A 57,671-nucleotide genomic window follows, 5' to 3' on the forward strand; every position below is an offset into this window, starting at 1 on the left:
TGCGTGGGCCGAGCGGCTAAATGGGGTTAGCCTGATGCCCGGCCATCTGCGTTTGCCGCGCGGTACTGCGGTCGAAGAACTGGACGGCTATGATGAAGGCGCTTGGTGGGTTCAGGATATCGCCGCCAGCCTGCCCGCACGGCTTTTGGGCGATGGCACGGGTAAGCGCGCACTTGATTTGTGCGCTGCCCCGGGGGGTAAGACAATGCAACTTTCGGCGGCTGGTTTTGCGGTCACGGCGCTTGATAACAGCGCCCGGCGCATGGACCGGCTGATGTCCAATTTGGAACGGACGCAGTTGAATGCGGAGCGGGTAAACGCCGATGTCATGGATTGGAAACCATCGCAGCCGTTCGATGCGATTCTACTGGATGCGCCGTGCAGCGCCACGGGCACGATGCGGCGCCACCCCGATGTGTTGCAGCGTATCGACATGAAAGCGATCAATAATCTGGCCGCGATTCAAAGCGCGATGTTGGACCGCGCGGCGGGATGGGTGAAGCCAGGCGGCGCTTTGGTATTTGCCACCTGCTCGCTCGAACCGCATGAGGGCGAGGCGCAGGCCGAGGCATTTCTGGCGCGGCATCCCGAATATGCAACGATGCCCGTGACCGCCGACGAGTTGCCCGCTGGAGTTGTCGCCAATGCTCAGGGGCATGTCCGCACTATGCCGCCAATGCTGGCTGAGCAGGGCGGTTTGGACGGGTTCTTTGTGGCGCGGTTTGCGCGCCGGGCATGACAAAGTGGAAAATCAATACCGTAGCCCTGAGCCGCAAGCGCTTGCGCGCTTGCTGCTCAGGGCTACGGTAAAGTGAGGCGGCGGGGGGATATATGAAAACCACGGCACCCACACTTTTGACTGATCGCTTGTCGATTGAACCCATCTCACTCGCGCATTGGGAGGATTATGCCGCGGCATGGGCCGACCCGCGCATGACCGCGTTTATTGGCGGCGAACCGCGCAGCCGCAATGTCAGTTGGGGCAAAATGCTTCAGGGCATCGGCATGTGGCCGTTGCTTGGTTATGGCTATTGGTCATTTGTGGAACGGGCCAGCGGGCGCTTTGTCGGCAATGGCGGGCTGGCGCAGTTTGAACGCGGCATAGAGGAGCTGGAAGGCTTTCCAGAGGCCGGGTGGGCATTTATTCCCGACGCATGGGGCAAGGGCTATGCTACAGAGGCCATGACCGCGATATTATTATGGGCGGACGGGCAAGGACTGGGCGAAATACGGTGCATCATTGAACCCGGCAACACGGCATCACGCAATGTCGCGGGCAAGCTTGGTTTCACCAAATGTGCAGAATCGCATGATGTCATTGGCGACCTGTTTATCTATCGGCGCGAGCCGCGCATGGAGCGATAAGCTGTGTATAACGCCCGCCACCGCCTTGCCCGCGCGGAGCCCAGCGTCTAAGCGCGTCATATGTCCAACGACGTCCGCATTGCGCCATCAATCTTGTCCGCCGATTTTGCGCGGCTGGGTGAAGAAGTGCGCGCCATTGACGCGGCGGGATGCGACTGGATCCATGTCGATGTCATGGACGGGCATTTTGTCCCCAATATCACCATCGGCCCTGCGGTCGTAAAGGCGCTCCGCCCGCATAGCGATAAGCCATTCGACGTGCATTTGATGATCGCGCCGGTGGACCAATATATTCAGGATTTTGCCGACGCTGGCGCAGATATCATCTCGTTCCATCCCGAGGCTGGGCCGCACCCGCATCGCACGGTGCAGTTGATCAAGTCATTTGGCAAAATGGCGGGCATCGTGCTCAATCCGCATACGCCGGCCAAGATGCTCGATTATCTCATCGACGACATTGACCTTGTCTTGGTGATGAGCGTGAACCCCGGCTTTGGTGGGCAGAGTTTTATCTCAAGCCAGTTGCGCAAAATCGAAGCCGTTCGCAAGATGATCGAGAAAACGGGGCGCGATATCCGGCTTGAAGTCGATGGCGGCATTACGACCGACACGGCACCGCTCGCAATATCGGCTGGTGCCGACACGTTGGTGGCCGGCACTGCCACATTCAAGGGCGGCGAGAGCCATTATGCCGCAAATATCCGGGCGCTGAGGGGTGAATGACCGGTAATTTTGAGGACGGTACGGATCAACGGCAGACGGCCTTCAGCGTCAGACCCAAGGGCGCGGGCCAAAATATTCTCGAGCGCCTCTCTCTCGAATTCTACAAGCTGACATGGCGCACGCCGCTGCACAATGGGCGGTTGAAGGGCAAGGTGCCTTTGCGCCTTCTGGCGGTAGCCGAAGGACCCTTTGGAGGGCGATTCTGCACGTGGCCAAGCACTGCGCATGGGCAAATTCCATTATCAGGGCTTACAACAAGCGTTTGATGCGCTGGATTATGACCAGCCTGATCTGTCGCCATCGCTGACCGATTATATCCACCGTTTTGACTGGCTGCGCGATCTTGCGGCCGCAACCAATCGCGGTGAAGGCGCGCCTGTCGCGGCGCGTATCGCCGATGCCTGGTTGCTGGCCAATGGCATGAAGACCCGCGAGCCGGCTTGGCGTGTCGACAATTGTGCTTGGCGGCTGTTGAACATGGCCGCCGGATCACCGTTTTTGCTGAGTAGTTCGGACCCGATTTACCGTTCGCGTGTCATCAACCATTTTGCGCTAGTGGCACGCCATCTGGACCAGTCCGCACCCAGGGCGCAAAGCCATTTTGCCAAGACCATGGGTTGGGCGGGCGTCGTTGCCGCGTCGTTATTATTGCCCGAAGGCAAAATCCGCCGCGCAGTGGGTGAAGACGGATTGGCCGAATCCTTGCGCGCCACAATTTTCCCCGATGGCGGCGTTGTGTCGCGCTCGCCCATCCAGTTGATGGAGCTCATCGGCCTATTGAGCCTGTTGAAGCAATGCTATGTTGCGCAAGGCGAGATGGTGCCGGATTTCCTCATAGAGGCGTTGGGCCGTGCGGTGCCTGCCTTGTTGGGGCTGACACATTCCGATGGCGGCCTTGGTGCGTGGCAGGGGTCGGCGCATATGACCGCCGACCGGATCGACGCGCTTGTCGCCGCCAGCGAAGTTCGCGCCCGCCCGCATCGCCAAGCGCTCGATTGGGGCTATCAGCGTGTGTCGGCTGGCAAATCCGTGCTTTTGCTGGATGCGGGGCCGCCGCCGCTCGCGCGCCAGTCGGCGTCGGGCTGCGCTTCGACGCTGGCGTTCGAATTGTCGCATAATGGGCAGCGGATCATCGTCAATTGTGGCGGTGCGGCACTTGTCGGCGCGGCCATATCGGCGGCGCTTGCACGCGGCCTGAGGACCACGGCGGCGCATTCAACGCTTTGCCTAAATGACACCAATTCGACCGCCATTCTGCCGGGCGGTCAGTTGGGCAAGGGCGTGACTGAAGTCGACCTTGAACGCCGCGACATTGATCAGGCGACGCGGATTGAGGCAAGCCATGATGGCTATGCGACAAGCTTTGGCTATAATCACGCCCGCCTGCTCATCTTGCGGTCCGACGGCATGGAATTGCGGGGCGAAGATACGCTGTTGCCGCAGGCAAAGCCGCAGGCCGATGTGACAGCGCATGTCCGCTTTCATCTGGGGCCAGATATTGAGATCGCACCCACAGACCAACCGCACACCGCTTTGCTGCGCATGGCCGACGGCAGCAACTGGGCGTTTATCACCTCCGGTGGCCTATTGTCGGTCGACGATAGCTTATGGGTTGACCAAAATGGTCGGCCGCACCCGACCCAACAACTTGTGATCGCCGCCGATACGGGTAAAGGCGCGCTCCACATTAGCTGGCAACTGCGCCATTTAGGATGAAATTATGCACGACGTCGTCATTAAACGGGCCCTATTGTCAGTGTCTAACAAGGCTGGATTGGTGGAGCTTGGCCATGCGCTGGCGGCGCGGCATGTTGAATTGGTGTCGACGGGCGGGACGGCCAAAACGCTCCGCGCCGCTGGCCTTATGGTGAAGGACATTAGTGAGCTGACGGGCTTTCCCGAGATGATGGACGGCCGCGTTAAGACGTTGCACCCGATGGTGCATGGCGGCCTGCTCGCGGTGCGCGATAATCCCGAACATGCCGCCGCGATGGCCGAGCACCATATTGGCGCAATCGACCTTGTCGGTGGTCAACCTCTATCCCTTTGCGCAAACGGTGGCCAAAGGCGCGTCGCGCGACGAGATCATTGAGAATATCGACATAGGCGGACCATCAATGGTGCGTAGCGCGGCCAAAAACCATGCCTTTGTGACGATCCTGACCGATCCAGCCGATTATGATGACTTGATTGCTGAGCTTGAGGAAACCGACGGTAAAACCAGCTATGACTTCCGCCGCAAATGCGCGGCGAAAGCCTATTCTGCGACCGCTGCTTATGACAGCATGATCAGCCAGTGGTTTGCCTTTGCTGACCAGCAGCAACTGTTTCCGGACATGCTTGCCGTCAATGGCAACCGCACGGCAGAATTGCGCTATGGCGAAAACCCACATCAGCGCGCGGCGCTGTATGTGCCTGTTGGGCCGCATATTGCGGGCATCGCCCAGGCCGAGCAAGTGCAGGGCAAGGAATTGTCCTATAATAATTACAATGACGCGGATGCCGCGCTTGAGTTGGTCGCTGAGTTTCGCGATGGCCCGCCGACGGTCGTTATCGTCAAGCACGCCAACCCGTGCGGCGTGGCAACGGGTGCGACATTGATCGACGCCTATCGCGCGGCGCTGGAATGCGACAGCGTCTCGGCCTTTGGCGGTATCGTTGCCGTCAACCGCCCGCTGGATGCAGCGACCGCAGAAGCGATTACCGAGATTTTTACCGAAGTCGTGGCTGCCCCGTCCGCCGATGATGCGGCCAAGGCGGTATTTGCCAAGAAGAAGAATTTGCGATTGTTGCTAACCGGCGATTTGCCCGACCCAAAACGCGGTGGCCTGTCGATCAAACCGATTACAGGCGGCTTGCTCGTGCAGTCACGTGACAATGGCCATGTTGCCGATGATGCATTCACTGTCGTTACAAAACGTCGCCCAAGTGCGCAGGAACTGGCGGATTGCCGCTTTGCATGGACGATCGCCAAGCATGTGAAGTCCAATGCGATTGTCTATGCCAAGGATGGCGCAACCGCTGGCATTGGTGCCGGTCAAATGAACCGGCGTGACAGCGCACGTATCGCCGCGATCAAGGCGAAGGAGGCCGCTGAAACTTATGGCTGGGCCGCCCCGCGTACCTTGGGTTCCGCCGTAGCCTCCGACGCGTTTTTCCCCTTCGCTGACGGCTTACTCGCCGCCGCCGAAGCTGGCGCAACTGCGGTCATTCAACCCGGCGGGTCGATGCGCGACGACGAAGTGATTGCCGCCGCCGATGACGCTGGCCTTGCCATGGTCTTCACCGGCATGCGGCATTTTAGGCATTGATCGGCGATCTAAGCTAAAGCTTGTCATCCCCGCGGAAGCGGGGATCCATGGTCTATCTCATCCGGGTAGCGTCGATAATGTTGTTGTAGGCTGAGATATCAGGCCATGGATTCCCGCTTCCGCGGGAATGACAAGGGCTATGGTGTTAATTGAGGCTTACCCCGCCCGCTTCACCGTGCCCTTATAGTTCCCATTCCCGCCCTTTTTGGGACCGTAATTGCGGGCAGGTGCGCCAGGGTCGCGGCGGTTTTCGCTGCGGGCGGCAAATGCGCGGTCGGCGGTGGGGCGACGATCACCGGCAGGGGCATTGTCATTGCGTGGACGCGCGTCACGGCTGCCTTCACGGCTGCCGTCGCGTGGACCAATGGCGGGTTGCCAGCCACCTTGCGGCGCGTGCGTGCGGTTACGGCTCTCGCCGTTCAAGCCAGTGCCGCCATTATTGCCGCCAAGCTTCTTGCCAGCATAATTGGTGCGTCCGCCGCCGGGTTGACCACCACCGCGACCGCCACGTGCCTGTTGCGGCTTCTTATCGGCAACAGGGGGCGGCAGTGCTGCGACGGCGGCACGGAAACCTTCGGGAAGGCCAAGCGTCATGGCGCGGATGCCAGTTAAACGCTCGATGTCTTTCATATAGCCACGCTCATCGCCCGCAACAAAGCTCATGGCGATACCTTCACGGCCTGCGCGCGCGGTGCGGCCAATGCGGTGGACATATTGTTCAGGCACATTGGGCAGTTCGAAGTTGAACACATGGCTGACGCCGGGGACGTCAATGCCGCGTGCCGCAATGTCGGTCGCCACGAGTATCTTGATCTTGCCATCGCGGAATGCTTGCAGCGCAGCCGTACGCTGGCCCTGCGATTTGTTGCCATGGATCGCGGCGGATTGGATACCGGCACCCGCAAGCCCACGCACAACGCGGTCGGCACCATGCTTTGTGCGGGTGAAGACCAACGCCCGGTCAATCTCTTCGCTTTGCAATTTGAGCGTCAGCAATGTCTGCTTTTCGCGCTGCTCGACAAAGGTCACGAATTGTTCAACGCGCTCTGCTGTGGTCGCGGCGGGCGCAACCGAAACACGCACAGGGTTGTTCAGAAAACGGTTGCCAAGCTCAGCAATCGCCTTTGGCATGGTCGCCGAAAAGAACAATGTCTGACGCTGTTTTGGCAATAATTGGTCGATACGCTTCAACGCGTGAATAAAGCCCAGGTCCATCATCTGGTCGGCTTCATCAAGGACGAAGATTTCAACGTCCTTCAACGTGACCGCGCGTTGCTCAATCAGGTCGATCAAGCGGCCCGGCGTAGCGACAAGAATATCGACGCCGCCGGCAAGACGCTTTTTCTGGCTGAAAATCGGCATGCCGCCAAAAACGCAATCGACCTTCAGGCCCAAAAACTTGCCATAAGTGCGGAAGCTGTCGGCGATTTGCGCCGCGAGTTCGCGCGTTGGCGACAGGACAAGCATCCGACAGCTATATTGCTGACGCGCCTTTGGCTTGGTGGCAAAATGGTGCAGGGACGGCAACGCAAATGCAGCAGTCTTGCCCGTTCCGGTCTGCGCAATACCGCATAGATCACGGCCTTCAAGCAAGGGTGGAATGGCCTGTTGTTGAATGGGGGTTGGCGTATCATAGCCAGCCGCCTCAAGCGCCTTCAGGATAGGTTGGGCAAGGCCCAGGTCTTGGAAAAAAGACATTTTTATACTTTCAAAATAGTCGTCGCGGCCCACGAAGCGTGTCCTTTCATCAGGACCGCACAGGCGCAACAGCAGGTGTTCGGGAGCAGCTTATGCTGACCCGTTGGAAACAACCCTGCGTGATATGGGAAGCCTCTAAGCTTACGCATCTTGTTCGTTTGGCGGAGCCGTTATTTGGGCCCTCACGCTGCCAAAACTGCGGCGGTATTGTCCGCTCGCCTCATGCGCTTGGGATGCCTATGGCGAAACTATCGTTAAAACGCAAGTTATTTGTGCGTTGGCGCAATAATCGGTCGCAGGCGCGCGCTAAAGATGCATGAAGTCGCGGTCGAAACTTTTGAGATGCGCGCCGCCGTCGACGAAAATGACTTGCCCGGTAACATCCTGCGCTTGGGCGAGATAGACGACAGCGTCCGCCACAGCCGATGGCGATGGCAATGCGCCCAAGGGCATCATGTCGGCCAGCCGCGTTTCTTGTTCGGCGGTATAATCATCGGTTGCAATGACCAAGCCAGGCGCGACGCCATTGTACCGCGCGCGCCCAGCAAAGGATGCCGCCATGGAACGCACCGACGCTGCAAGCGCCTGTTTAGACAAGGTGTAGCTCATCTGGTCCTGGTGCGGATTGACCACGCGTTGATCGAGGATATTGACGATGGCGGGGCGCGCCTGTGGGCCAGAGGTTTGGACCAAGGCCTGGCCTAACAATAATGGCGCAAACAGGTTCAAACGGAAATGCGCCCCCAGCGTTTCCAGCGTCATCGTCTGCCAGTCGTCTTGCCCGAACATGGCCGCATTGTTCACCAAAAGGTCAGGTGTGCGACCAAAATGGGTGGCGATCATGTCCAGTAGTCTGGCGGGATCGCCGGTGCTGAGGTCGAAGGTGAATGCGTGCCATTCGCGCGCGTTCGCCTGGAGCGCCGCTGCCAGAGCAGCCTCCGGTGGCGTATCCATATGGCTAACCAACGCCAGCGCATAGCCTGCGCCTGCAAGTTTCGCCGCAATCGCTGCGCCCAGCCTGCGTTTGCCACCTGTCACAATTGCAAGCGGCTTAGCGGTCACGTGCGGCCCCGCGACATGGTGATGCCAATCGCCTCATTATCCTCGGCAATCGCCAACTTGACGATCTTGACGACGATGTTGCTGATACGCGGGTCATCGGCGAACAGAGTGTCCATGATATGATCGGCCACCGCCTCAATCAGCGTGAAGTGCACGTCCTCAGGCAATTTTGTCGCCGCCTCTTTCAACGTCATATAATTTTTGGAAGCCGACAATGGTGTATCCGGCGCGTAATGCGGGGCCATATCGAGCGTGGTGCTGATCGATATGCGCAGCGGTTGCGGCAGATGCGTTTCCTGGCTGTAAATACCCGTCAGGACATTGACGACAAGATCGTGCACTTCAAGAATTAAACTGTCGCTCATATCACTCCTTAACGCGACCAGCGGGCGAAAATGGCAGTGGGCAAAAGCATGCCCCTGCCTTGTTCGCGTACCGCCAGCTCGCCAAATTCAACCTTGCCACCAAGGTCCGCAAAATGCGATTCCAATAGCCCACCCAGCGCCAATGCGGACATGCGCACGGCGTAGACGGTCAAAAACAAAAACTTCGATTCCGCATCCAACAGCTTGCGGCAATTGGCGATCAGTTCAGGCAAGTCCTCCTCCAGCCGCCACACTTCGCCTTCGGGGCCGCGGCCATATTTGGGCGGGTCTAACAATATGCCATCATAGCGTTTTTCGCGGCGCACTTCGCGGGCAACGAATTTGGCGGCGTCATCGACGATCCAGCGGATGGGGCGGTCTGCCATGCCCGACATGTCTGCATTGGCCCGCGCTTGCCCAACCGATTTCTTTGACGCGTCGACATGCACCATCTGCGCGCCTGCCGCAGACAAAGCGAGCGTGCCAACGCCGGTATAGCCGAAAAGGTTCATGGCAACCGGGTCGGCAACGCCCGCCAATTGCCCCCGCATCCAGCGCCACACCGGGTCCATATCTGGGAAGAAGCCCAAATGGCGAAACGGTGTGCAGGACGCGGTAAAATGCACTTCGTCATTCCACGACAGTCGCCATCCATCGATGGGGACGGGTTTGTTATTATACCAACGACCGCCGCCATCATCGTCTGATCCGGGAACAAATTCGGCGTCCGCGGGCCATTCGTCTAATGCCGGGGCCCACATCGCTTGCGGCTCAGGCCGGATGAAGCGGCGGTCGCCATAGGATTCATATTTGCGCCCATGACCGGAATCGATCAGCGTATAATCGCTGCGCGGTTCGCTGATCAGGGTGACGAAATCCGGTTCCATATTCAACGCGTGGCGCGCGCCAACACATAATCACGCACCGCGTCATATTCGCCGGGCAGAACATCAAAGCGTTCTTCGCGGTCAAATAATTGCGATACCCGCGCAGGCAAAGCGGGGCGCACGCCGGTGGCATTTTCAACGGCGTCGGGGAATTTGGCGGGATGCGCGGTCGCCAGGGTTACGACCGGCACATCGGGGCGAATACCCGAATTGCGCGCGGCATGCAAAGCGATCGCGGTGTGTGGGTCGATGATTTGATCGGTCGCGCCATAGGCCCAGCGCATGGCGGCCGACATCTGTTCGGCATCGGTGCGTGCGCTGGTTAGCAACGTCGCCTTTTTACGCATTTCGGGCGACAGCACCATCTTACCCATTTTTTCGAACCACTTCATCCGTGCGCCCGTGGCGATACCATCACGGCCCTCCAGATCGAACAATAAGCGTTCAAAATTGCTCGACACCTGAATATCCATCGATGGCGATGCCGTCGGGGTCACGCCAAGCACCGAATAGTCCCCTTTTGAAAGCGCGCGGTGCAAAATATCGTTGATGTTGGTGGCGACAATCAGGCGCTCAATCGGAAGACCCATTTGCGCGGCGACATAGCCAGCAAACACATCGCCAAAATTTCCGGTCGGTACCGAAAAAGCGACCTTGCGCTCCGGGCCGCCCAACCGAAGCGCGGCGTAGAAATAATAGACCACTTGCGCCATCAGGCGGGCCCAATTGATCGAATTGACCGCAGATAAGGTTAGCGGACCGTTGACATCGCTGTCGTTGAACATCCGCTTCACCATCGCTTGGGCGTCATCAAAGCTGCCGCCAATGGCGATGTTATGGACATTTGGCGCAAGGATGGTTGTCATCTGCCGCCGCTGCACATCAGACACACGGTTGTGCGGATGCAACATGAATATCTCAATCTGCGCGCGTCCGGAAACGGCATCAATCGCGGCTGATCCGGTGTCACCAGAGGTTGCGCCGACAATCGTCAGTTTTGTGTCAGTACCCGACAGAAAGCGCACAAAAAACTGCCCCAGCAATTGCAGCGCCACGTCCTTGAACGCCAAGGTCGGGCCGTGGAAAAGCTCAAGTAACCAATGCTGGCCATCCAACTGCACCAAAGGCGTAACCGCTGTATGGGCAAAGGAGCCATAAGCCGAGGCGCACAGGCCCTTCAGCTCCGCCTCGTCCAATACGCCCTCGGTAAAAGGTGCCATGACACGCGCGGCGAGATCCACATAAGACAGCCCGCGCATCGCGGCGATTTCGTCGGTTGAAAATTGCGGCCAGTGCCGGGGCACATATAGCCCGCCGTCCTTTGCCAACCCCGTCAGAGTGACGCCAGCAAAATCAAGATTGTCTGCGTTGCCGCGCGTGCTGATATATTCTGTTCTATTAATCGCCATAACGCGCACGCGGTTAACCGCAGCGCCACATTTACGCAAGATTATTGCAAGTCAGCGCGGACGAATTCGGCACATCTTTCCCCAATCATGATGCTTGGCGCATTGGTGTTTCCAGTAACAAGACGGGGCATGATGCTGGCATCGGCCACATATAGCCCTTCTATGCCCCGATATTTCAGGCGCGGGTCAACAACATCATCGGCATTCGGCCCCATGCGGCAGGTGCCAACCGGGTGGTATACAGGTGTCGGCGCGGCTGCGGATCAGGTCGTCCAAGGCCGCGTCGTCGTTGATATCAACCGGATGCCGGTTTTTGCCATTATAAGCGGCCAACGCAGGCGCTTCGAATATACGATGCATCGCGCGCACACCGGCACGCAGTGTCGCCATGTCGCGGTCATCGCTTAAAAAGGCCGGATCAATGACCGGAGCGACTTTGGCGTCCGCTGACGCCAAACGCACGGTCCCACGGCTTTCAGGGCGCAGAACGCAGGCATGGCAGCTAAAGCCATGGCCTTTCACTTTGGAACGGCCATGGTCTTCCAGCATGGCGGGCACGAAATGATATTGGATGTCGGGCGCGGGCAAGCTTGGGTCCGAACGCCAGAATCCGCCTGCCTCGGCAAAGCAGGTGGTCATCACGCCCGTGCGCTTGCGCCGATGTTCGATGATAGCCATGACCATCTTGGCCGTGCCAGCCAGCGAATCGCCGAAGAAATCATCCTTGGATTGGGTTTCAAAGCTGGAGACATAGTCGATATGGTCTTGCAGGTCGGAACCAATCGCGGCCTTGTCATGAACAATGTCGATGCCAAGCGCGCGCAAATGTTCGGCGGGTCCCATTCCGGATAGCATCAGGATCTGCGGCGAACCAAATGCGCCTGCCGATAATATGACGGCCCCGCGCGCCTTGATCGTCCGGCATTTGCGGCCCTGACGGATGACAACGCCCGTCGCGCGGCCATTTTCGAGGATGATCTTTTCGGTCAGTGCGCCAGTCAGCACCTCCATACGGTCACGCGCCGGCTCGACATAAGCGCGCGCAGCGGTCCAGCGTTCGCCGCCCTTTTGCGTGACCTGATACAAGCCAAAGCCATCCTGCGTCGCGCCGTTGAAATCCGCATTTACGGGCAATTGCAATTCGGCAGCGGCTTCAACAAAGGCAAGGCTACCCGCTTGCGGCCAGCGTTGATCGGAAACCGAAAGTGGCCCGCCCGATCCGTGAAACGCGTCTGCGCCGCGCTCATTATCTTCACAGCGTTTAAAAAATGGCAACACATCGTCATAGGACCAACCATCGCAGCCCAAGGCGGCCCAATTGTCATAGTCATATTTATGGCCACGAATGTAGACCATCGCGTTGATCGCGCTCGACCCGCCAAGGCCCTTGCCGCGCGGTTGATAACCTGTGCGGCCATTCAGGCCCTTTTGCGGGACGGTTTCATATTTATAATTGGACGCATTGCGGATGAACGGCATGAAGCCGGGCGTCTTGATCAGCATGTTATTGTTGGTGCCGCCTGCCTCAATCAAGCAGACCTTATATTTGCCACCTTCGGACAGCCGCCCGGCGGCTGCGCTGCCTGCGGAACCACCGCCGATAACAATGATGTCGAATTCGTCCATATCGCCTGCTCCCTCTTCGTGAAGAGTTTTAAGCGGACGATTAATTACTGGCAAGGGTGTAAATAGGCTATGCGTTCACAGCCGGGTCAGCCTTGGCTTGCTGGCTCTCCAGCCATTGCGCACGAATGCTGTCCGACGTGTCCCGGCTGCCGTCATGGCTCCAGCCCGGAGGACGCCATATATAAGAAAATTTATGCCGCCATGGTGCGGACCATAGGTCCTGGGCGATGCCGATCCATTCATGAAACACGCTCCACAACAGGTTGAACGTGCCCAATTGCTTGACGATGCCATAGCGGATCTTTTCGCCTTCGACTTCCTCTGTAAAGGTTCCGAAGATGCGGTCCCAGATGATGAAGGTCCCTGCGTAATTGCGGTCCAGATAGCGCGGGTTGGTCGCATGGTGGACGCGGTGATGGCTTGGCGTGTTCATGACATATTCGACCCAGCGCGGGAATTTGTAAATTACCTCGGTGTGGATCCAGAATTGATAAATGAGATTGAACGCGCCGACGAACAACAGCATCGCGGGATGAAAACCCAAAAATGCCAAAGGTATGCGGAAGATAAAGCCAAGCGCGATAAAGCCAGTCCATGTTTGGCGTAGCGCCGTCGATAGATTATAATGCTGGCTACTGTGATGGTTCACATGGCTTGCCCAGAACCAGCGCACGCGGTGCCCCGAACGATGCGCCCAATAATATGCAAGATCATCAAGTACAAAGCATAAGGGCCACGCCCACCAGACCCAGCCGATATCGAACAGGCGTTGTTCGTATATCCACATGGCAAGACTGAACACCAACGCGCCCGACAATGCGCCGGCAACGGTGCTGCCCGTGCCCAAGGCGAGCGATGTTAGCGTATCGCGCGGTTCATATTTCTCCGGCGCGCGTCGCCGCGCCCACAACATCTCTGCGACGATCAGAATGATGAACGCCGGAACCGCATAATCAATGGGGTTGAACAGTTCAGGCATATGGGCGTCCTACATTCAAATGGCGCAGGCCAGCCGCCCAATGCGGCGCTTGCGCGCCCAGATTGAGTGTCACCGGGCCAAAGGTTTTTTCGCCTGTGCCGATGGTGAGGAAATTGTGGTTAAGCCGCGCGTCATTATGGTGGTCGAGAAGCCGCCCTGCCCATTGCACGCCATGCCGCTGCACCAAAAGGTGCCGACCATCGGCATCGCGCATCAACGCGGCAATACCGGCCTTGTCGATGGCAATTTCGACGGGTTCGAAACCGCATAAAGTCTCACGGGCAATCTCGCGCGCTTGTTCTTCGCTGTCGATGCGGACGTCACCGCCGAGTTTCCAGAGCCGCGCAAGCCAGGCGATGAACAAGATCGCAGCGATTGACCCCGCCAGCTTCAGCAATTCTGCTGTCACGAAGCCCGCCCGCGCAGCATATCCATCATCGCGGTCACTGGCGTTACATCATAACCGGCATCCGCTGCCTTTTCGGCCAACACGGCAGGATGTTCGCCTTTGGACGCCTGCGCCAAGGCCCAAAGCAACGTCGAGCGCGTGCCGGATCGGCAATAGGCCAGCACTTTGCCGTCGGCATATTCCAATGCATCGGCCATTGCGGTCACTTGCCATTCGGCAAAGCCCGCATGCGTGACTGGAATGGCGACATAGTCCAACCCGGCGGCCCGCGCGGCGGATTCAATTTCTGCACCTGGCGTTTGATCGGCGGATTCATCTTCGGGGCGGTTGTTGATGATAAGCGTTACGCCCGCTTGCGCAGCGGCCATGACATCAGCGACGTCAATTTGCGGCGCTACCAGAATATGGTCAGTGAGTTTGCGAAACATCCGAAAAATCCTATCGTATAATCGCCTTAGCCGACGACAATCAAACCGCCATATTTTAATCCGCAATCGATAACAAGGAAGGACAATGCCGCGATGTACTTCGGTCCTAAAATTGCGCGATTACCGACAGAAATTCTGCGCCATAAGCCTCCAGCTTACGCGCGCCGACGCCGCTGATCCGGCCCAAGGCGCGGATATCGGCTGGCCGGGTCAGCGCCATTTCGCGCAAGGTCGCGTCATGGAAAATGACATAAGGCGGCACGCCGACATTTTCGGCCAATGCCCGGCGTTTGGCGCGCAAGGCCTCAAATAACGGGTTGCCAATGGGGTTGTCGGGTCGGCCCGCGCGCCGTGTGTTGCCGGGTTTCACCACAGCGATCTCAATCTTTTGATCGCCGCGCATGATGATGCGGGCATCGCCGCCAAGTTTCAGGCCGCCATGTTCGTTAGCGACCAACGCGCCGCGCGCCTGCAAGGCACGAGACAAGGGCTTCAGCATAGCTGCCTCTGTGCGGTTCACTATGCCAAACACCGAAAGCTGGTCATGCCCGAACTGCGTAATCCGCTCGTCTATATTCCCCAGCAGGACCTTTTCCAAATGGCCCATGCCGAATCTCTGACCCGTGCGATAAGCGGCGGACAGCAATTTGCGGGACAGCTCGGTCGCGTCGTGCACGGCGGGCGCATGCAAGCAATTGTCGCAATTGCCGCATGTTTCGGCTGGGCTTTCGCCAAAGTGGCGCAGCAACACCGCGCGGCGGCAGCCAGGGGTTTCCACCAAATGCGACAAGGCGGCCACGCGCGCCAATTCCGCCTCACGCCGCTCAGGTGGTAATTCAGTCAAGCGTCCACGCGCGCGGGTGAAGTCGCCTGCTGACCACAGCATATGCGCCACCGCCGGGTCCCCATCGCGCCCCGCCCGCCCGCTTTCCTGATAGTAAGATTCAATAGATTTCGGCAGGCCAGCATGCACGACAAAGCGGACATCAGGCTTGTCGATACCCATGCCGAAGGCGACCGTTGCGACCATGACCATGTCTTCGGAGGACACAAATTCGGCCTGTGCCCGGGCGCGCGTTTGTGGTTCCATGCCCGCATGATAAAATAAAGCCCTGCGGCCCGTCTTGGCAATTTGGCTTGCGACTTTTTTCGGTGCGGTCGCGGGTTTGGGCGTAGACAATGCCTGCGCCCTGCAAGCCCTTGACCAATGACGCAATGCCGCTGTTCGGTGCGGCTTCGGCGATGTAGCGGATGTTGGGGCGGTCGAAACCTGCCACCATGACGCCGTCTTTGGCTATGCCCAATTGTTCGGCAATATCATCGCGTGTGTGCGTGTCGGCGGTGGCGGTCAGCGCGAGGCGGGGCACATGCGCAAAGTCATCCAGCAATGGCCGTAACAAACGATAATCGGGCCGGAAATCATGGCCCCATTCGGACACGCAATGCGCCTCATCAATCGCAAAGAGGGATATTTTCGTTTCACGCAGCAGGCTGCGAAACTCCTGACCCGATGCCCGTTCCGGCGCGACATATAACAGGTCAAGCTCGCCCGCACGGAATCGTTTTATGGTTTCGGCGCGATTGTCGTCGGCGGACGTCAGTGTCGCGGCGCGAATGCCCACGGCATCGGCCGCGCGCATTTGGTCATGCATGAGCGCGATCAGCGGCGATATGACGATGCAGGTGCCATCCATGATCACGGCGGGCAGTTGATAGCAAAGCGACTTGCCCGCGCCCGTTGGCATGATCGCGAGCGTGCGCTGACCCGCCAGAACGCGCGTAACCACTTGTTCCTGTTGCCCGCGAAAGCCGGCAAAGCCGAACAAGCGGTGCAAAACATCGGCTGGCGTGGGGGGAGGAGCGACGGAGGCCATCGGAACGCCCTAGCGTGACTGAAGTGCCAATGACAGAGCCGACATGTATTTGTTTTAGGGTCAGGACCCTAAGTCGCTTGTGGATAGCGCGTGATTTTACGCGGTGGGAACGGCCTCTTCTTCGGCTTCGCTTTGCTGGCGCGCCCACATGTCGGCATACAGGCCATTTTTGCGCAGTAATTGCATGTGCGTTCCCTTCTCCGCCACGCGACCCGCCTCCAACACAATGATCTGATCCGCGTTCACCACGGTCGACAGCCGGTGCGCGATGATGATTGTGGTGCGGCGTTCCGAAATACGTTCGAGCGTTGCTTGAATTTCCGACTCAGTCCGGCTGTCCAAGGCGCTGGTCGCTTCATCGAGGATCAACACCGGCGGATTTTTGAGCAAAGTGCGGGCAATCGCTACGCGCTGCTTTTCACCGCCGGATAGTTTTAACCCGCGCTCGCCAACCTTGGCGGCATATTGGTCGGGCAGTGAGTCGATGAAACCGTGGATCGATGCGCCGCGCGCGGCCTCTTCGATTTCGGCTTGATTGGCACCTTCGCGGCCATAGGCGATATTATAACCGATGGTGTCGTTGAACAAAACGGTATCCTGCGGAACGATACCGATGGAACTGCGCAGGCTGGATTGCGTAACATCGCGCACATCCTGGCCATCGATGGTGATACGACCGCCGGTAATATCGTAAAAACGATAGAGCAAGCGCGCGATGGTCGACTTGCCCGCACCCGATGGGCCAACCACGGCGAGCGTATGGCCGGGCTTTATGTCGAAGCTGACGCCGTTTAATATTTGCCGCTCCGCGTCATAAGCGAAATATACATCGTCAAACACCAGCGCGCCGCCACTTACTACCAATGCGGGCGCATTTGGTTTGTCGGTGATTTCGGCTTGGGTATCGATAAGCGCAAACATTGCGGCCATATCGGTCAGGCCTTGGCGTATTGTGCGATACACCATGCCCAACATGTCCAATGGCCGGAAAAGCTGCGCCAGCAAGGTATTCACCGTCACCACGTCGCCTGTGGTAAATTGCCCGCGTGACCAGCCCCAAACGACATAGCCCATGGCCCCAGCCATCATGAGGTTGGTGATCAGCGATTGCCCAATGTTCAGCGCGGCGAGCGAGTTTTCAGATTTGACGGCGGCATTGGCATAATGTTGCACCACCTCGGCATAACGGCGGGTTTCGCGCTTTTCTGCGTTAAAATATTTGACCGTTTCGTAGTTCAAAAGGCTGTCGACGGACTTGGCAACGGTCTGCGTGTCGAGCTCGTTCATTTCCTCGCGCAATTTGTTGCGCCAGTTGGTGATCAGGGTCGTGTAAACAATGTAGCTGACGACCATGATCAGCGTGGCAATGACCATGCCCCAGCCAAATGAAATCTTGAAATAAACGGAGACTAAAAACAGCTCAAGCAAGGTAGGCGCGATGTTAAACAAAAGGAAATAGAGCATGATGTCGATGCTCTTGGTCCCGCGTTCAATCACCTTGGTAACCGCGCCTGTCCGCCGGTTCATGTGGAACCGCATCGACAGATTATGCAAATGGCTGAAGACATTTTCGGCCAGACGCCGCGTTGCTTCTTGGCCGACGCGTTCAAAGACGATGTTGCGCAAATTGTCGAATAATACCCCGCCGAAACGTGCACCGGCATAAGCGGCGACCAATGCGATGGCGATGGCGACGCTGTCTTCCATGCCCGGCACCATGCGGTCGATAGCCCGGCCGTAGAGCCATGCCATGCTGAGCTGGATGAGTTTTGAGACAACCACCAGCAGCAGGGCAAAGACAATGCGGACGCGCAAACCCGCTTCGTTCTTCGGCCATAAATACGGCAAGAATCGCCGCATGACGGCGAAATCTGGCTTGGCATCATTGGTGGGAGTTAATGGTGGCACAGGGGCCGTATAGTTATTTTAGTGCAAAGCACAAAGGCCCATCACGCCTTGTTCGACAGCAGCAGCCAGCTCGCAACGCCGTTTATGGCGGTGTAGGCGGCGTAAAGGAGCACTACCACCAAGGATTGCGCATTGGCCAACCACATGGCGCCGATGAGCAAAGACAGTTCAATAGCGTAGCTTCCATAAGGACCGAAATGCCGACCGAAATAGCGCTTAGTCTCTTCGACAAAAGGGTGCCCAGATTCCGCCACCGCTTTGTGCATAGAAAAATTGGCGATGCCCAATATAAAGCAGACGGTCAGCAACATAGGGTTTAGATCACGGCCCTTCGCGGATGCCACGCGCTTCATTGCGCTCTGATTGCCGCTCAAGCGCGACCTTGATCATCGCGATGATTGGATCGGCCAGCGCAAGCCCCAAAATGCCGAAAAGCGCACCGAAAAGAATCTGCGCGCCGAGCACTAAAGCAGGTGCCAAATCGACCGCACGCTTTGCGACCATCGGGACGATCAAATAACCGTCCACCGTCTGCACGACAAAATACACGAAAATGGCGTAGAGTCCGACATCGACCCCGGCAGAAAACCCAACGAGGATGATAAGGGCCCCAGATACAATTGCGCCGATATTAGGCAAGAATGCCAGCAGGCCCGTGAGCACACCCAGCAACGCCGCCATCGGCACGCCGCCAAGGCTGAGTAAAACCCATGTGCCCACGCCTTCAACCGCCATGCCAAGCAGGCGACCCGCCATCAGGCGGCGCAAGACGCTGCCCATTTTTTCGGCGGTGCCATAAAAATGCGCGCGCTCTGCCAAAGGCAACATCCACGCGACACCGCGTTCATACAAGCGGGGCTCGGCTGCGATAAATATGCCGAGAACCAGCATCATCGCAAGGTTTGTGACGGTGCCCAAAACGGACGATACCGCTTCCGTGACGCGGCCCACAGAGTTCAACATCTGCGAACCAAGGCCTTTCATATCTTCAGCAGAAATGTTGAACCCTGCTGCTTCAATCCGATTGCCGATTGTTTCAATTTGCCTTTCGACAATGGCCTGAAGGCTTGCGGCTTGCGCGGCGAGCTCAGAGCCTGTGAAAACAAACGTCCAATAGATAAAACCAAACACCGCGAGCACGACAATGGTGAGGCGGAAGCCGCGCGGGATGGGCAGCACCCGGCCAAGAAGCCGCGCGCCGCCGTCTAACATCGCGGCAAGAACGATGCCGCCAATGATAAGAAGAATGGGCTGCGCAAGCCAGATGAATGCAACAACGAGGCTGGCCATGCTAATCCATACCGCAGCGCGCTTTATCTCTGAACGAATGAGGGGGTCGTAAAGCTCGGTTGGGCCGACCTCTTCGCGAAAGCTATCCTTTACCTGTGCGTCAGGTTTTTTCCGCGTCCGGCGCGGCTTGCTCTGCGCAAGGGGCGCGGCGTCACTCACCTTGGCTGACCTTTTTAGGACGCAAGCTGTCGCCAGCGCGATCACCGCGCAGCGAACTGAACCATGATGCAGGATTAAGGCTGGTGCTGCCATCAACCGAGAATGTGATAATTTCCGCGCGACCGCCGATGCGATCCCATGATACAGGACCACCAAGGCCGCCAAACTCTGCCGCCACGCGGCTGTCGGAGCTGTTATCGCGGTTATCACCCATCAGGAAAACATGACCGGCAGGGATCTTCACAGGTGCCATGTCATCGGTATCGCGCTGACGCGCGTCAATCGTATCATATTGCACGCCGTTGGGCAGGGTTTCGCGAATGATTGGCAAATGGCAGGTCAGCTCACGCAGTCAGCACCGCGTATCAATGCGCCTGAAAAGTCATAATCATTGCATGGGTTGTTGGCATCGACTGGTAAGATGAGGTTTGGCTGGGTTTCCTGCTTCACGGGTTTGCCGTTGAGGAAAATCTGCCCTGCGCGCAGTTCGATGGTGTCGCCGGGCAAGCCAATGACGCGCTTAATCCAATCCTGATATTTGCCCTTTGGCGTCAATATGACGATATCGCCACGTTCGGGCAATTTGCCCCAGACGCGCGTGTTGCTCTCCGGCAAAGGCACGGCCAAGGCGTCTACCTCTTCGCGCAACACCAGCCAGCGAAATATCGCTACAGGATTCGGTATCGTCGGCGACACATGGCTCCATCCATAAGGATATTTGCTGACGAACAGCCGGTCACCCACCAATAAGGTCGGCATCATCGAAATAGACGGAATGTAAAAGGGTTTCGCAATGAAGCTGTGGAACGCAAGCACGGCGAGTAAAAGCCAGAACATGCCTTTTAATTCGGCCCAAGCCGCTGCGGCCCAGCCCTTCTTTTCGGGTACCGGCGCGGGCGGTGTTGCCTCGCTATTGTTGTCGGTGGTCAAACTGGTCATGCCTTTTGCGATCTCAACGCCTCTATAATGACAAATGCCTGTGCCCAGGGGTGGTCATCCGTCAAGGTCAAATGAATATGGGCTTCATAGCCTGAAGGAATCATTGCGTCGAGCCGCGCTTTTGCGCCGCCCGTAAGCGACAGGGTCGGCGCACCCGAAGGTGCATTGACGACGCCAATATCCTTCATAAATACGCCATGTTTGAAACCGGTTCCCACGGGCCTTTGAAAAGGCTTCCTTGGCGGCAAAGCGCTTCGCATAGGTGCCCGCTTTGGTAAATGGTCGCTTCATTGCCTTGGCACGTTCCACGTCGGTGAAAACACGATTTTCAAATCGCGCGCCAAATCGCGCAATCGATTTTGCGATGCGTTCGATGTTACATAGGTCAGAGCCAAGCCCGATGATCACCGGGCAAGGTCCATCAGTTCGCGCATTTTACGCACGCTTTCTTCCAAACCAATGAAGATGGCCTCACCGATCAGATAGTGCCCGATGTTGAGTTCGGCAAATTGCGCAATGGCGGCAATGGGCTGAACATTATCAAAAGTAAGCCCATGGCCGGCATGCGGCTCGATCCCGTTCTTCGCCGCGAGAGCGGCGGCATCGGCAATCCGGCGTAGCTCGGTTTCGCGTTCCTCGCCTTGCGCATGGGCATATTTACCCGTGTGAAATTCCACGATTGGCACGCGCAAGCGGATGGCGGCTTCGATCTGACGGGCGTCGGGTTCAATAAACAGGCTGACGCGGATATTGGCGTCGGTGAGCCGCGTGACGATGGGCGCAAGATGATTGTGCTGGCCCGCCGCGTCCAATCCGCCCTCGGTCGTCCGCTCCTCGCGCCGTTCAGGGACGATGCACGCGGCATGCGGCTTGTGCCGCAAGGCGATCTCCAGCATCTCCTCGGTCGCTGCCATTTCAAGGTTCAGCGGCAAATTTGTCGCGGCCATGATACGTGCGATGTCGGCATCGCGAATATGCCTGCGGTCTTCGCGCAGATGCGCCGTGATGCCGTCGCCACCGACCGCCGCCACAATCTGCGCCGCACGCACCGGGTCTGGATGATCACCGCCGCGCGCATTGCGAATGGTCGCGACATGGTCGATGTTAACGCCAAGGCGCAAGCGGGGCGGCGCGGGCGCTTGCGTCATAACTTCCGGCTACCGGGCTTGATCGCTTGCGTCGCGGCGAGCTCCGGCGGCAATTCGTCGGGCGCGTAAGTCGGAAAGTTCAGCTGAATCAGCGGGAAAAAGGGAACGCCAAGCTCAGCGGCCCCCGCCGAACGGTCCACCACAGCCGCGGCGGCGATAACAACACCGCCAGCCGCTTCGATCGCGGCAATCGCTTCACGTGAAGACAGGCCGGTGGTCACGACATCTTCCACCATGAGGACTTTAGTGCCCGGCGTGAGTGTAAATCCCCGGCGCAACCCAAAAACACCTTCGGGGCGTTCCACAAACATGGCATCAACGCCAAGCGCGCGACCCATTTCATGGCCGATGATTAGGCCACCCATGGCGGGCGAAATGACCGCCTGAACCTCAGCCCGCAGTTCGCGCGGCATTTTTTGACTGATTGCAAGCGCAATGCGTCCAGCGCGCTCTGGGTTCATTAACAGCCGGGCGCATTGCAAATAATAAGCGCTGTGCTTGCCGGACGACAGCAGGAAGTGCCCCTCAAGCAGCGCGTCGACGCTACGGAATTCGGACAGTATTTCATCTTCGGTCATGATGGGGAGAATGATCCTTGTTAGCCATTGTCGTCTTTTGCATGTCCGGTTTAACGGATTGCAACGCAAATGGGTAGAAGAGTGGTGCAATTAAATGCTAAAAATAATAAATCGACCGCTTGAGGGTTCAGGTTAGCGCGACTATAGGTCGCGCAAGTCCGGCCACCTTGGGGTGAGCAAGACATGCGCAAAGTTCCTGCGCCGCACCAAGAACACGGGGCCAAGTAGATGAATATGTTGAAGAAATTACTGGTTGTCTTCGCTGCAATGACGATGCCGTCATTGGTGATGGCGCAGTCAGCGAATCCCGCGCCAGCGCCAATGACGAAGGAAGTGGCCGCGCCTGTTGTGGCGACGCCTGCTACGGCAACGACCGCTGCACCCGCCGCCGCGCCAGCCGCGGCTGCGCCTAAGGCGATGGATGGTTCGTTACCCGGCTACACGCCAATGCGCCCCAATTATGAAGATAGCGTTGGCATGCCAAAGCCGAAGGAAGTGGATTTTCAGGAACAATTCACCGAAAACGGCCAATATGCAAAATGGATCAACAACGCGATCCTGTTGCCGATCATCACCATCATCTCTCTGTTTGTCCTTGGCCTTCTGCTTTGGGTGATCGTGCGTTTCAACCGCCGCGCCAATCCAGTGCCATCAAAGACGACGCACAATACTTTTATTGAAGTCTTATGGACTCTGATCCCTGTGCTCATCCTTTTGGGTATCGCTTATCCATCGCTTGATTTGTTGGCCAAGCAATTTAAGCCAGCACCAGCAGACGCCGTTACCATTAAGGCCACTGGTTATCAGTGGTATTGGGGCTACACTTATCCCGACCATGGCGGGTTCGAAGTGATATCGAACATGCTGAAAGAAGAAAGCGAAGTCGGCAAGGGTGAGCGTTTCCGTACCGAAAACGACGGACCAAAACTGTTGGCGGCCGACAATCGCATGGTTGTGCCTGCGGGCGTACCTTTGCGCATCCAAACGACGGCTGCGGACGTGATTCACGCATTTGCGGTGCCGTCGCTTTGGTTCAAGCTTGATGCGGTTCCCGGTCGCCTGAACGAAAAATCTGTCACGATCACCAAGCCCGGCGTGTATTTCGGGCAATGCTCCGAACTATGCGGGGCACGCCACGCGTTCATGCCAATCGTTGTGGAGGCACTTCCGCCAGCGCAATTTGCGGCTTGGGTGAAGGCGCAGGGCGGCACGATGCCCGGCGAAGAAAAGCCGGCACCTGCGGCCGCTGCGCCAGCCGCTGTAGCCGCGACCCCCATAGACACACCTGCTGCACCTGCTGCAGCGCCAACTAAGTAAAAGGGCCAGACGGATGACAAGCATTGCTGCCACAGGCACCGACCTCCACGCGCATGACCATCATGACGCGGACCACAAGCCGGGCTTTTTCGCCCGCTGGTTCATGTCGACCAACCATAAAGACATCGGAACATTGTATCTGATCTTTGCAATTTTCGCAGGGATTGTGGGCGGTGCGATTTCGGGCTTGATGCGTTTGGAGCTTGCTGCTCCGGGCATTCAATATCTGCAAGGCTGGGCATCGATGATGGCCGGCAAAGAAGCGTCGCTGGATGAAGCCTATCATATGTGGAATGTGCTGATTACGGCCCACGGCTTGATCATGGTGTTCTTCATGGTCATGCCCGCCATTATTGGCGGCTTTGGCAACTGGTTTGTGCCTTTGATGATCGGCGCGCCGGACATGGCGTTCCCGCGCATGAACAACATCAGCTTCTGGTTGACCGTTGTGGCGTTCATCATGTTGCTTGGGTCCAGCTTTGTCCCGGGCGGTACGGGTCTTGGTGCAGGCACTGGCTGGACGGTCTATGCGCCGCTGTCGACTTCAGGCTCGGTTGGGCCTGCTGTCGACATGGCCATTTTCTCGCTTCACTTGGCGGGTGCAGCGTCGATCTTGGGTGCCATCAACTTCATTACCACCATTTTCAACATGCGTGCGCCGGGCATGACCCTGCACAAAATGCCATTGTTCGTGTGGTCGGTGTTGGTAACGGCATTTTTGCTGCTGCTCGCATTGCCGGTACTGGCGGCGGCGATTACCATGCTTTTGGTTGACCGTAACTTTGGCGGCGCATTCTTCGATGCGTCGGCCGGTGGTGACCCTGTATTGTATCAACATCTCTTCTGGTTCTTCGGCCATCCCGAAGTGTATATCATGATCTTGCCCGGTTTCGGTATCATCAGCCAAATCGTCGCAACCTTCAGCCGCAAGCCAGTGTTCGGCTATCTCGGCATGGCTTATGCCATGGTCGCGATTGGTGTCGTCGGCTTTGTTGTCTGGGCGCACCACATGTTTACCACGGGCATGAGCGTCGACATGAAAATGTACTTTACGGCAGCAACGATGGTGATCGCGGTGCCAACCGGCATTAAGATATTTAGCTGGATCGCAACCATGTGGGGCGGTTCGGTTAGCTTCAAGACGCCTATGGTATGGGCCATGGGCTTCATCTTCATGTTCACCGTTGGTGGCGTAACGGGTGTTGTGCTGGCCAATGGCGGTCTCGACGATAACCTGCACGACACATATTATGTTGTGGCCCATTTCCATTATGTGTTGTCGCTGGGTGCTGTATTCTCGCTCTTTGCCGGCTTCTATTACTGGTTTGGCAAAATGTCGGGTCGTCAATTGAATGAATTCCTTGGTCATCTGCACTTTTGGATATTCTTCGTTGGCGTGAACGTCCTGTTCTTCCCGATGCACTTCCTTGGAAATTCAGGCATGCCGCGTCGTTACCCTGATTATCCGGAGGCCTTTGCCTATTGGAATGGCGTGGCGTCCGTTGGCTATGCAATAATGGGCGTTGGCGTGCTCATTTTCTTCGTCAATGTCATCTGGTCGTTGGTCGCTGGCCGCCGTGCAGAAGACAATTATTGGGGTGAAGGTGCGACCACGCTTGAGTGGACGCTGACAAGCCCGCCACCATATCACCAGTTCGAAACGCTGCCGGTTATCAAGTAACCGGCGGCGGCTCACCGCTTTGAACGTCTCGAACGTTTGGGAACAGGCATGACAACCGCAACGCGTGACATCATTTTGACAGCCGAGTGGCGCGATTTCTGGGCTTTGACGAAGCCTCGGGTCATGTCGCTTGTCGTGTTCACAGCGCTTTGCGGATTATTGGCGGCACCGGGTAGCATTCATCCGGTAATTGGTTTTACCGCGATACTCTGCCTTGCTTTGGGCGCGGGTGCCTGTGGTGCGCTCAACCAATATTTTGAAGCTGACATTGACGCCAAAATGGCACGGACGGCGCGCCGCCCGCTGCCTGCGGGCCGAATGGACCGGGCGTCCGCGTTGAACTTTGGCATCGGCCTTGCCGCTTTTTCGGTGGGCATCATGGGCGTTGCCGTCAATTGGTTATGCGCTGGCTTGCTTGCTTTCTCGATCTTCTTCTACGCGATCGTCTACACCATCTGGTTGAAGCCCAATACGCCGCAAAACATCGTGATCGGTGGCGCGGCGGGCGCATTTCCGCCCGTCATCGGCTGGGCGGCGGTAACGGGCGACGTTACGCTTATGCCAATCCTCCTTTTTGCGATCATATTCCTGTGGACACCGCCGCATTTCTGGGCGCTCGCGTTGTTTATGAAAACGGATTACGGCGCTGCCGGAATTCCCATGCTCCCCAATGTGAAGGGTCAGCGGGTCACCCGTAACCAGATATTCGGCTACAGCTTCCCCATGGCGGCGACGGCGATACTGCCTTTTGCTTTGGCCGAAACAGGGTGGGTCTATGGCGCGGCAGCGATTGTTCTTAACCTCCTGTTTTTGGCATTGGCCTTCCGGGTCTGGAAAAACGAGGCCACGGACGCAGCCGCGATGAAGCCGGAGAAGCAACTTTTTGCCTTCTCAATCCTTTACCTGTTTCTCCTTTTTGCAATTTTCGCCTTTGACCGGATGCTGATATCATGACCCAGAATGAGCCGTCTGCCTATACCGTCGAAGAAACGGCGATTATCCGCAAACGCCAGGCGGGCCGCTCGCGTGTCATGGGTGTTGCTTTGGTCGGGTTGTGCGTCTTGTTCTTCTTAATCACTGTGGTGAAAGTGGGAGTCTGGGGCTGATGGCTGTTTCTAACGCAAAAACCGGGTTTTTGGCGGCGGCGCTTGCCGTATCAATGGTCGGCGTTGGCTTTGCTGCGGTGCCTTTGTATCGTTTATTCTGTCAGGTCACTGGCTTTGGCGGCACCACAATGCGCGTGGACGCTGCGCAGGCGGCTACTGTTGCAGTTTCCAACAAAACTATCGTTGTGCGCTTTGATGCCAATCAACGTGAAGGCTTGCCTTGGGAATTCAAACCCGAGCGTCCGACGGACACTGTCAGCATCGGCGCGAAGGACATGTCGATCTATCTTGCGAAGAATCTCTCGAACGAGCCCGTTACGGGCACCGCCACGTTCAACGTGACGCCAGCGCTTGCCGGTCAGTATTTTAACAAGATTCAGTGCTTCTGCTTTACCGAACAGACGCTGAAACCCGGCGAACAGGTCCGCATGCCGGTCCTATTCTATGTCGATCCCAAGATTATGACCGACCCTGAAACCAAAGACATTGAAGAAATCACACTTAGTTACACTTTCTATCCAGTGGAAAAGCCAAACATAGTGGACCAGACGGCGAACGGTAGCTAAGGCAATTGTTAATCGATACGACTACAGGGAATTGACCATGGCGGGTGCCAAAAATCACGATTATCATATTTTGCCACCAAGCATCACACCGTTGCTCGGTTCATTTTCGGCGCTGATTATGTTCTTTGGTTTGGTGATGTGGATGCATCCCGAACAGTTCAGCTATGGCAGCCTGATCTTTGGCATTGGCTTGATTGCCGTTATCTACACTTTCTATGCCTGGTGGGCAGATGTCGTAAATGAGGCGCAGGCCGGCGATCATACCCCTGTGGTGCAATTGCACCTGCGCTACGGCATGATCATGTTCATTGCCTCTGAAGTCATGTTCTTCGTTGGCTGGTTCTGGGCATGGTTTGACTATGCGTTGTTCCCGGTACCGTTGGAAATCGTCATAGACCCCGAAACGCACGCATTTACGGTCACTAACCTGATCGGCCAAGAAGGTGCAGCCGCGTTGATGCAATGGCCGCCAAAGGGTTTGGAAGTTCTCGATTCGATGCAGCTTCCGTTGTTGAACACGCTGATCCTGTTGTGTTCGGGCACCACTGTGACTTGGGCGCACCATGCGCTCATCCATGGCGACCGTGAAGGTCTGAAGAAAGGTCTGTGGCTCACCATATTGCTCGGCCTACTGTTCAGTGCGATTCAGGTTTATGAATATGCCGTCGCGCCGTTTCCCTTTGGCGGATTGAATTACGGCACGGCCTTTTACATGGCGACGGGTTTCCATGGCTTCCACGTCATTGTGGGCACCATCTTCCTCGCCGTCTGCCTTGCGCGCACCTATAAGGGCCATTTCACGCCTAAGCAGCATTTCGGTTTTGAGGCCGCCGCGTGGTACTGGCATTTTGTCGATGTCGTCTGGCTCTTCCTCTTCATCACCATTTACATCTGGGGTGGCTGGGGCGCACCAGTGCACGCGTAAATGAAACCAGAACAATCCATAGAAGGGCAGCCCAGCATTGCTAAGGCTGCCCTTTTTGGTCTCTGCCCCCAATGTGGGCATAAAAGCTTGTTCGCTGGCCTGGGGCAGTTCGCCGACAGTTGCGCAAACTGCGGACTAGACTTTAGCAGCTATAATGTCGGCGATGGTCCCGCTGCGTTGCTCACTATGGGCATTGGCACGTTGATTATCGTACTGGCGTTGGGCGTTGATTCTGTGTTTCACCCGCCTTTTTGGGTACATGTCATCATTTGGGTGCCGTTTACCGCAGCGCTTACGGTGATAAGCTTGCGCATGGCGAAAGCCGGGCTGTTGGCGGCGGAGCATCGCAACCGTGCGCGCGAAGCTGGAAAGAGTGATCTTCTATGAACCGCCTGCCCGTCATTCCAACCCTATTGGTTGCCCTTGCCGTTGCCACGATGATTGGCCTTGGCATCTGGCAGTTGCAACGCAAGGCACAGAAAGACGAATTGCTGTCGCGTTATGAATCGGCGGTGGGATTGCCAGCCGTGGCATGGCCAACGGTTCCCGACCCTGCGGCATTGCCATTGTTTCGCCGCTCCAGCCTCATATGCGTGCGTGTTGTTAAGATTGAGACCGTATCGGGTTCAAATGCCGCGGGCAAAGCAGGCTTTGCCCATGTCGCGTCTTGCCAGACCGGCAAAGCAGAGGGCCCCGATGCCAAAGTGGCCTTTGGCTGGTCCGAACGGCCGCAATCACCCAAATGGGACGGCGGCCGCGTTAAAGGCATTATCGCGCCCTACGGAGCGCAGCGCATAAAGCTTGTTTCAACAGATGCGGTCGACGGCTTGGATATATTGGCCGAGCCGTCGCCAAGCCAGATCCCGAACAACCATCTGCTATATGCCATTCAGTGGTTCATTTTTGCCACCGCTGCGACCATTATCTATATATTGGCGCTTCGAAAGCGCACCAAAGCCCTTTGACCCTGCCATCATCAATCTTTTGATTGTCATCATTGGGACCGAACTGATTCGGCAAGCCATCTGGTAACTGCGCCCTATTTGGGCGACAGCACCATCAGCATCTGGCGACCTTCCATCCGGGGATGTGCCTCGATTTTTGCGGTTTCGGTCGTATCGGCCTGAACCCGTTGAAGCAGTATCATACCCAATTGTTGGTGTGCCAATTCCCGGCCACGGAAACGCAGCGTAATCTTGACCTTGTCACCTTCTTCGATGAATTCGGCGACCTTCTTCATCTTAACCATATAGTCATGGTCATCAATGTTCGGACGCATCTTGATTTCTTTGATTTCCTGCGTTTTCTGGCTCTTGCGTGCCAAATTGGCCTTTTTCTGGGCCTCATATTTGAACTTGCCGATGTCCAGAAATTTGCACACGGGGGGATCAGCGTTTGGGGAGACTTCCACCAAATCGAGCCCAACTTCGCCAGCCTGCGCTATCGCCTCGCGGGTATACATGACACCCAGATTTTCGCCGTCATCATCAATGACCCGCACTTTTTCAACGGTGATTAGATTATTGTAGCGCGGTCCACTTTTAACAGGTGGGGTCATAGCGCGCCGGGTAGGCGGGGTGGCGATAGTCAATACTCCTTGTGATGTTCGGCAACGCTAATACAGCCAATTTGTCCGCAGATAAAGGCTTTAGCAGCGATACCCCTGCTTTTGTTGCCCTGTGTGGCGCTAAAGCACATACGAGGGGTTCAACGTGCTCAATTTAAAGGGGCGGCGTTTGGCCGCGTTTTATTCCGAAAGCGCCGTCAGGTCGTTCACCGTTAAGATCTGCGGCAACACACGCGCGTCGGCGTTCGGTGGATAGTATAGATATAATGGCACGCCCGACCGCCCGTGCTTGGCCAGAAAGCGCGTGATATCCGGATCTCTGCGTGTGTAATCGCCCACCATCGTGCGTATGCCTGCTTTGGCAAAGGCTGCGCTGGTTTCTGTGCGGTCAATCGCAGCGTTCTCATTCACTTTGCATGTCACACACCAGTCGGCGGTGAAGTAGAGAAACACAGCTTTGCCCTCTGCGCGCAGTGCGGCCAGCCGTTCTTCGTCAAAGGCCATGCTGCCGTTTTTCATCGGCTGCGGGGCAGGCGCGACGATGGCGGCCTTGTCCATGATGAGCAAAGCCGCGACGGTGACGCCCAATATGGCCGCAACGACCATCTTGTGTGGCGCGCCGCTTTTCTGTTTCCGCCCAAGTTCAAACAGCCGCAACAATATGATCAACGCGGCCGCGCCGCCAATGAGCAAGCCGCTAAAGCCGGCAAGTTGATAAAGCAGCCATAGCAAGGCCAATGACGTGAGCGCCATCGGCACGGCCATCCACTGACGAAAACGCACCATCCACGCGCCAGGACGTGGCATGCGCTTGCGCAAAGGTGGGATGAAGGCAATGGCAAGGAAGGGCAAAGCAAGGCCAAGACCAAGGCCCGCAAATATCAACAGTGCTAAACTTGCGGGCAACAGCAAAGCCGCACCCATTGCCGCCGCCATGAACGGGCCGGTGCACGGCGTTGCGACAACAGCCGCCAGCACGCCCGTCCAGAATGACCCTGACACGCCGCCTTTTGGGTCAGTGCCTCGCCCGCGCCGATACCGCCGACTTCAAACAGGCCAGCCAGATTTGCGGTGACCGCAACCATGAGCAACAGCAGCAACAACACAATCGCAGGGTCCTGCAACTGGAATGCCCAGCCCACCTCTTCGCCCGCCGCCCGCAAAGCCAACATAATGCCACCCAGCACAAGGCAGCTCATGATGATGCCGACGGTGTACGCAACGGCATCGCGTCGGGCCGCACCCTCATCACCGCCCATTTTGGCAAGGCTCAAGGCCTTCAATCCCAATATCGGGAATACGCAAGGCATGAGGTTCAGGAGCAAGCCGCCAAGAACCGAAAAGGCGAGTATCCAGCCAAAGCCAAGTGGCGGTGTTTGCGCTGGCGTCGCTGCGCCTTTACCAAAAACGGATACGGCCGCGCCGCCTGCTGGGACGGTGCCGGGTGTGGCGCGTATTCCAAGTCCCTGTGCATCATTGAAACGCAGTAGGCCGTCAATCTCTCCGGCAAATGGTTCTTTCACTTCACTGCTGATAATCAACCAATCGCCGGTGCGCCGCGCAGTTTGCGGGGCGGCGTAACGGAACAGATTTTCGCTCTGCGCAAAAAACCAGACTCGGCTTGCGTCGGCACTACGCGGATAGGGGATGGCGATATCAATGCGGTTGCCATCAATGGCATAGTGCGCCTTGCGGTCCAGCGGCACTGGCAATGCGCTGCGCCACCCATCGAAACGTCTGCGGTCGGCATTGTCGATGGTTCCAGAACCAATGGTCATGGGCACCGACAATGTCGCGCTTTCCGGTACGCAGACCAGATCGGAGCAGGCCGACCAGCGCGCGTCGACCTTGATCGTCAAATTCTGCCCAACAATCGCGCTTTGCGGGATTTTGAGATCAATCAGAAAAGCATGCTCTGTCTTGTAAACATGGTTCATGAAACCGCTGACAATCAAGGTTTCGGGCACGGGCGCACGGATGGGGCCCACACTTGCGCCAGTGGGCAATATCCACGCCAGCTCTAGTGGCGTTCCGGCATCACCGGGGTTCACCCAATAATCATGCCAGCCGGGTTTCGGGTCCATGACAATCGCGACGGTCACGGTATCACCGGGGGCGGGGCTGCGCGTTTCGGCTGCCATCGACGCACGGACATATTGCGGCGCGGCAGGGGTGGGAACCTGCGCATGGGCCATGCCAGCCGCAACAAACAGTGCCAGCAGGAACTGACCCATGCGCAACATTATATGCTTGGGCGCAGTAAATTCTCGGGGCAAGGTGACGATGCGTTGCATGCGAAGCTCAATGGCACAATGCACTATGTTTAGGACAGCGGATTATTCAGGCACCACGGGCACGGCGTGCGCACCCATGGACGGCATCACCTTTGCCTTTTTCCATCCGCCATGCAGATAATAGGCAATCGACAGGATGCAGGATGCAATCGCGGTCGCAACAAATGATCCCCAAATGGCATCTGCGCCGAAGCGGGCGTATAGGCCAAAGCCAATGCTGAAACGCACCAGCACAGCGCTGATTATCAGGATCAGGAGCGGCGCAACTACGGCGCCATTCGCACGCACCGCAAAGGTCACGACAACCGACACACCCATCAGGACGAAGGTCCACCCAATGACGTGGTTGACGTGGATCGCGATATCGATGGCTGGGCTGCCGCTTGGCAGGAACAGGCCAAGCAATGGCGTCGCGAACAAGGTCATGAGTAAGATCAATACACCTGCCAGCAGCAGGTTGATCCCAATCCCCGACCACACGATGCGGCCAATACGGTCCCATTTGTTTGCGCCAATATTTTGGGCGACCATGGCGCTGACGGCGCTGCCCACGGCGACCGCGGGCATCTGCACATAGCTCCAAAGCTGATTCATCACGCCAAATGCCGCGGTTGTGTTCACGCCTTCTCGATTGACAAGCCCAATCATCACAACGGCAGAGCCCGACATGATGATCATCGACAAGCCCATAGGCAGGCCCATACGCGCAATCGGTTTCAAGAACCGCGCATCTGGCCGAAGCCATTTCAGCTCATGCCCGCGCAGGCGGATGGTCAGGTCGCGCGCATAGACCTTGCGTAGCAATAGCCCGAGGCTGATGACCCCGGCAAATATGGTCGCAAGCGCCGATCCAGCGATACCCATCGCGGGTATGGGGCCAAGGCCCAAGATAAGAATCGGGTTCAAGATGATGTCGAGAACCACGTTCAAAACTGTATTCCAAAATGGCGTCACCGAATCCCCCACACCGCGCAGCGATGATGCAACAAGCACCATCACGAAAGAGGTTGGCATCGACAGGAAGATGACGCGCAAATATGCCAGCGCCAGCGGATAGACCGTTTCCGGCGTTGCCATCAGGCGCAGCATGTGGGGCGCAAAGATCCAACCCGCCGCCGCCGTCACCAGGCCAGCCGCAAGGAAAATGCCGAATGCGGTGCCCATGATGCGGCGGACAGATTCCACGTCGCGGCGGCCCATATTCTGACCAATCAAAATGGTCGTCGCCATGGTGAAGCCGAACAAAGTGGAGAACATCAAAAACATGATGAGCCCCGCATTGGCCGATGCGGCAAGGGCCTCTTCGCCCAAGAATCTACCAATCCACACCGAATTGACCGAATGGTTCAGCGACTGGAGAATGTTCACCCCAAGTGAGGGCAGCGCGAACAGGAACAAAGTCTTGGCCACTGGACCAATTGTCAGGTCGCGCTGATGGGCGGGGGTGGTCATGTTGAAACACCCGCTTCATAAGAGCCCATATGTGTCATTCCCGCGAAAGCGGGAAGCCATGGGGCCGCCGCGTCGTGTGAACGCCAGTAAGCGACTGGGGCACGCTCAGGCCGTGGATTCCCGCTTTCGCGGGAATGACAAAGTGTGTTGAAGGTTCGGACGATAGTCACCCCAACCGCTTTAGTGCCGCAGTCAATCGTTCGGCCTCAGCAGCCTTTTCGGCATGGTCGGCGCGCGCCTTTTCTACCGCTTCAGGCTTGGCCTTTTCCACAAAGGCGGCATTGGACAAGCGACCGGAAAGCGCATCGCGCTCTTTGGTTGCGGCTTCGATGGCTTTGGTGATCCGGCTACGTTCGGCGTCAAGGTCGATGACGCCGTCAAGCGGGAAAACGATAGTGTCGTCGCCCACAACGATCTGCGCGACATTGTTGGTTTCAACGGGCGAATAGACAAAATCGTCAATGCGGCCGAGGCGTGACAATGCCGCACCTTGGCGCACGATTATCGCAATCGTGGCGGTCTGAGGGCCGGAAATATTGGCGGTCAGGCGCGTGCCCGGCGCTATGTTCAACTCCGCCTTGAACGAACGGGTTTTGCTAATCGTGTCGATGACCCAATTTATCTCGGCGACTGCCTCTGCATCTACCGTGGCATTCGGCTCCGGCCATTGGGCGTGAATGATGTCATAGGCACGAGGATATTCTGAGTCGGACAAGGCATGCCATAATTCTTCGGTAATGAACGGCATAAATGGATGCAGCATCACCAAGATTTGGTCGAGCGCCCAGCCAGCGACTTCGCGCGTCTCATCCGCTTCTGCGTTCCCCAGCGCAGGCTGGGGTCCAGCCTCGACCGCATCTGGACCCCGGCCTTCGCCGGGGCGCACCTGAACCAATGGCTTGATCAGTTCCAGATACCAATCGCAAAACTGGTCAAAAACGAAATGATACAGCACATCGGCCATGCCGTCGAAACGATATTCGGCGAAGGCTTTGTTCAGCTTCTCGACGGTCTCAACCACCTCACCAATAATCCAGCGGTTGACCGCCAATTCGGCCTTTGGCGCATGCACGCCGTGCGATCCGCTTATGCCGTTGGATTGCGCGAAGCGTGCGGCATTCCACAGCTTGGTTGCAAAGTTACGATAGCCTGCAACGCGGCTTTCATCCATTTTAATATCGCGGCCCTGGCTTTCCATGGCGGCCATGAAGAAACGCAGCGCGTCCGCGCCATATTGGTCAATCAGGCCAAGCGGATCGACTGTATTGCCCTTTGACTTCGACATTTTGCTGCCATCCGCCGCACGGACAAGGCCGTGCAGATAGAGCGTTTTCCAAGGCACTTCTTTCATGAAGTGAATACCCTGCATCGCCATCCGCGCATCCCAGAAAAATAATATGTCAAAACCGGAAATCAGCACGTCATTGGGATAATGGCGTTGGAGCAAGGATTCCTCCCCGGAACGGGGAGGGGGACCAGCCGCAGACTGGTGGAGGGGGTTCTCCCCCTCTCCATCGACTTGCGATGGGGAGGTGGCAGCCGAAGCGTCAGCTTCGGATGACGGAGGGGCCTTCGAGGTTGCAGTCCCCTCCACCACCGCTACGCGGCGGTCCCCCTCCCCATCGCAAGTCGATGGGGAGGAGAGCGCTTCAGGCCAACCCAAAGTTCCAAACGGCCAAAGTGCAGACGAGAACCATGTGTCGAGGACGTCGGGGTCGCGCGTCAGCTCGACGCCCGCGCCAGCAAGACCTTGGGCAGCCTCTTCAGTTTCGGCGACATAACATGTGCCGTCGGCGGCAAACCACGCAGGTATCTGATGCCCCCACCATAATTGCCGCGACACACACCAAGGCTGGATATTCTCCATCCAATTGAAATAGGTTTTTTCCCAAGACTTTGGCACAATGTCGAAACCGCCATTGGCCTTGCCTTTGCGCGCGGCTTCGATGGCGGGCTTGGCGAGTGTTGCCGCATCGACATACCATTGGTCGGTGAGCATTGGCTCGATCACGACGCCTGAACGGTCACCAAAGGGTTGTTGGATCGTCTTATTTTCGACGGCAATCATCAGGCCGTCGGCGTCAATGTCGGCGACAACCCGTTTGCGTGCTTCGTAGCGGTCAAGGCCGCGATAGGTGTCAGGAACAAGGTTGAGCGTGTCGATGTCGCCGACGGTCCACTGTCCACCTGCGGCTATCGCCTTGGCGCGTTCGGCAGCTTCCGCATAAGGCGTGCCATCGCTGCGCATCGCGGCGACTTCGTCCATAAGGCGGTACATCGGGATGCCGTTGCGCTGCGCGACGCCGTAATCATTCTGGTCGTGCGCGCCGGTAATCTTCACCGCGCCCGATCCAAAATCGGGGTCGGGATATTCGTCAGTGATAATCGGGATCAGGCGGCGATGGTCTTTCGGGCCGACGGGGATTTCACAAAGTTTGCCGACGATAGACTTGTAGCGCTCATCGCCCGGATGCACCGCAACCGCGCCGTCACCTAACATCGTTTCCGGACGCGTGGTGGCGATGGCGATATAATCGCGTTCCTCCTCTAATGTGACATTGCCGTCGGCATCGCGCTCGACATAGATATAGGTTTCCCCGCCCGCGAGCGGATATTTGAAATGCCACATATGGCCGTTCACTTCGCGCGTTTCCACCTCCAGATCCGAAATCGCGGTTTTCAGGCCTGGGTCCCAGTTGACAAGACGCTTGTCGCGGTAGAGCAGCCCTTGGTTATACAGATCCACAAACACCTTGATGACGGCCTTTGAAAAGCCTTCATCCATGGTGAAGCGTTCATTCTCCCAATCCATTGAGCAGCCAAGACGACGCAACTGGCCAGTAATCTCGCCGCCGCTTTCCGCCTTCCATTCCCACACTTTGGCGACAAATTCGTCGCGGGTGAAATCGGTGCGTTTTTGCCCTTGGGCATTGAGCTGCCGTTCGACGACCATCTGCGTGGCAATGCCGGCATGGTCCGTGCCAACGACCCATAAGGCGTCCTTGCCCTGCAAACGCGCATGGCGGATGAGGATGTCTTGCAGGGTATTGTCGAGCGCATGGCCGATGTGCAGGCTGCCCGTCACATTGGGCGGCGGGTTCACGATTGTGTATGGCTCGGCATGGGGGCGATTGGGCCGGAATGCGCCCGTGGATTCCCAATGCGCATACCATTTCGCCTCAATCGCGGCGGGGTCGAAAGTCTTATCGATAGTCATGGAAAGTGGCTTTGCCAGCGCGTGGGCAATTGGGCAAGGATTTCGCGGCGTTTCGGTGGATTTAAGTGGTCCTGACCCTAGGTTACCCGCCGCCGGAAAACGAAAAATGCCGCCGCAAAGCCGCCCGCTACAAGCAGGCTCAACCACAATTCCTTCGACGCGGACGGATCAAGGCCCTTTGCGACCAAGATCACCAACATCGCCGCCATCGCGACATATGTGCCATAGGGGTGGAACCACATTTTGATTTGTAGTCGGCTGGGGTCCTCCGCCTCATATTTACGGCGCAGCTTTAGCTGTGCGGCGGATGTCATGAGGTACAGCAAAAGCATGGTCACGCCGCAGCTATTGATCAGGAAGCTGAATACCACATCGCGCGACACCGCGTCGGCGGCGAGCGCGACATAGCTGAACAGGCTGGCGATCAGGATGGCGCGCGCGGGCACTTTGCGGTGGTTGACCTGCACCAACCACTGGGGTGCGTCCTTATGCTTGGCGAGGCCGAACAACGCACGCGAGGTGACATATAGGCCGGAGTTCAAGCACGATAGCACTGCGACCAAAACCACCGCCTCCATAATCAACTGACCCGCTGGCAATCCCATATAGGCAAGCGTGGTGGCAAAGGGCGACACCTTGGGCACGATCTCGGTCCATGGCACCACCGACACGATGAGGAAGATGGAGAGTATGTAAAAGATAAGGATGCGCACAGTGACCGATACGGTCATGCGGCCAATGACCTTCGAAGGCTCTTCGGATTCGGCCGCTGCGATGGTGGCGATTTCGGCCCCAACAAGGCTGAATATGGTCGAGGTTGCCGCCGCCAGCACGACGCCCCAGCCATTGGGGACAAAGCCGTCATGCGCCGTCAAATTCCCAAAGGTCGAGCCGCCGCCTGAGGTTAGGCCAAAGGCCCATGCGGCGCAGACCAGAATGAACACGATGATCGCGGCGACCTTGATAGACGAAAACCAGAATTCAAATTCACCATATGCCCGCGCCGACATCAGGTTTACTGCGGTCAAAATCGCCATCAGGGCAATGCCGATGCCAAGCTCAGGCACGGCAGGGAACCATCCATGCAGAATTTGCGCGCCAGCAATCGCTTCAATCGCAACCACGACAACCCAGAAATACCAATAGAGCCAGCCCGACATGAAACCCGCCAAATTGCCAAGGCCAGCACGGGCGAAGTCAGGGAAGGTCTGCACCCCGTCAACGGCTATCGCCATTTCGGACAGCATGCGCATGACCAGCAAAATGATGAACCCTGCAATGGCAAAGGAGAAGACGGCGGCGGGGCCAGCCTGGCTGATCGTGGTGGAAGAACCAACGAACAGCCCGGCACCAATAATGCCGCCAATCGCGATCATCGAGACATGGCGCGACTTCAAACTGCGCGACAGTTCCGCCCCACCAGTGATTTCGGTTGCCACTTCATGCGCAATATCGGTCATACTCTTCCCCCCAATACTTCGTCTGTACTCTATAAATTTTGTCACCCCCGACGTGATCGGGGGGTCCATGGCCTGAACCTTCCGCTTGCGCTGACCGATCAGACCATGGATTCCCGCTTTCGCGGGAATGACAAAATCGGACTTATTTACTCTTCAAATATTTGCCGACCCAATCAAACACCGTCCGGTGCCATTGGATTGAATTTTTTGGTTTCAACACCCAGTGATTTTCATCCGGAAATACGAGCAATTTCGATTCCACGCCCTGCTGCTGCAACGCGGTAAAGGTGGCCAGCGACTGCGCATAAGGGATGCGATAATCCTTCTCGCCATGAATCACCAAAGTTGGCGTCTTCCATTTGGCGACATGGTTGACCGGGTTCCATTTCTCCGCATCGCTGCGCGTGGTCCATGGGCCTCCATTGTCCCATTGGTCGAACCACAACTCTTCGGTTTCATAGGCCATAGCGCGCAAGTCAAAGATACCTGCATGGTTGACAAGGCATTTGAAACGGTCGGGCCAATTGCCCGAAATCCAGTTCATCATATAGCCGCCATAAGAGCCGCCCAGCGCGCAGGCGTTGGCGGTATCGAGCTGGGTATCGATCTTGCCGACCGCATCCATGCCCTTTTGCAAATCCTCCAGCGGCCAGCCGCCCCAGTTTTTGTTGATGCTGTCGGTGAATTTTTGGCCGTAGCCGGTGCTCCCGTGAAAATCGATGCTGACCACGGCATAGCCTTGTGCCGCCATGACCGCCGGGTTCCATCGATAGGACCAAGCATTGTTAAATGTGCCCTGCGGGCCGCCATGGACGAGTAACAGGACAGGCAGCTTGCCGGTTGTGCCTTGCGGCTTAACGATCTGGCCATAAACTTGGTCGCCATTGGCCCCGGCGAAATTGAACATTTGGTAATTGACCGGATCAAGCGTGGCGAGCGCATCGGCGTTAACATTTGTCAACCGGGTCGTTCTGCCTTTGTTATCCATATGGACAAGGTCGGACGGCCCGGCGATGCTGTTGATCGCATAGACCACGCCACCATTTTTGAGCGGCACGGCCTCCGCGATGGTTCCGCGCTCCGTCAGGCGCGTGACTTTGCCTTTCAGGTCGACGCGAAAAAGCGGCGTTTCCAAGACGTCCTGCGCGGTAACGAGAAGGCTTTTGCTGTCGGCTGCCCATGCGAGCGATCCGACCGAACGGTCCCATGCGTCGGTGAGCGCTATGACCTTGCCGCTTTTCAAATCCATCAGTTGGACGACCAGCCGGTCGGCCTCATAGGTCGCGCGCGCCATAGATGTCCATGCCAGATATTTGCCATCGGGGGATGCGGCAGGTGTGGTGTCCATACCGGCGTTGTTCGCTGTGAGGTTGACGGGGTTTGCCGCACGCAGCGCCGAACGATAGATATCAAGATTGGTTGATTTGGCTTCATCGGCGTCGGCAAGACGCAAGGTGAATAGCACGGCGCTGCTGTCCGCGCTCCAGCTAATCTCCTCGCCGCCGCCAAAGGGCTTCGTTGGTGCATCGCCGACAAGGGTGCCGTCCATCGCTGCCCCCGACGGGCCCAGCTTGCCATCGGCCCCCAGCGCAACCGTAAAGACGCGGCTATAATTGCCCGGCGTTTCCCATTGGTCCCAATGGCGGACCATTAACTGATCATATTCGCGACCGGTGCCGGGGCCAGGTTTTGACGTGTCGCCATCTGTGTCGCAGCCAAATTCCATGCAATCGCGGGCAATGTCGCCCCACACGGCAAATGTCTGCCCGTCGGGGGAGATTTTGAAACCGCTGACATCGGCCTTGAAATTGCTCACTTGCAGGACTGCGGCCGATGCAATGCCGTAGCGCCAAATTTGGTCCGCCCCGCTTTGGTTGCTCATATAATATATGCTTTTGCCGTCGGGCGAAAAGGCAGGGTCATGCTCATTTTTGTCAGGCTTTGACGCAAACATCACTGGCTGCGCATCAGCGGTGCCGAGCTTCAGCATATACAGATCCGTCTTGCCTTTATTTGCCGCCAAATCGGTCTCGCGCAATTGATAGGCGATCATATTGCCGTCGGGCGATGCCGCAACAGCCGACAGCCGTTTCATCATCACGAGATCGGTTTCAGTCATGGGCCGGGCCATGGCGTCTGAGGAGAGAATGCCAAGCGTGATCGCGGACGTGCCCAATAGGGCGGGAAGCAAGAAGAGTTTTTTCATGCGCCGCACGCTAGTCAGCGCAAAGCAGGCAAGCAAGAAGATTACACGGACAAGCGCATGGGATTTAAGTGGTTCTGACCCTAGCGGACGGTATTTCCGCCCTTCAGAACATGCGCAACATTTTCCAGTGCCGTGATATCGTTCAACGGGTTGCCGTCCACCGCCACAAGATCGGCAAAGCGCCCCGGCGCGATGCTGCCGAGTTCGTCGTCCTTACCCAATAATTCTGCCGCGTGTCCCTATGTCGTCAGTATAATCGCCATTAAAAATTGGCGTCGCGCCGCGCGGAGCGACGGCCGCTATCCTGTGGCAGCATTGATCGGTGAGGATGGCGCCAGTCCGAACATCCGCGAGCTTTCCCGTTGCCACATACAGGTCGGACGTATGCAGTGACGCTGGCATCCAGGTTAAAGTTAACGCCAATGATGTCAGAATGGGCGCGATACCCACATGACGGTTCCAAAAGCGCACGGCTTTCGTCACCTTTTTTTGGTGATGCGCGTGATTTCGCGTTCGACCATCGCTTCGACGATGGGTGGCAAATGGGTGTCGAGCCAATCTTTCAGCATCGGGCGCAACAGGTCGCGCGTCATTCCTTCAAGCGACGTTTCGCCTGACCGAACAATCTGCGGTGCGGCACCAGGCTCGGACAAGGTCTGCAGCGCGGAAAAGCTGTGACGCAGGGTCTGCGCCTTATTGTTATCCAGCAAAACTTCGCCAACGCCTGCATTTTCATCGGCGTCGGTTAGCTCAAGGACTTCGTCGTGCGCGTCATCCGGCATGGCAGACTTCGCTGCGCGCTTGGTGGCGGGGCGGTTGCTGTCATCTTCAGCGATGATGCGCTTGATCGAGGATAAGATTTCATCCATCGAAGGTTCGTTCCGGCCATCAGCCATATTTTCAGCCCTTGCGTAAATTACCGGACTTTACCGTCGGTAACAATTGGCTCTATCTCCGCCTTTTGCGCCGCTGTGTCAACGGTTCGGGTCGATTTGGTGACTGGATCCGGCTGTGATGCCCAGTCGTTCCACGCCCCGTCAACCTTTTGATAGTCCGCGACGGGGTCGTATAATGCGCCGCCTTCAAGGCCCAAATCGCGCGCTTCGGCTTTGCCCATTGCGGCCAACAAAGTGAAACCGGCGACATAAGCGTTGCGACGTGCGGTGACGAGCTGAACCTTGCTGTTCAGCAATTCTTGCTCTGCGTTCAGTATGTCCAATATGGTGCGGTTACCAACGCCATTTTCGGCGCGCGTCCCTTCGAGCGATAATTCATTGGCCGACACGGCACGTTCGGAGGCGGCGATGACATCAAGCGCTGCCCGCCAGCTCGCGTAAGAAGCGCGGGTCTGGGCAATCACTTCACGCTCGGCAGCGATTTCGAGTTCCTGCGCTTGGCCAAGCCGCGCTTGCGCCTGACGAATTTGCGCGGCGGGCTGCCCACCTTGATATAAGGGTAAGGTCGCACGGACGCCCGCTTGTGCATTTAACGTGCTGTTGTCCGCCACGAAGCCCGGAATATTCGATGAGATCGAATTCAAAGCGTTGGAGTAAGATTGGGACGTAAAGACGCTTATTGTGGGCAGGCGCGATGCATTTGCAGCACGGCGATCAAAACGCGCCGCCTCACTGCTTTCGCGCGCCGCGATCAAATCCGGGTTGCTGTCCAATGCCACGGTCACGGCGCTATCTGGCGTTAATGGCAAATTGGGCAAGGGCGGCGGCGCCTGCAGCTGCCCGGGTTCGCGTCCGACCAACTGGATATAAAGCTCTTTCGAACGGATCAGATTGGCGCGCGCAGTTTCCATATTGCTGGTCGCCAGCGCAAGTCGTGCCTCGGACTGGGCAACATCGGTGCGGGTCAAGTCACCTATTTCAAAACGGTCACGCGTTGCATCCAGATTGACGGACAGAACGCCAACCTGCGCGCGGTTCAAATCGACAATCGATTCATCGCGAATGACATCCATATATGCGCCGACCACCGCCGAAAATATGGCGCTTTCGGTGCCACGCAGATTGGCAAAGCCGGCCTCAACCCGGTTTTCCGCCGCGCGCACCGCATTTTTAATGCCGCCGCCGGCATATAAGGGGGCTGAAATCGTGCCGTTGATGCTGAGGCTGCGGGCCTGAGCCACGGATCCGCCATTTTCCTGAAGGACATTTTCGACATAGCTTGGCTGGACCGTGATATCAGGACGGCCATTGGCCTTGGCCAAAGGAACGGCTTCGTTGGTTGCGCGCTGTCCCTGACGTGCTGCGCTTAGGTTGGGGTTGGTTTCATAAGCGGACACCAAGGCGTCACGCAAAGTGTCCGCGCTGGCAGGCGCGGCCAATCCGGTAGATGCCAGCAAAGCGGCTAGGAGCAGACGGCGCGCAATCAAAATACGAACTCCGGTTTGCGGGCAAAGGCCGGCAACGGGGCAATCTCGCTATCCGCAAACGATTTCAACGCAATTTTCCCCTTGTGGACAAAGCCCTTGGCCAAGCGCGTTACCGCACCTTCAATGATACCCGTTACCAATCGCGCGCCGTCGGCGGCGATATTCACTAACGCGGTGGGTAACTCTTCTGCTGCGCCGTCAATAATGATCACCGAATATGGCGCCGCCGATTGGGCTGCCGCCAGATTGTTCGCCGTCACAGAGGCAAGAGCGTTCACCCGCGTGCGCAAAATCGCGGCGACATAACCATCAGGCTTGCCAACCAACAAAACATGATCGTCTGCGCGCACATCCGCCGCCTGTAGCAGCAACGCAGCAGACACGGCTGGGTTGAGGACGGTTCCATCGTCCAGCGCAATCGACCGGTCCATATACGCCGTGGATCGATGCGTGAGCGGCACAAAATCCTCACGCGGGATGCTGCCCATCGCGGCCAGCACCCATAAGTCGGTTACCCCACTTGTGCGTAGCTGGCTATCCACCATGGACCGCCGCATCTCTTCAAAATTCACTGATTCCATCGGAAATTTTTCCATTAACCTACTGGCCATGTGGCACAACTGTATTATAAACACAACACAGCCTTTGATTCTGGTTCTAGCCAGCCTTGTCCGTTACGCCAAGCGGGATTCAGACAAACACCCTATTTCGGGATGCAAATAACAACTTTTCCGCGGCTTGTGGCGCACGGGGCACAAGGCGTCAGATTGCCGGTTGCATTGAATTGGTCAAGCCGCTAAACGCCCGCCTTCACCACATAATGGCGATGCTGTTCAGGCAAGTTATTGTTCAGGGGCCCGATGGCGGAGTGGTGACGCAGAGGACTGCAAATCCTTGCACGCCGGTTCGATTCCGGCTCGGGCCTCCAACTATATTGTGCCTCTATCGTTGCTTCTGGTCACTGACCTAGGGTCAGGACCACTTAAATCCACCTTCGCGGTTTGAGGCCATATTGTTCAGTGCAAGGCGGCAAGCGCAGGGCTTAGTGGTTCTAAGTCCAAGCTTGCCAACGCGGCAATGGACAATATGGGTCAAATCCGAGGGACGCCAAAATGGCTTCGATCTCAAAGCAAAATGCCCTTGCGGGCAGAATGACTGCCTGCGGCGGACATTTTACTTCGATATCTTTGCCATTTTGACGCCGCGAAGGTGGATTTAAGTGGTCCTGACCCTAAAGGCCTTCCCAATTTCTGCGCGTTTCAAACGCGACTGAATTGCGCTAACAGGTGCGTTCACCCCAAAATTGATATTTATCGGAATTTCGTTAACCCGTTATTATTGAACGTGTTTTAGCCAAGGTTGATCCGAGGATGACGCACCTGTCAGCGTAATTCCAAAATAATAGGAAGCGCTGCCATGTCAGGCACGGCATTTATCAGCGACTTTGGCGGCGTAGCAGTCGGGGTGCCCAGAATGACCTGGAGACCGGCAGCATGGAACGGCTTTATTCTGGCAGTCTCACCACCCACGGACCACTTCGCGCGCTGCGTTGCGACCGGGTAGGCCAGTAACGCCACCGCCCGGGTGAGTTCCCGCGCCGCACATAAATAAGTTGCGTATGGGACCCCCCAACCGACTTTTTGAAAGCGAAATAATGCAGAGTTATTCGACCGCACCACTTCGCACTAACGCTGTGATACTGGGGTCGTCGTAACCGAGCGATGTCAGAATTGAAGAAGTGTGTTGGCCGACTTCGGGAATGATTACGTGACACCCCGAGGCGACGACCGTTCATTTCAATGGGAATGAGCGGAAGCCGTGTTTCGCCGCCGCCATTTAGTTCTACGGGTTCGAGCCCGCCACTTGCTTCGAGATGCGGGTCGTCGAACATATCCTCCGGCCGAGCGATAGGCGCGAAGGGCAGGCCGGAACCTTCAAGTTTGGTAATAATTTCGTCCCGAGTATACTTCTGCACTACGTCACGAATAACAGGCATGATCCGGTCGCGCGCCTGCACGCGGACATTGTTGGCGCGAAGCGTTACGTCCGCCCATAAGCCTTCGAGGCCGAACAGAGCACAGAATTTCTCCCAGAGGCTGTCGGTGACAACGCCGATAAAGACCGGATCGTCCTTGGTCTCGAATACATCATAGACCGCCCACGCAGAGATGCGCGCGGGCATTGGGGCGGCGGCCTGGCCGGTGACGGCCATTTGCGCCATATGCTGCGCGATTAGGTATACGGTGGTTTCGAAGAGTGCAGTCTGTACTTTTTGCCCCCTACCAGTGCGGTGGCGTTCCTCAAGTGCGGCTTGCACTGCGATAACGCCGAACATTCCGCCTGTAATATCAACCACGCTAGAGCCAGCTCGCAAAGGGCGCCCGGGCGGTCCGGTCATGTAGGCAAGTCCACCCATCATTTGCGCAACCTCGTCCAACGCGGTTCGTTGTTCGTAGGGGCCTTTTAGAAAGCCTTTAGCCGAGCAGTAAATGAGGCGCGGATTGGTTGCGGATAGGCTTTCATAATCGAGGCCTAACCGGTCCATCGCACCAGGACGATAATTCTCAACCAGCACGTCGGCGCTGTCTATCAACTTTCTTGCGACGGCGTTTCCGTCCGTCGATTTCAGGTCAAGGCAGATACTTTGCTTGCCCCTGTTGAAGGTCGGGAAATAGCCCGCGCCCGACCCGAGCAGGGTCCGTGTTCGGTCGCCGCCGATCGGCTCCACATGAATTACCTCTGCCCCTAATGCAGCGAAGATCGCGCCGACCGATGGCCCCATAATCATATGGGCAAACTCGACCACACGAATACCCGACAGAGGCGCGTCGCTCATGCCGATTTCCTTTGAGCGAAATCGAGCGGAAGACCGGCATCCGGAGTAAAACCGTACATTTCTTCACCGGGCAAAGCTGCCGCGACAATTTCCCGGACCTTGAGCAATTTTTCAAGATCAATGCCCGTATCGAGTCCCATCGCCTGCAGCATGAAAACCAAATCCTCGGTGACGATATTTCCCGAAGCCCCCGGCGCAAACGGGCAACCGCCAATCCCTCCCAGCGAGGCATCGAATGTTGTTATGCCCTCCTCCAGCCCCGCGAGAACGTTGGCGAGGCCTAGCCCCCGCGTGTTATGGAGGTGGAGCGTGGTCAGATATTGCTTGCCGACCGCAGCCTTTACTTTGCGTGTTAGGCGCTTCACTTGAGCGGGGTCGGCATAACCTGTGGTGTCGGAAAGGCTAAGTTCCTGTGCACCTGCCTCAACTGCGGCTTCGGCGAGGCGGACAACCTGGTCCTCGGGCACATGACCCTCAATGGTGCAGCCGAACGCAGTCGAAAGCCCGACCGCGAAATGGATTCCTACCGCTTCGGCCATCTCAGCTATTATACGGATTTCTGCGATCATCGCGCGGTGGTCTTTCCGTACATTTTTGATCGAATGCGTCTCCGACATCGAAAAGGGGATGGACATGCCATGAACCCCCGCCTCGACGGCGCGCGCCGCACCCATGGCGTTCGGAACAAGTGTTACGACATTAAGACCCGGAATGGTCTTGGCGAACGCGACCACCTGAGCAGTGTCGGCGAGCTGCGGAAGCAATGCGGGCGGTACAAAGCTACCCACCTCGATCTCGCGCACACCCGCTTCGGCCTCGGCCTGGATCCAGGCCTTTTTGGCCTCGATCGGCATGACGCTTTGGATGCTCTGTAGTCCGTCGCGCGTGCCGACTTCGCTGACAAGAATTGCCGTCATGCCGTTGCTCCAAAGTAAATCCACGGACGTTTGGCTCGGTCTGCGGCTTGCCATGCGGTAATTGCATGAGCGTGTTTCAGCGTCAGGTCTATCGCGTCCAGTCCTTCGATCAGCATAGTTTTTTCTTCTTTTCCAATCTCGAACTGGCGTCCGTTAACCGCCTGTGCAGTCAGGTCGACAGTGGCATTGCCACCTGCAATTGTGCCGATAAATGTTCGTGGCAAGGAAATGGGCACGACCCCATTGCGGATGCAGTTGCTATAGAAAATAGGCGCAAAACTCTCTGCAATTACACATCTTATTCCATATTCTGCAAGTGCCCACACAGCGTGCTCTCGACTGGAACCGCAGCCGAAATTGGCGCCACTCGCCAGTATTTTTGCGTCTCTATATTCGGGCTGGTTGAGAACAAAATCCGGGTTTTCGTTCCGTGTTTTCGCGTCATAATAACGCCAAGGCGCAAACAAGCCATCGGCGAGACCGGTTTTGCCCGTCGATCTCATCTCGCGGGAGGGAATGATTATATCTGTATCGATATTGTCGCGAATCAGAGGAGCAACCATCGCAGTAAGAGAGGTGAAAGGCGTCATGGTGCCGTGATCCTGCCTGCGATCGCACTTGCGGCCACGACCTCGGGGCTGGCGATATGGGTACGGATTCCCGGCCCCTGCCGTCCTTCAAAGTTACGGTTGGTAGAAGAAATTACGCGACTGCCCGCCGGAAAGCTTTCACCTCCCGAGTAGAAGCAGAGTGAGCAGCCGCTTTCTCGCCATTCGAAACCTGCGTCGACGAATATCTGGTCAAGGCCCTCCGCTTCCGCAGCGCGCTTGACCGCAGACGACCCCGGCACCACCAAGGCGAGGATGTCCTGAGCCTTAGTCTTACCTTTGACGATGGCTGCAGCGCGGCGCAGGTCGGATAGCCGCGCATTGGTGCAACTGCCGATAAAGGCGACATCGATAGGAAGACCTGCAAGTGGCTGTCCCGGTTCGAGGCCCATATAGTTCAGCACGTTTCTGTCGGCCTTGGTGGGAACTGTTGCCGATAAGGCTATGCTTTGCGCAGGGGATGTGCCCCAACTTATCATCGGCTCGATGCTCGCAGCATCAATGAAGATCTCAACATCAAAATTTGCGCCATTGTCGGTGATAAGGTCGGTCCAGTCGGGCAGCGGATCGGGTGCGTAGCGGCGGCCTTGAAGATATCCGAAAGTGGTCTCATCTGGAGCGATGATTCCGGATAACGCCGCAAATTCGGTCGCCATATTGCATAAGGTCATACGCGCTTCCATGTCTAACGCGCGTACCGCATCGCCGGAGAATTCAACCACATGCCTTCTGCCTCCGCTCGCACCATGGTCGGCGATGAGACGAAGGATCATGTCCTTCGCGGTCACGCCGGGCGGGAGTTTACCTTCAAAAGTCACACGCATATTCTTGGGCCTGGCTACACGCAAAGTGCCGGTGGCCATCGCATGTTCGGCCTCGCTGCTGCCAATGCCCCACGCGAAAGCACCGAACGCGCCTTGCGTGCAGGTGTGACTGTCTGGCGCAATCAACGTACACCCGGGAACAACGATGCCGAGTTCCGGAGAAATCACGTGTGTGATGCCCTGATCAGGATCGTTGACGTCGAACAGGGTAACCCCTGCTGCGTGGCAGGCCGCACGCGTTTCGGTGATGAAGGCATCGCCGCCAGGCATCAGCGTGCCGTCGCCCCGACCGGGACGGGTGTCGACTATATGGTCCATCACCGCGAAGACGCGGTGGGGATCAATTACAGCGCGGCCCGCCTCTGCCATCGACCTGAGCGCTGCGGCACCCGTCCGCTCGTGCAGGAGAATACGGTCGATCGCGATCAACGCGCTTTCTCCGCCCAAATCGGTTACGACATGAGCATCCCAGATTTTCTCGAACAGGGTTTGCGGCTTAACCAGTCTGTCCCTCCAGCGAACGCCAGTCCTTGGTCACCAATTTTTCCTGAATTGCGGTGCGGGTTTCGAGCTTGCCATCGCGAATCCAGTGCCAAGTACGACAGCGGCTTTGTCCGTCATCAGAAATCTGGATCATCTCGTACAAATAAAGCAACGGGTCACCCTGTCGCTGCCAATACAGCATCACCGTGCGGCTATATTCATCAAGGCCGACTTCGGCTGCCCAGCCCTTTATGAGTTCGTTGTCCCACCATACCCGCTTGTCACGATACTCGGCGGGGAATTCCCGAATATCAGTTCGTCCGTCGTCCCAAGTATAGTGGTTTGTCTGGTGATAAGGATGAGGGCCGCTTTCTGGAAAGCGACAGAAGAGGCGCGACTTATGCTGGTCAATTTGCTCATCCTTATCATTGAAATATGTGTAAACACCATCCCACACGCCTTCGTGACGCGCCAGTAAAGGCATATCTTCGCGAATTCCCATAGTCAGCTTCCTTCTCTTTGTAACAGCGCAAGATGATATGCACGCGCGGCGGTTGCCCGCATTAGCGCGCGGTGGTCTTTGGCCAAAGCCTCAGGTTCGAGGCTGTAGGGATCGAAGGTGATCACGTTGGCTGAAGAAGCGTGATACCAAGGCGTGAAGAATCGGCGCGCGCGCGTTATGGACCATGCTGCGGTCAGATAATTGCCAAAGCGGTCAGGAGAGAGGTCGGGAAACAAGTGCACAGGATCGCCTCGTTCCGGATTTGGAATATCGACCGCGGTGCATCCGAGCGCGGTGCAGGCGGCTTCAATCACGGCTAGCCATTTATTCCATTCTGTAGGTATCTCATTGGGCCATCCGTCGGACAGGCCATGACCGGGCAGGTCGATGGCAGCTTCTCCCCCCGACATTTCGGTTCCCGGCGCATGAACAGTGAGCGTTGCGCCATCTTTAAGGCTTCTCCAGTGAATGAGGCCGTCGAAATAGGCGGTGTTCACATGGATAAATCCCGCTTTTTGGTCGTCGGGTAGCGCCGGGCAATCCTGCGAAGGAAGCTTTCGAAGAAATAGAAGGCTGGCCTCATAAAAGTGGCCTGGTGTCGAAACCTTCCGCGCTTCCCAGCTTGCGGGCATAACGCCCAAGCGGTCGATATGCGCCTGTAGGGGGTCGCCATCATAGGCGGCGATCAGCACGGGCGGCGTAATTGTATCAGGCGGCGGAATGTCACGTGGGGCGCGCAGCACGGCGCCGTATCCGAGGCGGTAAGAGTCGCCTGCATCGAGCATTTCCATCACGACAGCGTGGATGCGGGCCGGATCGTCGTGGGCGACCGAAAGTCGCGCCTCCGGTCGCACGTCGAACCAGGGAAAAAACCAGCTTTGTTCGAGAATACGATTCCACAGCCAAGTCAGATGTTCGCCATAGCGCGACGGCAGGAATGGCGGCAGATAGGCGTCGTCGAACACAGCCATTTCTTCCGGCGTCCAGATCGCATAACCGCCTACGGCCAGTCCGGTGAACATTCCCGGATGGCGTTTCAACGCATTTACCAGAATGATTCCACCCGAATGAAAACCGAAGGCCGCTGTCCGCTCTATTCCGAGCGCACCGACGAATTCGACAATGGCTTCGGCATAGTCGCCGATGTCAGGGTCTGCCTTCGCCAGCGGAGCGGATTGACCAAAGCCCGGCGTGTCAGGCGCGATACAGGTGAAATGTTCTCCCCATTCGCGCATCAGCGATTCATATTCGGCCGACGATCGCGGACTTTGATGCACCATGAGCAGTGATGGGCCACTACCGCACCGACGATAATGGACGGTTCGACCATTGATTGTCAGATAGTGGCGGCTCAATTTCATGCGTAAAAATTTGTCCGGACAAATTGCTCTCGACAAGCCTTTATCGCTTGGGCAAAAGGCTGGCAAGGGCAGGAGATAAATTTGATGAGCTTGATCGGCACAAAAATGGTCAGTGACGGGAAGACGGCACGGCAGCTGTTTGAAGAAGTCATGGCCAATACCGCACGAAAAAAGTTCGGATTCGGGGAAAAACTGGCCATCGTCAACGTCGATTTTCAGCAGGCCTATACGCGCACCGATATGTTTGCGACTGCTTATGAGACCGACCCGCGCCAGATTGAATATGTGAACGTCATTTCGCGGCTGGCGCGGAACGAAGGAATGCCGGTTATCTGGTCACGCGTGGGCTACATAGAAAACGCTGGCGATGCTGGGGTGTGGGGCACCCGGACAGATACACCCGATTCGCTGCAGAATATCAAATATGGTTCGCAGCGTCATGCTTTCGACCCGCGGTGCGAGATCGAACCTAATGACCTGCAATATACCAAGCGAATGCCAAGCGCATTTTTCGAAACACCGCTCGCTAGTTACCTGACCTGGCATAAAGTCGACACAGTGGTGGTGACCGGCGGCAGCACATCGGGATGCGTTCGAGCGACAGCGGTAGATGCTCTCAGCCACGGCTATCGCGCCATCGTTCCCATCGAAACCTGCGCCGACAAGCATGAAAGCTATCACTTTGCCAACTTGACCGACCTGCAACTGAAATATGCCGATGTCGAGCCGGTGCAGAGTGTTATTGACTGGCTTGAGGCGCGCTAATGCACGAAGGTACCCCTGACCCCGGGCTGTATGATTTTTCACCCTATCGGGATCGCAAAAGGATTGTCTGGCCCGGCGGTAAAAGCTGCGCTGTCTGGGTTGCACCCAATCTCGAATATTATGAGGTCGATCCGCCCGCGCACCCCAAACGCAAGGCATGGGCCCGGCCCCATCCCGATGTAGTCGGCTATTCCCACCGCGATCACTCGAATCGCGTATCGCATTGGCGCATGGCTGATGTAATGAGTAAGCATGGTTTTCCGGGTTCGGTCAGCCTCTCAGGTTGCTTTATGCCAGCATCATCCGGAGGTCGTAGCCGATGCAAAGGCGCGCGGTTGGGAGTTTTTCAGTCACGGCATTTACAACACGCGCTACGCATACGACATGTCGAAAGAGCAGGAGCGCGCTATCATTGAGGATTCGATTGCGACCGTGCGTGAGGCAACAGGCCAGACGATCCGCGGCTGGCTTGCGCCGGCGTTGACGCACACACCGCATACACTCGATCTGATCGCTGAATATGGTCTGGAGTATACCTGCGACCTTTATCACGACGATCAGGTGCAGCCGGTAAAGACTGCGACCGGCAAGCTCGTTTCGGTCCCCTACAGCCTTGAGGTCAACGACCATTATGGCTTTTTCATCTACAATATGAGCCCGCGTGAATATGCGGACACGCTGGTGCGGCAATATGAACGGCTTGCGGATGAAGGCGGTACCGTAATGTGCATCCCGTTGCATGCTTATTTGATCGGTCAACCGCATCGGATCGGGCCGTTCGAAGAAGCGTTGCGCTACATTGCGGCCGACGGACGGGCTTGGCTGACGAAGGCGGGTGATATTGTTGATGCATGGAACGCGCAGCAGTGACGCTCGATCCAGCCTATCTCGAATATCCCAAGCGCCGCGTACGGCTACGATCATGATCTGTACGACTGGTCAGCGATCCACGCCCGCAAATCAGTCTTCTGGCCTACTAACAAATCGGTTGCGGTCTGGGTTTGCGTCAGCCTCGAATGGTTCCCGATTACGCCAAGCGACACGCCGTTCCGTGCACCGGGACATATGCAAACTGCCTATCCGGATTATCGCCACTATACTGCGCGCGATTATGGCAACCGTGTGGGTGTGTACCGGCTGCTCAACGCCTTTGCCAATGCGGGAGTGAAAGCCAGCTTCGCCACCAACAGCGTAATTGCTGAACGTTATCCGGCGCTCGTTGCCGACATCGTGTCCGCGGGCCATGAGATTATCGCTCATTCCACCGACATGAACGGCACGATTGCGACTGGCCTTCCGATCGATGCGGAGCGCGCCCTGATTGCGAAGTCGCTCGACATGTTGGAACGTGCGACGGGAACCCGCCCGACAGGTTGGCTATCGATAGCCCGCTCGCAAAGCTGGGACACGCCCGATTTGCTGAAAAGGGCTGGCCTTCGCTATTGTTGCGACTGGGTGAATGACGAACTGCCATACCGGTTCAAAAACGGCCTCATCAACCTGCCGCTTAACCACGAACTCAGCGACCGTCAGATCATCACCGTGCAGCAGCAATCCGCTGACAGTTATGCGCAGCAGATGCGCGATGCGTTCGACTGGCTGGCCAGCGAGACCACAGGGCGCATCCTGCCGCTCCACGTGACCCCCTATATCATGGCGTTGCCTTACCGGATCGGTGCACTTGAGGATCTCCTAATTGAACTCGCCGCGCGATCGCAGGCATGGATGGCAACCGGCGGAGAGATAATCGACGCTTGGGAGGCGCAGCAGTGAAAGTCCGCAACCCTCGTACCGGCGAGGCCGATTACGAGATTACGCCGCTCGGCGAGCCGGATATCGCGGCGCTCGCCAACAGGTTGCGCGGCAAGCAGGCAGGATGGTCTGCGCTTGACGTTGAGGAGCGGGCTGCATTGTTGCTGCAGTGGAGCAAGGCGATAGCCTTAAACGCTGGTGCCTTGGAACAGGCGCTCACTACGGATACCGGACGCCAAAAAATCTCGGGCATAGAAGTTGATGGTACATTGCGGCTCATTGAGCGCTGGGCCCGATTAGCGGGCGGCATCATGGCCGCTGCGCAGATCGAAAATCGTGCTACCTCGATCCCCGGCATTTCGACATCGACGCGGCTGGCGCCTTATCCGCTGGTCGGCGCGATCAGCCCTTGGAACTTCCCGCTGACACTGGCGCTGATCGATGCAATTCCGGCGTTGATGGCGGGCTGTGCGGTAATCGTAAAGCCATCCGAAGTGACACCGCGCTTCATCAAGCCACTTATGGCAACGCTTGCGGAAATACCGGAAATCCCGCTGACGGTTATCGAAGGCGATGGTATGACCGGCGCGGCACTGCTTCGTCATGTGGACTATGTCGCATTCACTGGATCTGTTGCGACTGGACGAAAGGTTAGCGGGGCGGCGGCGGACGCATTCATTCCCGCAAGCTTGGAACTCGGCGGCAAGGACCCAATGCTTGTCCTCGCCAGCGCCGATCCAGCGAACGCCGCCGAAATCGCATTACGCGCATCAGTCGTGAACAGCGGCCAAGCTTGCCAATCGATCGAGCGTGTTTATGTCGCGCGCGAAATCGCCGAGCCTTTTCTTAATGCGCTTGCCCAAAAAGCTAATGCCGTGCGGTTAAACTATCCGGATATAGCGCATGGCGACATAGGGCCATTTATCTTCAAACAGCAGGCCACCATCGTGCAGGCTCAAATCGACGATGCTATTGCCAAAGGGGCACGATTGCTTGCCGGTGGTAAAGTCGAAAATCTTGGGGGCGGGCAATATCTGAGGCCTACGGTGCTGACAGATATCACGCCAGATATGGTGCTGGTGACAGAAGAAACATTCGGACCGGTCATCCCTGTCACGATTTTCGACTATGTCGACGAGGCGATAGCCCTCGCGAACGAGGGTGTTTATGGTCTGTCAGGCGCCGTAATCGCGGGTTCCGTCGAGGAAGCCGAAGCAGTCGGCACGCGCCTGAAAGTTGGCGCGGTCTCGATCAACGATGGCTCGCTCACCTCGATGGTTTGGGAGGCGGAGAAGACAAGCTTCGGCCTTTCCGGCCTTGGTCCGTCGCGAATGGGGGATAGCGGCATGTTGCGTTTTTTCAGGAAACAGGCGCTGATCCGGCAAAAGGGTCAGGCATTGCCGCTTGCGGCCTATTCGGAGGATAAGCGATGAAATATTTGATTTTGCTGGTCAGTCTGGCAGTTGCTGCTTGTTCGTCTCCAAATGAGCGCCCGCAAATCGCAAGCGCATCGCCCGGAGTCGAAAAACCAACGGAGGCGCTGCCAACTGATATCCGTCGCGTTACCATGATCGTGCGCGATATGGAGAACAGCCTCAAACTCTACCGCGACGTTATGGGACTAAAGGTCAACTACGATGCAGTGCTGCCGATGTCTGGCGTCGCGCTGCCAGCTGGTCAGCCCGGCGCGAAGGCGCGGTTGGTTCTGTTGAACGGTAATGATCCCTTCATCGGCTGGATCGGCCTGATGGAGTGGCTGGACCCGAAACTTCCGGACCCCGGACCTTATCCTTCGCGCATGGGAATTGGCGGCCACGTGATCGTCACCAATACCCAAGACATCGACCGTCGATGTGCCGAGGCTGCCAAAATTCCAGGAGTTACCGTTACCGCCCCGCCACGGGCACAGCAATATCCGGGTCGCAACGGCGCTCCGCCGATCAACGTGCGGGGATGTAATTTCTTCGACCCTGACGGGACATTGATCGAACTCAACCAGCTTCTCAAATGAAGCCCGATTTCGCTGCCGCAATGCCTAATATGATCCGCCATCAAGGCGAATGGGAAGGCACCTATCGTCATCTCAGTCGCGACGGCGCCTTGCTTGACGAACACCGGATGTGGACATGGTGCGAATTTCCTGATGAAGGGCCGTTCGCCTATGTTCAGCATAATCGCTTGAGCTGGGACGATGGGCGTATCGCGACTTATGAGTTTGGCGGCCTTTATCGGGACGGCCGGCTCTACTGGGATACCGACCGCTTTTCAGGTTATGGCTGGGAAACTGGAGAAGGCACTTTGATGCTTAAGCTCGACCGACTCGATGTGCCGGGCGCTTATTACATCGAGATGATAAATATTGCGCCTGACAACCAGACTCGCGCTCGCACTTGGCAATGGTTCAAGGATGGCCGGCCGTGGAAACGCACCTTGTGTGACGAATGGAGAGTGAAATGAGCCTTTTGCTTATGGCTGCGGTGACGGTAGCGGCGCCTTCTGTGGATACGTGCGACAATAAGCCGGTCTATATGGTCGTTGCAGGGCCGACACACGACCGCGCACGCATGCAAGCGTATGCGAAGGCAATCGGCGATAGCCAACTCTACCAGAAGCTTGGCGGCTATTATGTCAACGCGCCTTTACCCCTCGCTACCTTTGAAGGACAGCCGGACAATGGCCATGCAACGCTCATTGTGCGCTTTCCCTGTTTGGCCAATGCAAAGGCATTCTGGTATTCGAAAGTTTATCAGGAGAAGATCAAACCGCTGCGGCTGAACCCGTCGGCGGGGAATTATCTTGTAACCGTATATCCCGAAATTCCGCTGCGCAGCGATTTGGCCGGTAAGGTTGGCGATAACAGTTATCAAGTTACCTTTAACGCTGACGGCATCGAACAGTTTTCAGCGCCGTAGCTCAACCAGTTCGTACCATGTCATCATGTATCCCCCGACCCCACCCTTCAAGAAAATGGAGTCTTCGTCGTCGGTGATCCATAAATCATAGGGTGGATGTTCGCCGGCCATACCGCTGTCGCCGGGATCGACGAATTGGAAATGACGCGCCGCGAAAGTGCCAGCCTTTACCGTGACTTGTTCCTTGCCCAGATAAATACCGTCGATCTTGACCTGCGCAATCATCGGCGGGGTCGCACCGCGATGGTCGGGGCTGGGAAGGTAGCAGTTGAATTTGTGGCGCTCGCCTTCATGGCTCCATTTGTGATTGCCCAACATATATCCGTCCGACACAATCGGGTGCGTGCCGAAACCGTCCATTGGCAATTCTGCTTCAACCTGCTGTGACAGGCGACCAATCGAAGGGCCGAAGCTTTCGCATTCTATGATCTTGCCATCGAAGCGCAACCAGCCTGAGCCCATGAATGCATCGCCGACCGTCAGCCGCACATGCAGGTCCATCGGTTGCCCATGCTCGTCGATCGAATAAATAATATCCCGCATTACGGTAGGTTCGGGCTCTTCAATCTCGCAATGCGCGCGTAGCGTCAATTTGCCATCGCTATGGCGAGTGAACATAAAGGTCTCAAACCCGCGCATCAGGTCGAGCCGATCCGGCTTTCTCGACGTGTAAGTCAACCGTCCTTCGATGATGCGGTGTTTCATCCCAATCTCCTAGCTTATGTACATAGCCTACATTTTTTGCTTGCCAAGTCAAAGTTGTCCGGACAAATTCCGTTTCAGTGTCGACGGCATGGATTTTCAGCAGCTTGATTTTCGGCGCTGGGTCCATATCTATGGTTTTCTTCCGATACTGGACGGGGCCGGGATCACCCTGATGTGGGTTTTTTCCTGACTTGGCTGGGCATGACTTGGGCAGCCTTTATTAAACGCGAAACCGATATCGACATTCGGATCACCCGAAAGGAGGAGTTGCTTTGCTACCCGCTCATAGCAGGCATCGTCCTTCTGTCCATCATGGCCTATATGGGCCAAGGTCCGGTGGACGTGGCGCCAGGGACTGTCTATTTCCGAGCGCTGGCAGCAGGTCCTGATGCAGCGATACAGGCGAAGCTCGGCAAGGAAATCGCGCAGGCGCGCATTGCGGCTTATATGTGCTGGATTACGATTTCTCGAATCTGCTTTTTGGAGGCGACAAAGCCCTTTTAATTCAGCTCGCTTCCATTTCCTTGATGACATCTTCGATCGGCGGTTCGAGTTCGGCGAGCGATTGCATGTCTTGTTGCACGCCGCGCATGATGCGAGCGAGATATTCTTTGATGAGCAGATTTCGTTCGCGGCCGGCTTCCATGTCGGGCGCATAGGTTTCAATATCGGAGCGGCTGATTGTCCCTTGGGCGTCAAGCAGGCGTTCGATCGTGTCCAAACGCTCCCGCATCACCGAGACTTCCCCGGCCAGCGCCATTAGAATGGACAATATCCGGTCATCTTCAGGATCGAGAAATTGCGGACGCTTGCCTTTGGCTTTCATCCCGGACCGCGAAATCCAGTCGAGATCTTCCGTCATATTGCCGCCTCGGGTTTCCAAGCGCCATAGGCATTCCAGATGGCAGCGCGTCCGTAATCCTCGGTTGCGCCTTCGGGTGATGGTGGGAAGATGCTTTCGTCGACTACCGCTTTCACGCCGACGACAAACTGGCCGCTTTTGGGAAGCCCCTTGTCCTCCATAATTTGTTTCAGATCGAGCGCGTGCATCGCAGACCAGAATGGCTCATTGTTATTGAACGCGTCCCAGTCGCGCATAAACTGTTCGAACAGAGGCATCTCTGAAGAATATTGCGGTTGTTCGATATGAAACATCAGCCCGCCGGGCTTCAACACGCGCGCCCCCTCGCCGATGATGTTCGGCAACGCCTTGTTCGACAGCTCGTGCAGGAACATCGTCGTCTGCACCCAGTCGAAACTTTCGTCGGCAAATTCCTCCATTTCCTCGGCATTCATCTGTTTGAAGATGATATTCTTCACGCCAAGCGCTTGCGCACGAGCGTGGCCGTAACGCAGCGACGGGGCTGCGGTATCGATGGCGATGACTTCCGCGTCGGGAAATGCCTGGGCGATTGGTACTGCATTGTGTCCCACTGTAGCGCCGATATCGAGGATGCGTTTGGGCCGCCAGTCAGGGCGTTCCTTCTTGATCCAGCCCGCGACTGCCTGACCGCCGCCATCATTTAGTGCGCCCAATGCACCGCCGGTCGTGGCAAATATCCCGCAATCATAATTGGCACCGGCCGAAACATCGCCGGGACGTTCTTCACCGTGATAGCTTCCGGGCATGCAATGGATGTCGACCGCTGCCTGATAGCGCGGGACTTCGACGCT

52 protein-coding genes, 1 tRNA gene and 7 pseudogenes (2 of these 60 running past the window's edge) are annotated in these 57,671 nt (G+C 57.0%); 22 read left to right on the forward strand and 38 right to left on the reverse strand.

Annotated elements, in window-relative coordinates:
• The 5 genes and pseudogenes from HEQ18_RS10150 to purH all read left to right on the forward strand — a co-directional run.
• Positions 1-739 (forward strand): annotated as a pseudogene (locus HEQ18_RS10150) (RsmB/NOP family class I SAM-dependent RNA methyltransferase) (it extends 531 nt beyond the left edge of the window).
• A 92-nt stretch (positions 740-831) separates the two neighbouring features.
• The gene (locus HEQ18_RS10155; protein ID WP_432814619.1) at positions 832-1,365 is read left to right on the forward strand and encodes a GNAT family N-acetyltransferase; all 534 of its coding nucleotides are present in this window, start codon (positions 832-834) and stop codon (positions 1,363-1,365) included.
• Positions 1,366-1,425: 60 nt separating this feature from the next.
• Positions 1,426-2,088: a ribulose-phosphate 3-epimerase gene (gene rpe / locus HEQ18_RS10160; protein WP_432814620.1), complete on the forward strand. Its 663-nt coding sequence runs from the start codon at positions 1,426-1,428 to the stop codon at positions 2,086-2,088.
• Positions 2,089-2,313: 225 nt separating this feature from the next.
• Positions 2,314-3,804 (forward strand): heparinase II/III family protein, encoded by a 1,491-nt coding sequence (locus HEQ18_RS10165; protein WP_432814621.1) that lies wholly within the window; start codon positions 2,314-2,316, stop codon positions 3,802-3,804.
• Between the two features lie 4 nt (positions 3,805-3,808).
• A pseudogene (purH, locus tag HEQ18_RS10170) lies at positions 3,809-5,399 on the forward strand (bifunctional phosphoribosylaminoimidazolecarboxamide formyltransferase/IMP cyclohydrolase).
• 156 nt (positions 5,400-5,555) lie between these two features.
• Here purH and HEQ18_RS10175 read toward each other — a convergent pair.
• The 17 genes and pseudogenes from HEQ18_RS10175 to pyrE all read right to left on the reverse strand — a co-directional run bounded on the left by HEQ18_RS10175 (position 5,556) and on the right by pyrE (position 22,158).
• Positions 5,556-7,097, reverse strand: a complete 1,542-nt coding sequence (locus tag HEQ18_RS10175; RefSeq protein WP_432814622.1) for a DEAD/DEAH box helicase — start codon at positions 7,095-7,097, stop codon at positions 5,556-5,558.
• A gap of 306 nt (positions 7,098-7,403) precedes the next feature.
• Positions 7,404-8,159 carry an SDR family oxidoreductase gene (locus tag HEQ18_RS10180; protein WP_432814623.1) on the reverse strand — a complete coding sequence of 252 codons (756 nt, stop codon included), beginning with the start codon at positions 8,157-8,159 and terminating at the stop codon, positions 7,404-7,406.
• Complete coding sequence (locus tag HEQ18_RS10185) at positions 8,156-8,524, reverse strand: dihydroneopterin aldolase (RefSeq protein ID WP_432814624.1); 369 nt, start codon at positions 8,522-8,524, stop codon at positions 8,156-8,158. The genes HEQ18_RS10180 and HEQ18_RS10185 overlap by 4 nt, the downstream gene beginning before the upstream one ends.
• An 8-nt stretch (positions 8,525-8,532) precedes the next feature.
• Entirely contained in the window at positions 8,533-9,411 is an 879-nt protein-coding gene (locus HEQ18_RS10190) for a class I SAM-dependent methyltransferase (RefSeq protein WP_432814625.1), read from the reverse strand.
• A gap of 2 nt (positions 9,412-9,413) precedes the next feature.
• Positions 9,414-10,820 (reverse strand): threonine synthase, encoded by a 1,407-nt coding sequence (gene thrC / locus HEQ18_RS10195; RefSeq protein WP_432815993.1) that lies wholly within the window; start codon positions 10,818-10,820, stop codon positions 9,414-9,416.
• 41 nt (positions 10,821-10,861) lie between these two features.
• Positions 10,862-12,446 (reverse strand): annotated as a pseudogene (locus HEQ18_RS10200) (GMC family oxidoreductase).
• A gap of 67 nt (positions 12,447-12,513) precedes the next feature.
• Positions 12,514-13,425, reverse strand: coding sequence for a sterol desaturase family protein (locus HEQ18_RS10205; protein ID WP_432814626.1), 912 nt, complete (start codon positions 13,423-13,425; stop codon positions 12,514-12,516).
• The gene (locus tag HEQ18_RS10210) at positions 13,418-13,834 is read right to left on the reverse strand and encodes a hypothetical protein (RefSeq protein ID WP_432814627.1); all 417 of its coding nucleotides are present in this window, start codon (positions 13,832-13,834) and stop codon (positions 13,418-13,420) included. Before HEQ18_RS10210 ends, HEQ18_RS10205 begins: the two co-directional genes overlap by 8 nt.
• A complete protein-coding gene (locus tag HEQ18_RS10215; protein WP_432814628.1) occupies positions 13,831-14,262 on the reverse strand; it encodes a TIGR01244 family sulfur transferase in 432 nt (143 codons plus the stop codon). The genes HEQ18_RS10210 and HEQ18_RS10215 overlap by 4 nt, the downstream gene beginning before the upstream one ends.
• A gap of 106 nt (positions 14,263-14,368) precedes the next feature.
• Positions 14,369-16,136 (reverse strand): annotated as a pseudogene (gene recQ, locus HEQ18_RS10220) (DNA helicase RecQ).
• 96 nt (positions 16,137-16,232) lie between these two features.
• Entirely contained in the window at positions 16,233-18,044 is a 1,812-nt protein-coding gene (locus tag HEQ18_RS10225) for an ABCB family ABC transporter ATP-binding protein/permease (protein WP_432814629.1), read from the reverse strand.
• A 41-nt stretch (positions 18,045-18,085) separates the two neighbouring features.
• The gene (locus HEQ18_RS10230) at positions 18,086-18,397 is read right to left on the reverse strand and encodes a hypothetical protein (protein WP_432814630.1); all 312 of its coding nucleotides are present in this window, start codon (positions 18,395-18,397) and stop codon (positions 18,086-18,088) included.
• On the reverse strand, positions 18,366-19,373 hold the full coding sequence (locus tag HEQ18_RS10235; RefSeq protein ID WP_432815994.1) for an AI-2E family transporter: 1,008 nt from the start codon (positions 19,371-19,373) through the stop codon (positions 18,366-18,368). Before HEQ18_RS10235 ends, HEQ18_RS10230 begins: the two co-directional genes overlap by 32 nt.
• 112 nt (positions 19,374-19,485) lie before the next feature.
• Positions 19,486-20,432, reverse strand: a pseudogene (lepB, locus tag HEQ18_RS10240) (signal peptidase I).
• Positions 20,429-20,840 (reverse strand): annotated as a pseudogene (gene acpS / locus HEQ18_RS10245) (holo-ACP synthase). Before acpS ends, lepB begins: the two co-directional pseudogenes overlap by 4 nt.
• A complete protein-coding gene (locus HEQ18_RS10250; RefSeq protein WP_432814631.1) occupies positions 20,837-21,580 on the reverse strand; it encodes a pyridoxine 5'-phosphate synthase in 744 nt (247 codons plus the stop codon). Before HEQ18_RS10250 ends, acpS begins: the two are co-directional and overlap by 4 nt.
• On the reverse strand, positions 21,577-22,158 hold the full coding sequence (pyrE, locus tag HEQ18_RS10255) for an orotate phosphoribosyltransferase (protein ID WP_432814632.1): 582 nt from the start codon (positions 22,156-22,158) through the stop codon (positions 21,577-21,579). The genes HEQ18_RS10250 and pyrE overlap by 4 nt, the downstream gene beginning before the upstream one ends.
• 234 nt (positions 22,159-22,392) lie before the next feature.
• Between pyrE and coxB the strand changes: the two genes are divergently transcribed.
• The 8 genes from coxB (at position 22,393) to HEQ18_RS10295 (ending at position 28,718) form a co-directional block, all read left to right on the forward strand.
• Positions 22,393-23,475 (forward strand): cytochrome c oxidase subunit II, encoded by a 1,083-nt coding sequence (gene coxB, locus HEQ18_RS10260; RefSeq protein ID WP_432814633.1) that lies wholly within the window; start codon positions 22,393-22,395, stop codon positions 23,473-23,475.
• 13 nt (positions 23,476-23,488) lie between these two features.
• Complete coding sequence (gene ctaD, locus HEQ18_RS10265) at positions 23,489-25,156, forward strand: cytochrome c oxidase subunit I (RefSeq protein ID WP_432814634.1); 1,668 nt, start codon at positions 23,489-23,491, stop codon at positions 25,154-25,156.
• Positions 25,157-25,204: 48 nt separating this feature from the next.
• Entirely contained in the window at positions 25,205-26,110 is a 906-nt protein-coding gene (locus HEQ18_RS10270) for a heme o synthase (protein WP_432814635.1), read from the forward strand.
• On the forward strand, positions 26,107-26,262 hold the full coding sequence (locus HEQ18_RS10275) for a hypothetical protein (protein WP_432814636.1): 156 nt from the start codon (positions 26,107-26,109) through the stop codon (positions 26,260-26,262). Before HEQ18_RS10270 ends, HEQ18_RS10275 begins: the two co-directional genes overlap by 4 nt.
• Positions 26,262-26,828 (forward strand): cytochrome c oxidase assembly protein, encoded by a 567-nt coding sequence (locus tag HEQ18_RS10280; protein WP_432814637.1) that lies wholly within the window; start codon positions 26,262-26,264, stop codon positions 26,826-26,828. Before HEQ18_RS10275 ends, HEQ18_RS10280 begins: the two co-directional genes overlap by 1 nt.
• Positions 26,829-26,865: 37 nt before the next feature.
• A complete protein-coding gene (locus HEQ18_RS10285; RefSeq protein ID WP_432814638.1) occupies positions 26,866-27,753 on the forward strand; it encodes a cytochrome c oxidase subunit 3 in 888 nt (295 codons plus the stop codon).
• An 87-nt stretch (positions 27,754-27,840) separates the two neighbouring features.
• Positions 27,841-28,140: a DUF983 domain-containing protein gene (locus HEQ18_RS10290; protein WP_432814639.1), complete on the forward strand. Its 300-nt coding sequence runs from the start codon at positions 27,841-27,843 to the stop codon at positions 28,138-28,140.
• Complete coding sequence (locus HEQ18_RS10295) at positions 28,137-28,718, forward strand: SURF1 family cytochrome oxidase biogenesis protein (protein WP_432814640.1); 582 nt, start codon at positions 28,137-28,139, stop codon at positions 28,716-28,718. Before HEQ18_RS10290 ends, HEQ18_RS10295 begins: the two co-directional genes overlap by 4 nt.
• Positions 28,719-28,792: 74 nt before the next feature.
• Here HEQ18_RS10295 and infC read toward each other — a convergent pair whose 3' ends face one another.
• The 11 genes from infC to HEQ18_RS10350 all read right to left on the reverse strand — a co-directional run bounded on the left by infC (position 28,793) and on the right by HEQ18_RS10350 (position 42,913).
• Positions 28,793-29,311: a translation initiation factor IF-3 gene (gene infC / locus HEQ18_RS10300; RefSeq protein ID WP_397605209.1), complete on the reverse strand. Its 519-nt coding sequence runs from the start codon at positions 29,309-29,311 to the stop codon at positions 28,793-28,795.
• A gap of 189 nt (positions 29,312-29,500) precedes the next feature.
• Positions 29,501-30,244, reverse strand: coding sequence for a thioredoxin family protein (locus HEQ18_RS10305; protein WP_432814641.1), 744 nt, complete (start codon positions 30,242-30,244; stop codon positions 29,501-29,503).
• The gene (locus HEQ18_RS10310; protein ID WP_432814642.1) at positions 30,211-31,614 is read right to left on the reverse strand and encodes a protein-disulfide reductase DsbD domain-containing protein; all 1,404 of its coding nucleotides are present in this window, start codon (positions 31,612-31,614) and stop codon (positions 30,211-30,213) included. The genes HEQ18_RS10305 and HEQ18_RS10310 overlap by 34 nt, the downstream gene beginning before the upstream one ends.
• Positions 31,615-31,656: 42 nt before the next feature.
• Positions 31,657-33,066, reverse strand: a complete 1,410-nt coding sequence (locus HEQ18_RS10315) for an MATE family efflux transporter (RefSeq protein WP_397606537.1) — start codon at positions 33,064-33,066, stop codon at positions 31,657-31,659.
• A 166-nt stretch (positions 33,067-33,232) separates the two neighbouring features.
• Positions 33,233-36,283 (reverse strand): valine--tRNA ligase, encoded by a 3,051-nt coding sequence (locus HEQ18_RS10320; RefSeq protein ID WP_432814643.1) that lies wholly within the window; start codon positions 36,281-36,283, stop codon positions 33,233-33,235.
• A gap of 77 nt (positions 36,284-36,360) precedes the next feature.
• Positions 36,361-37,743 (reverse strand): amino acid permease, encoded by a 1,383-nt coding sequence (locus tag HEQ18_RS10325; RefSeq protein WP_432814644.1) that lies wholly within the window; start codon positions 37,741-37,743, stop codon positions 36,361-36,363.
• A gap of 142 nt (positions 37,744-37,885) precedes the next feature.
• Positions 37,886-39,949, reverse strand: coding sequence for a prolyl oligopeptidase family serine peptidase (locus HEQ18_RS10330; RefSeq protein ID WP_432814645.1), 2,064 nt, complete (start codon positions 39,947-39,949; stop codon positions 37,886-37,888).
• 80 nt (positions 39,950-40,029) lie between these two features.
• On the reverse strand, positions 40,030-40,170 hold the full coding sequence (locus tag HEQ18_RS10335) for an amidohydrolase family protein (protein WP_432814646.1): 141 nt from the start codon (positions 40,168-40,170) through the stop codon (positions 40,030-40,032).
• A 258-nt stretch (positions 40,171-40,428) separates the two neighbouring features.
• Entirely contained in the window at positions 40,429-40,845 is a 417-nt protein-coding gene (locus tag HEQ18_RS10340) for a DUF2497 domain-containing protein (RefSeq protein WP_432814647.1), read from the reverse strand.
• Positions 40,846-40,865: 20 nt separating this feature from the next.
• Entirely contained in the window at positions 40,866-42,332 is a 1,467-nt protein-coding gene (locus HEQ18_RS10345; RefSeq protein ID WP_432814648.1) for a TolC family outer membrane protein, read from the reverse strand.
• Positions 42,329-42,913 (reverse strand): protein-L-isoaspartate O-methyltransferase family protein, encoded by a 585-nt coding sequence (locus HEQ18_RS10350; protein WP_432814649.1) that lies wholly within the window; start codon positions 42,911-42,913, stop codon positions 42,329-42,331. Before HEQ18_RS10350 ends, HEQ18_RS10345 begins: the two co-directional genes overlap by 4 nt.
• Positions 42,914-43,186: 273 nt before the next feature.
• Between HEQ18_RS10350 and HEQ18_RS10355 the strand changes: the two genes are divergently transcribed.
• Positions 43,187-43,260: transfer RNA gene (locus HEQ18_RS10355), tRNA-Cys, on the forward strand.
• A 454-nt stretch (positions 43,261-43,714) separates the two neighbouring features.
• On the opposite strand, the gene HEQ18_RS10360 is transcribed toward HEQ18_RS10355, so the two are convergent.
• The 7 genes and pseudogenes from HEQ18_RS10360 to HEQ18_RS10390 all read right to left on the reverse strand — a co-directional run bounded on the left by HEQ18_RS10360 (position 43,715) and on the right by HEQ18_RS10390 (position 49,737).
• Entirely contained in the window at positions 43,715-43,861 is a 147-nt protein-coding gene (locus HEQ18_RS10360) for a beta-galactosidase (protein WP_432814650.1), read from the reverse strand.
• Between the two features lie 296 nt (positions 43,862-44,157).
• Positions 44,158-45,168: pseudogene (locus HEQ18_RS10365) on the reverse strand (CaiB/BaiF CoA transferase family protein); the annotation flags it as partial.
• On the reverse strand, positions 45,165-46,085 hold the full coding sequence (locus tag HEQ18_RS10370; protein WP_432814651.1) for a hydroxymethylglutaryl-CoA lyase: 921 nt from the start codon (positions 46,083-46,085) through the stop codon (positions 45,165-45,167). The gene HEQ18_RS10370 and the pseudogene HEQ18_RS10365, both read right to left, overlap by 4 nt.
• Entirely contained in the window at positions 46,082-46,675 is a 594-nt protein-coding gene (gene leuD / locus HEQ18_RS10375) for a 3-isopropylmalate dehydratase small subunit (protein WP_432814652.1), read from the reverse strand. Before leuD ends, HEQ18_RS10370 begins: the two co-directional genes overlap by 4 nt.
• The gene (locus HEQ18_RS10380; protein ID WP_432815995.1) at positions 46,672-48,021 is read right to left on the reverse strand and encodes a 3-isopropylmalate dehydratase large subunit; all 1,350 of its coding nucleotides are present in this window, start codon (positions 48,019-48,021) and stop codon (positions 46,672-46,674) included. Before HEQ18_RS10380 ends, leuD begins: the two co-directional genes overlap by 4 nt.
• Positions 48,014-48,502 (reverse strand): DUF3598 domain-containing protein, encoded by a 489-nt coding sequence (locus HEQ18_RS10385; protein WP_397605795.1) that lies wholly within the window; start codon positions 48,500-48,502, stop codon positions 48,014-48,016. Before HEQ18_RS10385 ends, HEQ18_RS10380 begins: the two co-directional genes overlap by 8 nt.
• A 2-nt stretch (positions 48,503-48,504) precedes the next feature.
• Positions 48,505-49,737, reverse strand: a complete 1,233-nt coding sequence (locus HEQ18_RS10390) for an alpha/beta fold hydrolase (protein ID WP_432814653.1) — start codon at positions 49,735-49,737, stop codon at positions 48,505-48,507.
• Between the two features lie 210 nt (positions 49,738-49,947).
• Between HEQ18_RS10390 and HEQ18_RS10395 the strand changes: the two genes are divergently transcribed.
• The 7 genes from HEQ18_RS10395 to HEQ18_RS10425 all read left to right on the forward strand — a co-directional run bounded on the left by HEQ18_RS10395 (position 49,948) and on the right by HEQ18_RS10425 (position 55,292).
• On the forward strand, positions 49,948-50,628 hold the full coding sequence (locus tag HEQ18_RS10395) for an isochorismatase family protein (RefSeq protein ID WP_432815996.1): 681 nt from the start codon (positions 49,948-49,950) through the stop codon (positions 50,626-50,628).
• A 252-nt stretch (positions 50,629-50,880) separates the two neighbouring features.
• Positions 50,881-51,498, forward strand: a complete 618-nt coding sequence (locus tag HEQ18_RS10400) for a polysaccharide deacetylase family protein (protein ID WP_432814654.1) — start codon at positions 50,881-50,883, stop codon at positions 51,496-51,498.
• Between the two features lie 195 nt (positions 51,499-51,693).
• Positions 51,694-52,401, forward strand: a complete 708-nt coding sequence (locus tag HEQ18_RS10405) for a polysaccharide deacetylase family protein (RefSeq protein ID WP_432814655.1) — start codon at positions 51,694-51,696, stop codon at positions 52,399-52,401.
• Positions 52,398-53,813, forward strand: a complete 1,416-nt coding sequence (locus HEQ18_RS10410) for an aldehyde dehydrogenase family protein (protein WP_432814656.1) — start codon at positions 52,398-52,400, stop codon at positions 53,811-53,813. Before HEQ18_RS10405 ends, HEQ18_RS10410 begins: the two co-directional genes overlap by 4 nt.
• Positions 53,810-54,391 carry a VOC family protein gene (locus HEQ18_RS10415; RefSeq protein ID WP_397605790.1) on the forward strand — a complete coding sequence of 194 codons (582 nt, stop codon included), beginning with the start codon at positions 53,810-53,812 and terminating at the stop codon, positions 54,389-54,391. The genes HEQ18_RS10410 and HEQ18_RS10415 overlap by 4 nt, the downstream gene beginning before the upstream one ends.
• Positions 54,388-54,837, forward strand: coding sequence for a hypothetical protein (locus HEQ18_RS10420; RefSeq protein ID WP_432814657.1), 450 nt, complete (start codon positions 54,388-54,390; stop codon positions 54,835-54,837). Before HEQ18_RS10415 ends, HEQ18_RS10420 begins: the two co-directional genes overlap by 4 nt.
• Complete coding sequence (locus tag HEQ18_RS10425; RefSeq protein ID WP_432814658.1) at positions 54,834-55,292, forward strand: DUF1330 domain-containing protein; 459 nt, start codon at positions 54,834-54,836, stop codon at positions 55,290-55,292. The genes HEQ18_RS10420 and HEQ18_RS10425 overlap by 4 nt, the downstream gene beginning before the upstream one ends.
• Here HEQ18_RS10425 and HEQ18_RS10430 read toward each other — a convergent pair.
• The gene (locus tag HEQ18_RS10430; RefSeq protein ID WP_432814659.1) at positions 55,281-55,997 is read right to left on the reverse strand and encodes a hypothetical protein; all 717 of its coding nucleotides are present in this window, start codon (positions 55,995-55,997) and stop codon (positions 55,281-55,283) included. The two genes, HEQ18_RS10425 and HEQ18_RS10430, sit on opposite strands and share 12 nt — an antisense overlap.
• Before the next feature lie 174 nt (positions 55,998-56,171).
• Between HEQ18_RS10430 and HEQ18_RS10435 the strand changes: the two genes are divergently transcribed.
• The gene (locus tag HEQ18_RS10435; RefSeq protein WP_432814660.1) at positions 56,172-56,501 is read left to right on the forward strand and encodes a hypothetical protein; all 330 of its coding nucleotides are present in this window, start codon (positions 56,172-56,174) and stop codon (positions 56,499-56,501) included.
• A 1-nt stretch (position 56,502) separates the two neighbouring features.
• Here HEQ18_RS10435 and HEQ18_RS10440 read toward each other — a convergent pair whose 3' ends face one another.
• Positions 56,503-56,859 carry a hypothetical protein gene (locus HEQ18_RS10440; protein ID WP_432814661.1) on the reverse strand — a complete coding sequence of 119 codons (357 nt, stop codon included), beginning with the start codon at positions 56,857-56,859 and terminating at the stop codon, positions 56,503-56,505.
• A protein-coding gene (locus tag HEQ18_RS10445) for a class I SAM-dependent methyltransferase (RefSeq protein WP_432814662.1) crosses the window boundary here: on the reverse strand, positions 56,856-57,671 show its 3' portion. 393 nt of this gene lie beyond the right edge of the window; the window shows 816 of its 1,209 coding nt (coding positions 394-1,209); its start codon lies beyond the right edge, outside the window — the gene reads right to left on this strand; its stop codon occupies positions 56,856-56,858. The genes HEQ18_RS10440 and HEQ18_RS10445 overlap by 4 nt, the downstream gene beginning before the upstream one ends.

Origin of the sequence: Sphingorhabdus sp. (assembly GCF_050921905.1) — a bacterium.
Lineage (GTDB): Bacteria > Pseudomonadota > Alphaproteobacteria > Sphingomonadales > Sphingomonadaceae > Sphingorhabdus_B.

Coding starts and splice junctions, on each gene's coding strand:
- HEQ18_RS10275 (WP_432814636.1), top strand. CDS start 26,107: ATGACCCAGAATGAGCCGTCTGCCTATACCGTCGAAGAAACGGCGATT.
- HEQ18_RS10305 (WP_432814641.1), bottom strand. CDS start 30,244: ATGGGTGCGGCTTTGCTGTTGCCCGCAAGTTTAGCACTGTTGATATTT.
- HEQ18_RS10420 (WP_432814657.1), top strand. CDS start 54,388: ATGAAGCCCGATTTCGCTGCCGCAATGCCTAATATGATCCGCCATCAA.
- HEQ18_RS10330 (WP_432814645.1), bottom strand. CDS start 39,949: ATGAAAAAACTCTTCTTGCTTCCCGCCCTATTGGGCACGTCCGCGATC.
- HEQ18_RS10205 (WP_432814626.1), bottom strand. CDS start 13,425: ATGCCTGAACTGTTCAACCCCATTGATTATGCGGTTCCGGCGTTCATC.
- HEQ18_RS10295 (WP_432814640.1), top strand. CDS start 28,137: ATGAACCGCCTGCCCGTCATTCCAACCCTATTGGTTGCCCTTGCCGTT.
- HEQ18_RS10370 (WP_432814651.1), bottom strand. CDS start 46,085: ATGACGGCAATTCTTGTCAGCGAAGTCGGCACGCGCGACGGACTACAG.
- HEQ18_RS10430 (WP_432814659.1), bottom strand. CDS start 55,997: ATGAAACACCGCATCATCGAAGGACGGTTGACTTACACGTCGAGAAAG.
- pyrE (WP_432814632.1), bottom strand. CDS start 22,158: ATGACCGAAGATGAAATACTGTCCGAATTCCGTAGCGTCGACGCGCTG.
- HEQ18_RS10405 (WP_432814655.1), top strand. CDS start 51,694: ATGCAAACTGCCTATCCGGATTATCGCCACTATACTGCGCGCGATTAT.
- HEQ18_RS10390 (WP_432814653.1), bottom strand. CDS start 49,737: ATGCGCGAATGGGGAGAACATTTCACCTGTATCGCGCCTGACACGCCG.
- HEQ18_RS10185 (WP_432814624.1), bottom strand. CDS start 8,524: ATGAGCGACAGTTTAATTCTTGAAGTGCACGATCTTGTCGTCAATGTC.
- rpe (WP_432814620.1), top strand. CDS start 1,426: ATGTCCAACGACGTCCGCATTGCGCCATCAATCTTGTCCGCCGATTTT.
- ctaD (WP_432814634.1), top strand. CDS start 23,489: ATGACAAGCATTGCTGCCACAGGCACCGACCTCCACGCGCATGACCAT.
- HEQ18_RS10440 (WP_432814661.1), bottom strand. CDS start 56,859: ATGACGGAAGATCTCGACTGGATTTCGCGGTCCGGGATGAAAGCCAAA.
- HEQ18_RS10310 (WP_432814642.1), bottom strand. CDS start 31,614: ATGCAACGCATCGTCACCTTGCCCCGAGAATTTACTGCGCCCAAGCAT.
- HEQ18_RS10285 (WP_432814638.1), top strand. CDS start 26,866: ATGGCGGGTGCCAAAAATCACGATTATCATATTTTGCCACCAAGCATC.
- HEQ18_RS10155 (WP_432814619.1), top strand. CDS start 832: ATGAAAACCACGGCACCCACACTTTTGACTGATCGCTTGTCGATTGAA.
- HEQ18_RS10165 (WP_432814621.1), top strand. CDS start 2,314: ATGGGCAAATTCCATTATCAGGGCTTACAACAAGCGTTTGATGCGCTG.
- HEQ18_RS10385 (WP_397605795.1), bottom strand. CDS start 48,502: ATGGGAATTCGCGAAGATATGCCTTTACTGGCGCGTCACGAAGGCGTG.
- HEQ18_RS10350 (WP_432814649.1), bottom strand. CDS start 42,913: ATGGAATCAGTGAATTTTGAAGAGATGCGGCGGTCCATGGTGGATAGC.
- infC (WP_397605209.1), bottom strand. CDS start 29,311: ATGACCCCACCTGTTAAAAGTGGACCGCGCTACAATAATCTAATCACC.
- HEQ18_RS10415 (WP_397605790.1), top strand. CDS start 53,810: ATGAAATATTTGATTTTGCTGGTCAGTCTGGCAGTTGCTGCTTGTTCG.
- HEQ18_RS10190 (WP_432814625.1), bottom strand. CDS start 9,411: ATGGAACCGGATTTCGTCACCCTGATCAGCGAACCGCGCAGCGATTAT.
- HEQ18_RS10250 (WP_432814631.1), bottom strand. CDS start 21,580: ATGACGCAAGCGCCCGCGCCGCCCCGCTTGCGCCTTGGCGTTAACATC.
- HEQ18_RS10270 (WP_432814635.1), top strand. CDS start 25,205: ATGACAACCGCAACGCGTGACATCATTTTGACAGCCGAGTGGCGCGAT.
- HEQ18_RS10320 (WP_432814643.1), bottom strand. CDS start 36,283: ATGACTATCGATAAGACTTTCGACCCCGCCGCGATTGAGGCGAAATGG.
- thrC (WP_432815993.1), bottom strand. CDS start 10,820: ATGGCGATTAATAGAACAGAATATATCAGCACGCGCGGCAACGCAGAC.
- HEQ18_RS10280 (WP_432814637.1), top strand. CDS start 26,262: ATGGCTGTTTCTAACGCAAAAACCGGGTTTTTGGCGGCGGCGCTTGCC.
- HEQ18_RS10325 (WP_432814644.1), bottom strand. CDS start 37,743: ATGACCGATATTGCGCATGAAGTGGCAACCGAAATCACTGGTGGGGCG.
- coxB (WP_432814633.1), top strand. CDS start 22,393: ATGTTGAAGAAATTACTGGTTGTCTTCGCTGCAATGACGATGCCGTCA.
- HEQ18_RS10215 (WP_432814628.1), bottom strand. CDS start 14,262: ATGTTTCGCAAACTCACTGACCATATTCTGGTAGCGCCGCAAATTGAC.
- leuD (WP_432814652.1), bottom strand. CDS start 46,675: ATGACGCCTTTCACCTCTCTTACTGCGATGGTTGCTCCTCTGATTCGC.
- HEQ18_RS10340 (WP_432814647.1), bottom strand. CDS start 40,845: ATGGCTGATGGCCGGAACGAACCTTCGATGGATGAAATCTTATCCTCG.
- HEQ18_RS10175 (WP_432814622.1), bottom strand. CDS start 7,097: ATGTCTTTTTTCCAAGACCTGGGCCTTGCCCAACCTATCCTGAAGGCG.
- HEQ18_RS10315 (WP_397606537.1), bottom strand. CDS start 33,066: ATGACCACCCCCGCCCATCAGCGCGACCTGACAATTGGTCCAGTGGCC.
- HEQ18_RS10395 (WP_432815996.1), top strand. CDS start 49,948: ATGAGCTTGATCGGCACAAAAATGGTCAGTGACGGGAAGACGGCACGG.
- HEQ18_RS10425 (WP_432814658.1), top strand. CDS start 54,834: ATGAGCCTTTTGCTTATGGCTGCGGTGACGGTAGCGGCGCCTTCTGTG.
- HEQ18_RS10230 (WP_432814630.1), bottom strand. CDS start 18,397: ATGAAGCGCGTGGCATCCGCGAAGGGCCGTGATCTAAACCCTATGTTG.
- HEQ18_RS10400 (WP_432814654.1), top strand. CDS start 50,881: ATGGTTTTCCGGGTTCGGTCAGCCTCTCAGGTTGCTTTATGCCAGCAT.